General features: G+C 52.1%; 55 protein-coding genes and 2 pseudogenes (2 of these 57 only partly in view). 29 read left to right on the top strand and 28 right to left on the bottom strand.

The genetic code is table 11. The features are described 5' to 3' along the window. Positions 1-119, bottom strand: the start of a protein-coding gene (gene rhaB, locus J4728_RS18670) for a rhamnulokinase (RefSeq protein WP_208212218.1). 1,351 nt of this gene lie to the left of the window's left edge; only the first 119 of its 1,470 coding nucleotides appear in the window; the start codon lies at positions 117-119; the stop codon falls past the left edge of the window. A 287-nt stretch (positions 120-406) separates the two neighbouring features. Between rhaB and rhaS the strand changes: the two genes are divergently transcribed. Together rhaS and rhaR are read left to right on the top strand one after the other, a co-directional pair. Further along, positions 407-1,243, top strand: a complete 837-nt coding sequence (rhaS, locus tag J4728_RS18675) for an HTH-type transcriptional activator RhaS (RefSeq protein WP_000217112.1) — start codon at positions 407-409, stop codon at positions 1,241-1,243. Positions 1,244-1,395: 152 nt separating this feature from the next. Beyond that, a complete protein-coding gene (gene rhaR / locus J4728_RS18680) occupies positions 1,396-2,244 on the top strand; it encodes an HTH-type transcriptional activator RhaR (protein WP_000013291.1) in 849 nt (282 codons plus the stop codon). Here the strand turns inward: rhaR and rhaT are convergent. Continuing rightward, on the bottom strand, positions 2,241-3,275 hold the full coding sequence (gene rhaT, locus J4728_RS18685) for an L-rhamnose/proton symporter RhaT (protein ID WP_000063541.1): 1,035 nt from the start codon (positions 3,273-3,275) through the stop codon (positions 2,241-2,243). The genes rhaR and rhaT overlap by 4 nt on opposite strands. A 618-nt stretch (positions 3,276-3,893) precedes the next feature. On the opposite strand from rhaT, the gene J4728_RS18690 reads away from it, so the two are divergent. Further along, a complete protein-coding gene (locus J4728_RS18690; protein ID WP_000378721.1) occupies positions 3,894-4,577 on the top strand; it encodes an oligogalacturonate-specific porin KdgM family protein in 684 nt (227 codons plus the stop codon). Between the two features lie 157 nt (positions 4,578-4,734). Here the strand turns inward: J4728_RS18690 and J4728_RS18695 are convergent, their stop codons facing one another. From J4728_RS18695 to J4728_RS18705, 3 genes are read right to left on the bottom strand one after another with little or no spacing between them, the layout of a single operon-like run. Next, positions 4,735-6,042, bottom strand: coding sequence for a TRAP transporter large permease (locus J4728_RS18695; protein WP_000566800.1), 1,308 nt, complete (start codon positions 6,040-6,042; stop codon positions 4,735-4,737). Further along, positions 6,035-6,550 carry a TRAP transporter small permease gene (locus J4728_RS18700; protein ID WP_001091413.1) on the bottom strand — a complete coding sequence of 172 codons (516 nt, stop codon included), beginning with the start codon at positions 6,548-6,550 and terminating at the stop codon, positions 6,035-6,037. Before J4728_RS18700 ends, J4728_RS18695 begins: the two co-directional genes overlap by 8 nt. 18 nt (positions 6,551-6,568) lie before the next feature. After that, entirely contained in the window at positions 6,569-7,552 is a 984-nt protein-coding gene (locus J4728_RS18705; protein ID WP_000812816.1) for a TRAP transporter substrate-binding protein, read from the bottom strand. Positions 7,553-7,880: 328 nt separating this feature from the next. On the opposite strand from J4728_RS18705, the gene sodA reads away from it, so the two are divergent. The 3 genes from sodA (at position 7,881) to J4728_RS18720 (ending at position 9,667) form a co-directional block, all read left to right on the top strand. Further along, the gene (gene sodA / locus J4728_RS18710; RefSeq protein ID WP_000122632.1) at positions 7,881-8,501 is read left to right on the top strand and encodes a superoxide dismutase [Mn]; all 621 of its coding nucleotides are present in this window, start codon (positions 7,881-7,883) and stop codon (positions 8,499-8,501) included. A 69-nt stretch (positions 8,502-8,570) separates the two neighbouring features. Next, on the top strand, positions 8,571-9,260 hold the full coding sequence (yiiM, locus tag J4728_RS18715; protein ID WP_000559229.1) for a 6-hydroxyaminopurine reductase: 690 nt from the start codon (positions 8,571-8,573) through the stop codon (positions 9,258-9,260). A gap of 11 nt (positions 9,261-9,271) precedes the next feature. Further along, positions 9,272-9,667 (top strand): nuclear transport factor 2 family protein, encoded by a 396-nt coding sequence (locus J4728_RS18720; protein ID WP_208212219.1) that lies wholly within the window; start codon positions 9,272-9,274, stop codon positions 9,665-9,667. Positions 9,668-9,717: 50 nt separating this feature from the next. Here J4728_RS18720 and cpxA read toward each other — a convergent pair whose 3' ends face one another. Both cpxA and cpxR read right to left on the bottom strand, forming a co-directional pair. Continuing rightward, the gene (gene cpxA, locus J4728_RS18725) at positions 9,718-11,091 is read right to left on the bottom strand and encodes an envelope stress sensor histidine kinase CpxA (RefSeq protein WP_000580402.1); all 1,374 of its coding nucleotides are present in this window, start codon (positions 11,089-11,091) and stop codon (positions 9,718-9,720) included. Then, complete coding sequence (gene cpxR, locus J4728_RS18730) at positions 11,088-11,786, bottom strand: envelope stress response regulator transcription factor CpxR (protein ID WP_001033731.1); 699 nt, start codon at positions 11,784-11,786, stop codon at positions 11,088-11,090. Before cpxR ends, cpxA begins: the two co-directional genes overlap by 4 nt. Before the next feature lie 150 nt (positions 11,787-11,936). On the opposite strand from cpxR, the gene cpxP reads away from it, so the two are divergent. The 11 genes and pseudogenes from cpxP to J4728_RS18785 form a co-directional block, all read left to right on the top strand. Beyond that, positions 11,937-12,437, top strand: coding sequence for a cell-envelope stress modulator CpxP (cpxP, locus tag J4728_RS18735; protein WP_001233463.1), 501 nt, complete (start codon positions 11,937-11,939; stop codon positions 12,435-12,437). A gap of 146 nt (positions 12,438-12,583) precedes the next feature. Further along, positions 12,584-13,486: a CDF family cation-efflux transporter FieF gene (gene fieF, locus J4728_RS18740; protein ID WP_001077320.1), complete on the top strand. Its 903-nt coding sequence runs from the start codon at positions 12,584-12,586 to the stop codon at positions 13,484-13,486. Between the two features lie 184 nt (positions 13,487-13,670). Further along, complete coding sequence (pfkA, locus tag J4728_RS18745) at positions 13,671-14,633, top strand: 6-phosphofructokinase (RefSeq protein WP_000591793.1); 963 nt, start codon at positions 13,671-13,673, stop codon at positions 14,631-14,633. Between the two features lie 203 nt (positions 14,634-14,836). Continuing rightward, complete coding sequence (locus tag J4728_RS18750; protein WP_000758711.1) at positions 14,837-15,826, top strand: sulfate ABC transporter substrate-binding protein; 990 nt, start codon at positions 14,837-14,839, stop codon at positions 15,824-15,826. Positions 15,827-15,926: 100 nt separating this feature from the next. Beyond that, positions 15,927-16,682 carry a CDP-diacylglycerol diphosphatase gene (locus J4728_RS18755; RefSeq protein WP_000750762.1) on the top strand — a complete coding sequence of 252 codons (756 nt, stop codon included), beginning with the start codon at positions 15,927-15,929 and terminating at the stop codon, positions 16,680-16,682. A 262-nt stretch (positions 16,683-16,944) separates the two neighbouring features. Then, positions 16,945-18,279 carry an MFS transporter gene (locus tag J4728_RS18760; protein WP_000777314.1) on the top strand — a complete coding sequence of 445 codons (1,335 nt, stop codon included), beginning with the start codon at positions 16,945-16,947 and terminating at the stop codon, positions 18,277-18,279. A 10-nt stretch (positions 18,280-18,289) separates the two neighbouring features. Further along, entirely contained in the window at positions 18,290-19,249 is a 960-nt protein-coding gene (locus J4728_RS18765) for an aminoimidazole riboside kinase (protein ID WP_000646502.1), read from the top strand. A gap of 9 nt (positions 19,250-19,258) precedes the next feature. After that, complete coding sequence (locus J4728_RS18770; protein WP_000557882.1) at positions 19,259-20,299, top strand: ADP-ribosylglycohydrolase family protein; 1,041 nt, start codon at positions 19,259-19,261, stop codon at positions 20,297-20,299. A gap of 62 nt (positions 20,300-20,361) precedes the next feature. Beyond that, positions 20,362-21,084 carry a GntR family transcriptional regulator gene (locus tag J4728_RS18775; RefSeq protein ID WP_001519915.1) on the top strand — a complete coding sequence of 241 codons (723 nt, stop codon included), beginning with the start codon at positions 20,362-20,364 and terminating at the stop codon, positions 21,082-21,084. A 97-nt stretch (positions 21,085-21,181) separates the two neighbouring features. Continuing rightward, positions 21,182-21,325: pseudogene (locus J4728_RS18780) on the top strand (citrate transporter); the annotation flags it as partial. A 27-nt stretch (positions 21,326-21,352) separates the two neighbouring features. Then, a pseudogene (locus J4728_RS18785) lies at positions 21,353-21,493 on the top strand (CDP-diacylglycerol diphosphatase); the annotation flags it as partial. A gap of 89 nt (positions 21,494-21,582) precedes the next feature. Here the strand turns inward: J4728_RS18785 and J4728_RS18790 are convergent. The 3 genes from J4728_RS18790 to lsrR all read right to left on the bottom strand — a co-directional run bounded on the left by J4728_RS18790 (position 21,583) and on the right by lsrR (position 24,585). Continuing rightward, positions 21,583-21,933, bottom strand: a complete 351-nt coding sequence (locus tag J4728_RS18790; protein WP_001173080.1) for a cupin domain-containing protein — start codon at positions 21,931-21,933, stop codon at positions 21,583-21,585. 13 nt (positions 21,934-21,946) lie between these two features. Then, complete coding sequence (lsrK, locus tag J4728_RS18795) at positions 21,947-23,539, bottom strand: autoinducer-2 kinase (RefSeq protein ID WP_000113084.1); 1,593 nt, start codon at positions 23,537-23,539, stop codon at positions 21,947-21,949. Between the two features lie 86 nt (positions 23,540-23,625). Next, complete coding sequence (gene lsrR / locus J4728_RS18800) at positions 23,626-24,585, bottom strand: transcriptional regulator LsrR (protein WP_001283049.1); 960 nt, start codon at positions 24,583-24,585, stop codon at positions 23,626-23,628. A gap of 255 nt (positions 24,586-24,840) precedes the next feature. On the opposite strand from lsrR, the gene lsrA reads away from it, so the two are divergent. From lsrA to J4728_RS18835, 7 genes are all read left to right on the top strand, one after another. Continuing rightward, positions 24,841-26,376 (top strand): autoinducer 2 ABC transporter ATP-binding protein LsrA, encoded by a 1,536-nt coding sequence (gene lsrA, locus J4728_RS18805; RefSeq protein ID WP_001167248.1) that lies wholly within the window; start codon positions 24,841-24,843, stop codon positions 26,374-26,376. Beyond that, positions 26,370-27,413: an autoinducer 2 ABC transporter permease LsrC gene (gene lsrC, locus J4728_RS18810; RefSeq protein ID WP_000911133.1), complete on the top strand. Its 1,044-nt coding sequence runs from the start codon at positions 26,370-26,372 to the stop codon at positions 27,411-27,413. The genes lsrA and lsrC overlap by 7 nt, the downstream gene beginning before the upstream one ends. After that, the gene (gene lsrD / locus J4728_RS18815; RefSeq protein ID WP_208212221.1) at positions 27,410-28,411 is read left to right on the top strand and encodes an autoinducer 2 ABC transporter permease LsrD; all 1,002 of its coding nucleotides are present in this window, start codon (positions 27,410-27,412) and stop codon (positions 28,409-28,411) included. Before lsrC ends, lsrD begins: the two co-directional genes overlap by 4 nt. Before the next feature lie 28 nt (positions 28,412-28,439). Beyond that, complete coding sequence (gene lsrB / locus J4728_RS18820) at positions 28,440-29,462, top strand: autoinducer 2 ABC transporter substrate-binding protein LsrB (RefSeq protein WP_208212223.1); 1,023 nt, start codon at positions 28,440-28,442, stop codon at positions 29,460-29,462. Positions 29,463-29,490: 28 nt separating this feature from the next. Next, positions 29,491-30,366 carry a 3-hydroxy-5-phosphonooxypentane-2,4-dione thiolase gene (lsrF, locus tag J4728_RS18825; RefSeq protein WP_208212226.1) on the top strand — a complete coding sequence of 292 codons (876 nt, stop codon included), beginning with the start codon at positions 29,491-29,493 and terminating at the stop codon, positions 30,364-30,366. Positions 30,367-30,448: 82 nt separating this feature from the next. Then, a complete protein-coding gene (gene lsrG, locus J4728_RS18830; RefSeq protein WP_001543603.1) occupies positions 30,449-30,739 on the top strand; it encodes a (4S)-4-hydroxy-5-phosphonooxypentane-2,3-dione isomerase in 291 nt (96 codons plus the stop codon). 9 nt (positions 30,740-30,748) lie between these two features. Further along, positions 30,749-31,513, top strand: a complete 765-nt coding sequence (locus J4728_RS18835) for an epimerase (protein WP_023200741.1) — start codon at positions 30,749-30,751, stop codon at positions 31,511-31,513. Positions 31,514-31,604: 91 nt separating this feature from the next. Here the strand turns inward: J4728_RS18835 and tpiA are convergent, their stop codons facing one another. Further along, on the bottom strand, positions 31,605-32,372 hold the full coding sequence (tpiA, locus tag J4728_RS18840; RefSeq protein WP_208212228.1) for a triose-phosphate isomerase: 768 nt from the start codon (positions 32,370-32,372) through the stop codon (positions 31,605-31,607). Positions 32,373-32,484: 112 nt separating this feature from the next. Continuing rightward, complete coding sequence (locus J4728_RS18845) at positions 32,485-33,081, bottom strand: YiiQ family protein (RefSeq protein ID WP_000802242.1); 597 nt, start codon at positions 33,079-33,081, stop codon at positions 32,485-32,487. 100 nt (positions 33,082-33,181) lie between these two features. Here J4728_RS18845 and J4728_RS18850 point away from each other — a divergent pair, with 100 nt between their 5' ends. Then, entirely contained in the window at positions 33,182-33,610 is a 429-nt protein-coding gene (locus J4728_RS18850; protein ID WP_000155239.1) for a DUF805 domain-containing protein, read from the top strand. Positions 33,611-33,716: 106 nt separating this feature from the next. On the opposite strand, the gene fpr is transcribed toward J4728_RS18850, so the two are convergent. The 4 genes from fpr to J4728_RS18870 all read right to left on the bottom strand — a co-directional run bounded on the left by fpr (position 33,717) and on the right by J4728_RS18870 (position 38,056). Further along, positions 33,717-34,463 (bottom strand): ferredoxin--NADP(+) reductase, encoded by a 747-nt coding sequence (fpr, locus tag J4728_RS18855; RefSeq protein ID WP_000796303.1) that lies wholly within the window; start codon positions 34,461-34,463, stop codon positions 33,717-33,719. A gap of 96 nt (positions 34,464-34,559) precedes the next feature. Next, a complete protein-coding gene (gene glpX, locus J4728_RS18860; protein ID WP_197395695.1) occupies positions 34,560-35,570 on the bottom strand; it encodes a class II fructose-bisphosphatase in 1,011 nt (336 codons plus the stop codon). 111 nt (positions 35,571-35,681) lie between these two features. Next, positions 35,682-37,190: a glycerol kinase GlpK gene (glpK, locus tag J4728_RS18865; protein WP_000136809.1), complete on the bottom strand. Its 1,509-nt coding sequence runs from the start codon at positions 37,188-37,190 to the stop codon at positions 35,682-35,684. A gap of 20 nt (positions 37,191-37,210) precedes the next feature. Next, positions 37,211-38,056 (bottom strand): MIP/aquaporin family protein, encoded by an 846-nt coding sequence (locus J4728_RS18870; RefSeq protein WP_000084285.1) that lies wholly within the window; start codon positions 38,054-38,056, stop codon positions 37,211-37,213. Between the two features lie 398 nt (positions 38,057-38,454). Between J4728_RS18870 and zapB the strand changes: the two genes are divergently transcribed. Continuing rightward, complete coding sequence (gene zapB / locus J4728_RS18875) at positions 38,455-38,694, top strand: septal ring assembly protein ZapB (protein ID WP_000051370.1); 240 nt, start codon at positions 38,455-38,457, stop codon at positions 38,692-38,694. Between the two features lie 221 nt (positions 38,695-38,915). On the opposite strand, the gene rraA is transcribed toward zapB, so the two are convergent. The 7 genes from rraA to priA all read right to left on the bottom strand — a co-directional run bounded on the left by rraA (position 38,916) and on the right by priA (position 46,935). Next, positions 38,916-39,401: a ribonuclease E activity regulator RraA gene (gene rraA / locus J4728_RS18880; protein WP_000872918.1), complete on the bottom strand. Its 486-nt coding sequence runs from the start codon at positions 39,399-39,401 to the stop codon at positions 38,916-38,918. 92 nt (positions 39,402-39,493) lie between these two features. Next, entirely contained in the window at positions 39,494-40,423 is a 930-nt protein-coding gene (gene menA / locus J4728_RS18885) for a 1,4-dihydroxy-2-naphthoate polyprenyltransferase (protein ID WP_000139639.1), read from the bottom strand. Between the two features lie 66 nt (positions 40,424-40,489). Then, entirely contained in the window at positions 40,490-41,821 is a 1,332-nt protein-coding gene (hslU, locus tag J4728_RS18890; RefSeq protein WP_001293360.1) for an HslU--HslV peptidase ATPase subunit, read from the bottom strand. A gap of 9 nt (positions 41,822-41,830) precedes the next feature. Further along, positions 41,831-42,361, bottom strand: coding sequence for an ATP-dependent protease subunit HslV (gene hslV, locus J4728_RS18895; RefSeq protein WP_000208240.1), 531 nt, complete (start codon positions 42,359-42,361; stop codon positions 41,831-41,833). A gap of 91 nt (positions 42,362-42,452) precedes the next feature. Continuing rightward, entirely contained in the window at positions 42,453-43,463 is a 1,011-nt protein-coding gene (gene ftsN, locus J4728_RS18900; protein ID WP_047623208.1) for a cell division protein FtsN, read from the bottom strand. A 93-nt stretch (positions 43,464-43,556) separates the two neighbouring features. Continuing rightward, positions 43,557-44,582 carry a DNA-binding transcriptional regulator CytR gene (gene cytR / locus J4728_RS18905; RefSeq protein WP_000841337.1) on the bottom strand — a complete coding sequence of 342 codons (1,026 nt, stop codon included), beginning with the start codon at positions 44,580-44,582 and terminating at the stop codon, positions 43,557-43,559. A gap of 154 nt (positions 44,583-44,736) precedes the next feature. Then, positions 44,737-46,935 (bottom strand): primosomal protein N', encoded by a 2,199-nt coding sequence (gene priA, locus J4728_RS18910; protein ID WP_020437544.1) that lies wholly within the window; start codon positions 46,933-46,935, stop codon positions 44,737-44,739. A gap of 203 nt (positions 46,936-47,138) precedes the next feature. Between priA and rpmE the strand changes: the two genes are divergently transcribed. Continuing rightward, entirely contained in the window at positions 47,139-47,351 is a 213-nt protein-coding gene (gene rpmE / locus J4728_RS18915) for a 50S ribosomal protein L31 (RefSeq protein WP_000715284.1), read from the top strand. A gap of 45 nt (positions 47,352-47,396) precedes the next feature. On the opposite strand, the gene J4728_RS18920 is transcribed toward rpmE, so the two are convergent. The 3 genes from J4728_RS18920 to metJ form a co-directional block, all read right to left on the bottom strand. Next, the gene (locus J4728_RS18920; protein ID WP_000792788.1) at positions 47,397-48,059 is read right to left on the bottom strand and encodes a TIGR02117 family protein; all 663 of its coding nucleotides are present in this window, start codon (positions 48,057-48,059) and stop codon (positions 47,397-47,399) included. A 200-nt stretch (positions 48,060-48,259) separates the two neighbouring features. Further along, positions 48,260-50,050, bottom strand: a complete 1,791-nt coding sequence (locus J4728_RS18925; RefSeq protein WP_208212230.1) for an aryl-sulfate sulfotransferase — start codon at positions 50,048-50,050, stop codon at positions 48,260-48,262. Between the two features lie 455 nt (positions 50,051-50,505). After that, the gene (metJ, locus tag J4728_RS18930) at positions 50,506-50,823 is read right to left on the bottom strand and encodes a met regulon transcriptional regulator MetJ (protein ID WP_000852811.1); all 318 of its coding nucleotides are present in this window, start codon (positions 50,821-50,823) and stop codon (positions 50,506-50,508) included. A gap of 264 nt (positions 50,824-51,087) precedes the next feature. On the opposite strand from metJ, the gene metB reads away from it, so the two are divergent. Further along, complete coding sequence (gene metB, locus J4728_RS18935) at positions 51,088-52,248, top strand: cystathionine gamma-synthase (RefSeq protein ID WP_000197213.1); 1,161 nt, start codon at positions 51,088-51,090, stop codon at positions 52,246-52,248. Positions 52,249-52,250: 2 nt separating this feature from the next. Then, positions 52,251-54,683 carry a bifunctional aspartate kinase/homoserine dehydrogenase II gene (gene metL / locus J4728_RS18940; RefSeq protein WP_000110807.1) on the top strand — a complete coding sequence of 811 codons (2,433 nt, stop codon included), beginning with the start codon at positions 52,251-52,253 and terminating at the stop codon, positions 54,681-54,683. A 115-nt stretch (positions 54,684-54,798) separates the two neighbouring features. Here the strand turns inward: metL and mscS are convergent, their stop codons facing one another. Both mscS and J4728_RS18950 read right to left on the bottom strand, forming a co-directional pair. After that, on the bottom strand, positions 54,799-55,656 hold the full coding sequence (mscS, locus tag J4728_RS18945; RefSeq protein WP_000398244.1) for a small-conductance mechanosensitive channel MscS: 858 nt from the start codon (positions 55,654-55,656) through the stop codon (positions 54,799-54,801). Between the two features lie 2 nt (positions 55,657-55,658). Beyond that, on the bottom strand, positions 55,659-56,578 hold the 3' portion of the coding sequence (locus tag J4728_RS18950) for a hypothetical protein (RefSeq protein ID WP_052932703.1). It continues 79 nt past the right edge of the window; 920 of the gene's 999 nt are visible here — the last part of the coding sequence; the start codon falls outside the window, past its right edge; it ends in the stop codon at positions 55,659-55,661.

The raw sequence follows: 56,578 nt of genomic DNA on the forward strand, positions 1-56,578 counted from the left end.
TTCACAAAACGGTGAATTTCACGTAGCGTCAGGGTACGGTGTTTGCTGTCGTAACGCGCCAGCATCACGCGCCCGCTGGATGCGCCGAGATCAACCGCGACACAATGGCGAAAAGTCATAATCAGGTCCTTCTTAGAGTCATTGCGCACAGTCTAAAAAAGCCCTCAAAGACCTACCTTCTCGTTACTGACAGGAAAATGAGCCGCTGGCAACAAGGCAAAGATGAACGTGATAGCGTTCACAGTTTCTACTAATAGGCCGGTGTGATGTCGTCCGCATTTCCCGCTTTTTCCCGCCTTTTCTTGAAAAAAAGACCATGTTTGCGCGCTTTAGCGTCAAAAATTTAAGGTGAGGCCGATAACCCTTAATTACTATTCGGACATGTTGAATTCAGGAGGAAGCAACCATGACCGTACTGCATAGCGTGGATTTTTTTCCATCAGGTAAAGCGCCCGTGGCGATTGAACCTCGTCTGCCGCAAGCCGCTTTTCCTGAACATCATCATGATTTTCATGAAATCGTGATTGTGGAACACGGTACGGGCATTCATGTATTCAACGGGCAGCCGTATACCATCAGCGGCGGTACCGTGTGTTTTGTTCGCGATCACGACCGGCATTTATATGAACATACCGACAACCTATGCCTGACGAATGTACTGTGGCGTTCACCGGACGCCTTCCAGTTCCTGGCGGGGTTGGATCAATTGCTGCCGCAGGAGCAGGATGGTTACTATCCTTCTCACTGGCGGGTGAATCAGAGTGTGTTGCAGCAGGTGCGCCAGTTGGTCGGTCTGATGGAGCGCGCCGGAGACGGCATGGATGCGCCTGCCGTGGCGAATCGCGAAATTTTGTTTATGCAACTACTGGTGTTGTTACGCCGCAGTAGCCTGATGGAAGGCGCGACCAATAACGACGCCAAACTCAACCAACTGATGGCATGGCTGGAAGACCATTTTGCGGAGGAGGTCTGCTGGGAGGCGGTAGCTGAACAGTTTTCGCTGTCGCTACGCACGCTGCATCGTCAGCTTAAACAGCATACCGGGCTGACGCCGCAACGTTACCTTAATCGCCTGCGTTTGATCAAAGCCCGGCATTTATTGCGCCATAGCGATCATAGCGTGACAGAAATCGCGTACCGCTGCGGTTTTGGCGACAGTAACCACTTTTCGACTCTGTTTCGCCGAGAATTTAACTGGTCGCCGCGGGATATCCGTCAGGGACGCGATGCGATAATCCAGTAACGCGAACGCTATCAACGTTTTCGTCGCCAATATGCTGATAATTATACCCTTTAATACCGGATGGCGGCTGCGCCTTACCTGGCCTACGGCGGCGAGCGGTAGACAGAATAAGCGTAGCGCCATCCGGCAAGCATTCAACATGAGGTGCTGCGGTGGCAAATCAGTTAATCCTTTTGAAAAAAGATTTTTTTACTGATGAGCAGCAGGCCGTTACGGTTGCCGATCGCTATCCACAGGATGTTTTTGCGGAACATACGCATGAGTTTTGTGAACTGGTGATGGTCTGGCGGGGCAATGGCCTACATGTTCTTAATGAGCGCCCATACAGAATTACCCGCGGCGATCTGTTTTACATTCGTGCTGAAGACAAACACTCCTATACCTCCGTTAACGATCTGGTGCTGCAAAATATCATTTACTGCCCGGAGCGTTTGAAACTCAATGTAAACTGGCAGGCGATGATTCCCGGCTTTCAGGGAGCGCAGTGGCATCCTCACTGGCGGCTGGGCAGTATGGGAATGAATCAGGCGCGGCAGGTCATTAACCAGCTTGAACATGAGAGTAATGGACGCGATCCGCTGGCGAATGAGATGGCGGAATTGCTGTTTGGTCAACTGGTAATGACGTTAAAACGGCATCGCTACGCGACCGACGATCTTCCGGCAACCTCCCGAGAAACCCTGTTGGATAAATTAATTACCGCTTTGGCTAATAGCCTTGAGTGTCCCTTTGCGCTGGATGCGTTTTGCCAGCAGGAACAATGCAGCGAGCGGGTGCTGCGGCAGCAGTTTCGCGCCCAAACCGGGATGACGATTAATCAATATTTACGCCAGGTCCGTATTTGCCACGCGCAGTATCTGCTTCAGCATAGCCCGCTGATGGTTAGCGAGATTTCGATGCAGTGCGGTTTTGAAGATAGTAATTATTTTTCAGTGGTGTTCACGCGGGAAACCGGGATGACGCCGAGCCAATGGCGTCATCTCAGTAATCAAAGCGATTAACTGGCCATGCCTAAACCGACAATATTTGCCGCGATAATAATTACCACGCAGCCGAGGCTTAATACGGCAACGGGACGGCGGCCAGCATTTTTCCACTCTTTTAGCACCAGACCGACAAGCCCCCCGCACAGCACATAGAAGCTCATGTGCAGCATCCAGCTCATGTAGTCATATTGCGCTGGAATGCGCGCGTGACCCCAGGCATAGAAAAAGAACTGCAAATACCACATCAGACCGCCAAGCGCGGACAGCAGAATATTGCTGATAATCAACGGTCTTGCCAGCGAGAAGTCGGCTTTTATCGACAGATTTTGTACTTTTGCCAGGCGGATAAAACAGAAACCGAGGTTCACCAGCGCGCCGCCGCCCATAATCACCACGTAACTCGGCAGCGCGACATAGAGCGGGTCAACGCCAAGCGCGGCAGCAGCTTCATGCATCGGTTTCGCGGCGTTCATGGCAAAAGACATTCCCGCCGAGAAAATACCGCACATCACTGCCAGCAGAAGCCCTTTCTTCAGATTGAACTCCTCCGCTTTAATGCCCATTTTGCGTTCTTTTAACTGTCCGGCGCGCGTCACAATCCCGACGCCGATCAGCGCGACAAAAACGCCAAGTAGCGTCATGCGTCCCCCTTCGGTATGAATTAACACATCGAAGTTACCGTTGATGATAGGCGTCATCAGCGTGCCGACGATAAGCGTAATGCCGATAGCGATGCCGATACCCATCGACATGCCGAGATAACGCATGGTCAGGCCGTAGTTAATATTGCCGATGCCCCACATGGCGCCGAACAGAAAAACCGGTAAAAGGGTGGAGAGGTTAAACTGCCCATAATAGGCCCAGAAATCAGGCAGTAACAGAGCGCTAATTGTCCACGGCAGAATAAGCCATGAGACGATGCCGCCCACTGACCACATGGTTTCCCATGACCACTGTTTCACTTGCTTGAACGGGGCATAGAAGCAGGCTGCACTGGCCGCCCCTATCAAATGCCAGAAAATACCCATCGTAATCGCGTTACTCATGACATGTTCCTCATTATTTTTTATGGACGGGATACCCCTTCCGTTTGCATGAGTTTAAAAATTACGCAGCCTGGTAACCTTATAACGATTGCCGCCGTTGGGTGTATTCTGGCAATCAGCACGTTAATGAAGTGATTAACTTCACGTTTTAAAAAAGTCGGAGCGCATCGTGACCGTCTGGATGTTATTTAAATCAGTGGGTAATATTTGTTTTCTAAAATACCTTCATCATAACGACACGAAACGACTTAGCTGGCAACAATGCAAAGAAAACGCTGCGTGAGGTCACATAATGGGAATAGTCTGACTTACCGTTTGATAAAAGGGTAGTTATACAGTAATTATTTGGTTGTTTTATTTGTATTTACAATTTAAATATATTGAAATTAACGTTAGGAATCAATTAAATATAAATATAAGGAAATCCCTATATTGGCGTTGTTGATGGTGTTTTGATTTTTATTTTATATGACGAATATGAATTTCATTTATTTTATTTTGCTTTTTGAACATTATCCCAATTTTAAATTAAAGATCTTTGTCTATATTGTCGCCATTCACATTGCGTATTATGGTTGTAACGGTCTGACATGAAACAACGTTTTAATTTTAAATTAAATGGATTCTGTTATGAGAAAATCTCTTTTCTTACTATTACCTCTTGTTGTAACAAATGCGCATGCAGTATATGTCGATGTTCGTCATGAATATCTTGATGACAGTAAAGCTAACTATGACCGTGCGTATATTTCTCATCGGTTTGCGAATGGTGTTGGTTTTGCGATAGAAGCTATCTCAAAATCAGGCGGGGATGACACCAATAAAGCGTTTAATGACCTGGAAACACAGGGTAACGAATATACGATAAGTTACCAATTTAAAACCGGTGATGTCGCCTGGCAACCGGGTTTCGTGCTGGAAACAGGCAACGGTTACTCTACCTATAAGCCTTACTTCCGCGCGACGTGGACATTAAATGAAAGCTGGTGGGTTGGTGCGCGCTATCGTTTTGAATATGTACGCCGTTCTTCTGATATCCGTGATGATGATACCATCAATCGTATGGATGTCTGGGCGGGTTATAAATGGAACAACTTTGACTGGACAATCGAAGGAATTTATAAGAAAGCTGATAAATATGATCTTTACGATGGCGGCAAAGATAACTATGAATATAACTTCAGAACTGCCTATATTATTGACCAATGGTCGCCATTCGTTGAGGTAGGTAATGTTTCCGTCAATAGCAACAGCGATGAAAGACAAACCCGTTTCCGCGTGGGTATAGGCTACACATTCTAATCATTATCCCTGTTTATTATTTATTCCCTTTTCCGGCTACTTTATAGGTAGCCGGTTTTTTTTACCTGGTGATGACCTGCGGATAATTATTATCGTGCGTTGGCCGGATAAGACGCGAATCGCCATCCGGCAACGAGATGCGCAGGAAACTATGCGCTTACATGATGCCCAGTAGACGGGGTAAAAACAGTGTGATTTCCGGAATGTAGGTAATTAATAACAGAACGCCGATAATCGCGCCGTAAAAAGGCAGCAACGGTTTAATCACTTCCTCAACTTTGACCTTACCGACGCTCGCCCCGACATATAAACCACTGCCAACTGGCGGCGTAATGGTGCCAATCGCCAGGTTATAGATCATGATAATGCCAAAATGCACCGGATCGACGCCCAGTTTAGCCATGATCGGCAGCAGAATCGGGGTAAAAATCAGAATGGCCGGACCGATATCCATAAATGCGCCGATAATCAACAAAAAGACGGTAATGACTAACAGGATAACCAGTTTATTGGCGGAAATACCGAGGATCATATCGCTCAGCGCCGCAGGAATATTGGTGATCGACATCGAGAAGGACATCGCCGAAGAGGTTGCCAGCAGGAACATGATGACCCCGGTCATTACCACTGTCTGGAGCAAAATCGAAGGCAAATCCTTAATTTTCAGCGTGCGGTAAAACACCATCGTCAACAATAATGTATACACCACGGCAATCGCGGAGGCTTCAATGGCGGTGAAAATCCCCTGCACAATGCCGCCGACGATAATCACGATCAGCAGCAGGCTGGGAATGGCCTCAACGGCAACTTTTAGCGCCATGCCTTTTTGGACGGTGAAGAAAACCCGATAATTTCGACGCTTAGCGACCACCAGCGTGACCAGCATACAGCCAACGCCCCACAGCACTCCCGCGACCAGACCGCCGGCGAACAGAGCGGCAATCGATGTTCCCCCGCTTGCCAGCGCATAAAGGATAAAAGCCGTGGTGGGCGGAATTAACATTCCCGTCGGCGCGGAGGCGATATTCACCGCGGCCGCAAAGCCGCGATCGTAACCTTCGCGCGCGCTCATCGGCACCATCACGCCGCCGATGGAGGTTGAGGCGGCAATCGCCGATCCGGAAATTGCACCGAACATCATATTGCCGACGATGTTGGTATAAGAGAGCGAGCCGGGCAGTTTGCCAGTAAACAGTTTGGCAAAATTGACCAGCCGGGCGGCAATTCCCCCGCTATTCATGATCACCCCGGACAAAACGAAGAACGGCACGGCCAGCAAGGCAAAACTGTCCAGGCTGGAGAACATTTTTTGCGCGGTGGCGAACATCGAAATATCGAAAGGTAGTACCAGCATCATGGTGCTGAAAGAGGCGATAACGATGCAGATCCCAATAGGCGCGCCCATGGCCAGTAAAACAACAAAGACGGCAATTAGCGTACAGGACGCAAAAATAGGGTCAATCATGTGATTTCTCCAGAGTGTGCTCAGTGGTATCCGTGGCGGAATGGATAGCTTTCAGGGCGTCAACGATATTCAGCAGCCCATAGAGGATGATCAGTACGCCTGCGCAGGGGAGCGCGTAATAAATTTTCCCCATCGGAATGCCCAGCGCAGGGGAGATTTGCAGCATAGAAATCGCAGAAATCTTTAAGCCGCCGATAATCAATACCCAAATGGAAAACGCGATAAAAATGACCTGCAGAATAATATCCCACCAGCCACGAATCGTCGGCGACACCTTATCCAGTAAGAGAGTCAGGCTGATATGCTGTTTCTGACCGGCGACAAAAGCCATGCCCAGCATTGATACCCACACCAGGAGAAATCGCAGCATCTCTTCGGTAAGGGTGCTGGGAACGCCCAGAATGTAGCGGCTCACCACCTGCCAGCAGGCGATGCCAACCATTATCGCCAGCACCAGGCAACAGATAGCGCCCAGCAATAAATCAAGTCCTTTTCTGAATGTGTTCATCTTAATTTCCTGATTAGATTAATTTTTTGCTGTCTGGATACGTTGATACAGCCCGTAAAGCCGCGGTTTGTTTTTCAGGCCGTCGTAAATAGGCTGTACTGCCTTCTGGAAGGGTTTTTTGTCGATCTCGTAGAATTCAACGTTGAAATCTTTTACCGCCGCCAGCCTGGTTTTCTCTATTTCCTTGTCCCATGCGGCTTTCTCAAATTCGATCGACGCCTTGATGGCGGCTTCGACGATGCGCTGCTGTTCCGGCGTCAGCTTTTCCAGCGTGAGGGTACTCATTAGCAGGATATCGGGAATGCGGGTGTGCATATCGTAGGTGTAATAACGGGCGACTTCGCCGTGGCGGGCGATGGTGAGAGCGAACTCATTGTTTTCCGCGCCGTCGAGAATGCCTTGTTGTAACGAGGTATAGACCTCCGCCTGGCTCATGGCGATGGGCGAAGCGCCCAGCAGTTTGAGAGTTTGGATCGCCGTCTCACTCTGCATGACGCGGATCTTCTTCCCGCGTAAATCCTCAATGCGTTTAACCGGCGCTTTGCTCATATAAAAATTACGCGCGCCGGAATCATACCAGCCTACGCCGACAAACCCCTGCGCGGCGGTGGACTGATAAACAGGCTCCATCACCTGTGGGTTATCCATTACGCGGTAGTATTCATCGACGGTGGCAAACAGGTAGGGAAGTGAGAACACGCCGTACTCAGGCGAAAAACTCTCCATCAGCCCGGACGACACTTTAGTGATGTCGACGACGCCGACCTGCGTCAACTCCACCAGTTCGCGCTCGCCGCCAAGCTGTCCGTCCGGGAAGTACTGTACTTTGATATCGCCGCCCGTTTTCTCTTCAACTTGCTGCCCCAGGAAGTGCAACGCATCTTTTACCGGCTGGCTATTTTCAGCGTAGGCCAGGCGCAAAATGGTTTCGCCGTGGGAGAAGAAAGAGAGTGTGGAGAGTAAGGCCAACGTAGCCAGACGTATAAAACCAGGTTGCTTCATAATTCCCTCGCAATTGTAATAATTTACCGTGAATGTAATTGCATGGTGAAATTATAACCTTCTTGATTTTGCCACCGCTGACAAAAATTGGCACCAAAAGAAAGATTTTGAAACCCTGTTTCACATTTCATGATTTCCAGGAATTCATCAACAGGCGGTTTCGGTTGGAGGCGTAAAAAACGATTTTTTTCAGCGGATGCCGTAACGTTTATAACCCTGGAAAAAGTACGGCATTGATAATCATTTTCAATATCATTTAATTAACTATAATGAACCAACTGCTTACGCGGCGTTAACACTGTGCCGCTCGACAATAATGGAGATGATTATGAGTTATACACTGCCATCCCTGCCGTACGCTTATGATGCACTGGAACCGCACTTCGATAAGCAGACGATGGAGATTCACCACACCAAACACCATCAAACCTATGTCAACAACGCTAACGCGGCGCTGGAAAACCTGCCTGAGTTTGCTGACCTGCCGGTTGAAGAACTGATTACTAAACTGGATCAGGTGCCAGCGGACAAAAAAACCGTGCTGCGTAACAACGCGGGCGGCCACGCTAACCACAGCCTGTTCTGGAAAGGGCTGAAAAAAGGCACCACTCTGCAGGGCGATCTGAAAGCGGCTATCGAGCGTGACTTCGGTTCCGTTGACAACTTCAAAGCTGAATTCGAAAAAGCAGCAGCAACCCGTTTCGGCTCCGGCTGGGCGTGGCTGGTGCTGAAAGGCGACAAACTGGCTGTGGTTTCTACCGCAAACCAGGATTCCCCGCTGATGGGTGAAGCCATTTCCGGCGCTTCCGGCTTCCCGATCCTGGGCCTGGACGTGTGGGAACACGCTTACTACCTGAAATTCCAGAACCGCCGCCCGGACTACATCAAAGAGTTCTGGAACGTGGTGAACTGGGACGAAGCAGCAGCGCGTTTCGCCGCTAAAAAATAATTTGCATTGCACGTCTGTAGAAGCGAGTCTGATGACTCGCTTTTTTTGTATCCGCGTAAGGAGCAGCAGATGCATTATCCGGTTGACGTGTTTATTGGCAAAATTCGTGACTATGACGGCAGCCGCCCGAGCGCTATCGCCAAGGTGCAAATCGACGGCGAACTCATGCTGACCGAGCTCGGTCTGGCAGGCGATCAGCAGGCCGAAAAGAAAATCCACGGCGGCCCCGACCGCGCGCTATGCCATTACCCCCGCGAACACTATGCTGATTGGATTCGCCAGTTCCCCGAGCAGGCGACGCTGTTTTGCGCCCCGGCGTTTGGCGAGAATCTGTCGACGAACGGAATGACCGAACACAACGTGTTTATTGGCGACATCTACCGCTGGGGCGAGGCGTTGATCCAGGTCACTCAGCCGCGCTCTCCATGCTTTAAACTTAATTTCCACTTTGCCATCAGCGACATGGCCCTCCTTATGCAGAACAGCGGAAAAACCGGCTGGCTGTATCGGGTCATTGCGCCAGGTAAGGTCTCCAGCGATGCGCCGCTGGAACTGGCGTCGCGTCTGAGCGATGTCTCGGTTCATGAAGCGGGTGTTATCGCCTGGTCTATGCCGTTTGATGACGAACAATATCACCGGCTGTTGAGCGCCGCCGGGCTGTCGGCGAGCTGGAGCCGCACCATGCAAAAGCGTCGTTTGAGCGGCAAAATTGAAGATAGCGCCAGACGACTGTGGGGGGATAAAACTCCGCCAAAATGAAAGGAAGGATTATGACTAAAGCTGAAAATGCGGTGGCGATCGTAAAAGAATTTTTGGTGGCCTCGATGATTCCCGATGCTGAACGTGCCGCAACGTATATGCACCCGGAGGTGAAAATTACCTTCACCGGAGGCCGGGCGATGGCGGGCGCGGCAGATATCGCGCAGTTTAACGGCGCTCGTTACAAGTGGGTGAAGAAGGCGCTGGGCGAGTTTGATGCGGTGCAGCATGATGATAACGTTGTGATTTATTCCAACGGTACGTTGTATGGCGAATGGCCCGACGGTCGCCCGTTTGCCGATAACCGCTTTATCGACCGCTTCGAAGTGCGCGATGGCAAAATTACCCGGATGGACGTGTGGAATGACAGCGCCGAGTGGATTCTGGCGCCAGACATTTCCCGGTAAATCTCGACGGCGAGATAAAAAATCGGCCTGCATTCGCAGGCCGATGGTTTTTAGGTTCGCTTGTACAGCGGTAGCCACAGCGTGAGCCGCAACCCACCCAGCGGGCTATCGTCAGCCTTAACCCAGCCGCGGTGCTGCTGCATGGCGCTTTCGACAATCGCCAGCCCCAGCCCGGTGCCGCCAGACTCGCGGTCGCGCGCCTCATCAGTGCGATAGAACGGACGGAAGATCTGCTCGCGGTCTTCAGGGCTGACGCCCGGCCCGTCGTCATCGACCGTGATCGTAATACCGTCTTTATCCACCGAGAAGCCGACTTCAATCTTCGTATGTGAATAGCGCAGCGCATTACGAACTATATTTTCCAGCGCGCTTTCCAGCGCGTTTGGGTTGCCATAGAGCGGCCACGGCCCCGGCGGATAATTTACCGTTAACGACTTGCCCATCTGTTCGGCTTCAAAGGCGGCGTTATCCAGCACTTCGCCCCATAGCTGATTGGCTTTCATCGTTTCGCTGACCAGCGCATTTTTCTGTTGGTTACGCGACATCACCAGCAGGTCATTGATCATGCTGTCCAGACGCTGCGCTTCGGTTTCAATACGCTCCAGCTCTTTGCTTTCGCCGCCACGACGACGCAGCAGCGCGGTACCCAGTTGCAGGCGCGTAAGGGGCGTTCGCAGCTCATGGGAGATGTCTGACAGCAAACGCTGCTGCGAGGTCATCATCCGTTCCAGCGCCGTCACCATCTGGTTAAAACTGGCGCCAGCGGCGAGGAACTCCTGCGGACCCGCCTCCAGCTCCGGATGCTGACGCAGGTTGCCTTGCGCCACTTCATCAGCCGCGTTTTTCAACTTACGCGCCGGTTTCGCCAGACTCCATGCCAGCCATAGCAAGAGCGGCGAACTGACCAGCATCGTGACAATGAGCAACAGGAGCGGGCGGTCAAACAGCAGATTAATAAAATCGGATTGCGAACTGCTGGCCGGTCGAATCAGGTAAAGCTGGTAATTATCCTCTCCGTCACGAACGGAGAACGGCCCCACCATCTCTACGCGGCCATATTTTTTCTTCTGCGGATGATCGGCGTTATCCGCCTGACCAATGAAGTTACGAATGATCTGCATTTCGCTGCGTTCAGCGCCGATCACGCGTCCTTCAGAGGTCACCAGTAATAACCGCTGTCCAGGCGGCGCCCACTTATCGATCGCGCGGAACAGGCGACGCCACCACATCAGATCGTTGGGCGGATCGTTCGCAAGTTCAGCTTCTACATGTTGCTCTATCATCAATCCCTGGCGCTGCTCGCTGTCCAGCAGCTCGGTCATCTGGCGTGAATCGAGCTTGGGCAACATCAGTACCAGCATTAGCACCAGCGCCAGCGTCAACCAGAAGATGGCGAAGATGCGCGCGGTTAAACTTCCTATCATGAAGCGGAAACCATCAGATAGCCGCGACCACGCAAGGTTTTAAACCACGGGTGACCGTCTTTGCGTTCCGGCAGTTTGCGGCGCAGGTTAGAAATATGCATATCAATGGCGCGATCGAACGGCGTCAGGCGCTTACCCAGCACTTCCTGACTTAAATGTTCACGGGAAACCACCTGGCCGAGGTGTTGCGCCAGCAAATAGAGCAGGGTGAACTCCGTACCGGTCAGCTCCAGCGTTTGGCCATCGAAACTGGCTTCCTGGCGGCCCGGATTAAGGCTTAGCGCATCGACTTCCAGCGTCGGCGAGCCGTTGTCGCTGCTCTGCTGCTGTTCGCTCCAGTGGGAACGGCGCAAAATAGCCCTGATACGCGCTACCAGTTCGCGGTCGTTAAACGGTTTGGGTAAATAGTCGTCCGCGCCCAGCTCAAGGCCGAGAACGCGATCCAGCTCGCTGCCGCGCGCGGTCAGCATAATGACAGGCGTCTGGTGTGTCTGGCGAAGCGCTTTCAACGTATCGATACCGTTTTTCTTCGGCATCATGACGTCAAGCAAAAGTAAATCGATGCTGTCATCCAAAAGCTCAAGCGCCTGCTCGCCATCGTGGGCCACCAGGACATTAAAACCTTCCATTTCGAGGAGCTCTTTTAACAGGGAAGTCAGCTCTCGGTCATCATCAACTAACAGGATTTTATTCATTGTTTACGTACCTCCGAGGCAGAAATTACGTCATCAGGCGTCGCTAATCCATGACTTTACGTTGTTTTACACCCCCTGACGCATGTTTGCAGCCCGAATCGTAAACTGTCTCTCGTTGAATCGCGACAGAAAAGATTTTGGGAGCAAGCGATGCGCAAAGTTACCGCTGCTGTTATGGCCTCAACGCTGGCATTCAGTTTTTTAAGCCACGCAGCTGAAGTTGTTACAAGCGATAACTGGCACCCCGGTGACGGGGCCACGCAGCGTAGCGCGCAAAATCATATGTTTGACGGCATAAGTTTAACCGAACATCAGCGTCAGCAGATGCGAGATCTTATGCAACAGGCAAGGCACGAACAGCCTCCTGTTAATGTTAGCGAAATGGAGACAATGCATCGGCTTGTCACCGCAGAAAAATTTGATGAAAGCGCTGTGCGCGCTCAGGCAGAAAAAATGGCGCAAGAGCAGGTTGCCCGCCAGGTCGAAATGGCCCGCGTGCGTAACCAGATGTATCGCCTGTTAACGCCGGAGCAGCAAGCGGTTTTGAATGAAAAGCATCAGCAACGAATGGAGCAACTGCGCGACGTGGCGCAATGGCAAAAAAGTTCATCGTTGAAATTATTGAGTAGTAGCAACTCACGTTCCCAGTAACAACCCTGTTTTCCTTGCCATAGACACCATCCCTGTCTTCCCCCACATGATGTGGGGGTTTTTTTATCTCCAGTTTGTCATTCTGTTATTAGCTTACTGTTTTAAACCATCCGTTATACTACCGGCAGAAGATAGCGGGAGTATTTATGAATCAAACCTATGGACGGCTGGTTAGCCGGGCGGCTATCGCGGCAACGGCGATGGCATCAGCGTTACTTTTGATCAAAATTTTTGCGTGGTGGTATACGGGATCGGTGAGTATTCTGGCGGCGTTGGTGGACTCGCTGGTGGATATTGCCGCGTCATTGACGAATTTGTTGGTCGTGCGTTATTCGCTGCAACCCGCAGATGATGAACACACGTTTGGGCACGGTAAAGCGGAGTCGCTGGCGGCGCTGGCGCAAAGTATGTTTATTTCCGGTTCGGCGTTGTTTCTGTTTTTGACCAGTATTCAGAATCTGATTAAGCCGACGCCAATGAACGACCCCGGCGTGGGGATTGGCGTTACCGTCATCGCTCTGATATGCACTATTATACTGGTCACGTTTCAGCGCTGGGTGGTACGCAAGACCCAAAGTCAGGCGGTACGGGCGGATATGCTTCATTATCAGTCTGATGTTATGATGAACGGAGCGATTCTTATCGCGCTGGGGTTATCCTGGTACGGTTGGCATCGTGCGGATGCCCTGTTTGCGTTAGGTATCGGCATCTATATTTTGTATAGCGCGTTACGTATGGGGTATGAGGCGGTGCAGTCATTATTGGATCGCGCGCTGCCCGATGCGGAACGACAGGAAATTATTGATATCGTGACGTCATGGCCGGGAGTCAGCGGCGCGCACGATCTCCGCACGCGGCAGTCAGGGCCGACTCGCTTTATTCAGATTCATTTGGAAATGGAAGATAATCTGCCGCTCGTTCAGGCGCATTTTGTGGCTGACCAGGTAGAGCAGGCGATTTTACAGCGTTTTCCGGGTTCAGATGTCATTATTCATCAGGATCCCTGTTCAGTCGTTCCCAGGGAAGGCAGGAAGTTCGAGCTTGTATAATTGATTGTTAAAAAGTGAGCCAGGCCAGCATTTTGTGTATAAATTACCGCCATTTGGCCTGACCTGAATCAATTCAGCAGGAAGGGATTGTTATACTATCTGTATATTCGTTGGATCGTTTCGAAGTGCGAAATCGGCTTCCGGCAATAGATTTCATTTTGCATTCCAAAGTTCAGAGGTAGTCATGATTAAGAAAATCGGTGTGTTGACAAGCGGCGGTGATGCGCCGGGCATGAACGCGGCAATCCGCGGTGTTGTGCGCGCAGCGTTGACGGAAGGGCTGGAAGTCATGGGCATTTATGACGGCTATCTGGGCCTGTATGAAGATCGTATGGTTCAGCTTGACCGTTACAGCGTATCTGACATGATCAACCGTGGCGGTACTTTCCTCGGTTCTGCCCGTTTCCCGGAATTCCGTGACGAAAATATTCGCGCTGTCGCGATCGAAAACCTGAAAAAACGCGGTATCGATGCGCTGGTAGTTATTGGCGGCGACGGTTCTTATATGGGTGCAAAACGTCTGACTGAAATGGGCTTCCCGTGCATCGGTCTGCCAGGCACTATCGATAACGACATCAAAGGCACCGACTACACTATCGGCTATTTCACTGCTCTCGGCACTGTAGTGGAAGCGATTGACCGTCTGCGTGACACCTCCTCTTCTCACCAGCGTATCTCTATCGTTGAGGTGATGGGCCGTTATTGCGGCGACCTGACGTTGGCGGCGGCTATTGCTGGCGGCTGTGAGTTTATCGTGGTGCCGGAAGTTGAATTTAATCGCGAAGATCTGGTGGCCGAAATCAAAGCCGGGATCGCGAAAGGGAAAAAACACGCTATCGTCGCTATTACTGAGCATATGTGCGATGTTGACGAACTGGCGCACTTTATTGAAAAAGAAACGGGCCGTGAGACGCGTGCGACGGTGCTCGGCCACATTCAGCGCGGTGGTTCCCCGGTACCTTACGATCGCATTCTGGCTTCCCGTATGGGCGCGTATGCTATTGACCTGCTGCTGGAAGGCCATGGCGGTCGTTGTGTCGGTATCCAGAACGAGCAGCTTGTTCATCATGACATCATCGATGCGATTGAAAACATGAAGCGTCCGTTCAAAAGCGACTGGATGGAGTGCGCGAAAAAACTGTACTGATTGTTTTTGCGCGCCTGATGGCGCTACGCTTATCAGGCCTACAGGTTGCAGAAACGTGTAGGCCGGATTAGGCGCTAGCCGCCATCCGGCAATCCCTCAGATTTATTCCTCGAAGTTATAGCCAATCTTTTTTTATTCTTTAATGTTTGGATCTCTTTCTGGCACGCTTTGCTCATCACAACACAACATAAGCGAGTCGGGCGATGAAAAAGTGGGGCGTGGGGTTCACATTATTGCTGGCGTCAACCAGCATTCTGGCAAAGGATATTCAGTTACTTAACGTATCATACGATCCAACGCGTGAGCTGTACGAGCAGTACAACAAAGCGTTTAGCGCGCACTGGAAGCAGGAAACCGGCGACAACGTCGTGATCCGCCAATCGCACGGCGGTTCGGGTAAACAGGCGACTTCCGTTATTAACGGCATTGAAGCCGATGTCGTGACGCTGGCGCTGGCTTACGATGTGGACGCTATTGCGGAACGTGGTCGTATCGATAAAAACTGGATTAAGCGTCTGCCGGATAACTCAGCACCTTACACCTCCACCATCGTTTTCCTGGTCCGTAAAGGCAATCCAAAACAAATTCATGACTGGAACGATCTGATTAAACCCGGTGTGTCGGTGATTACGCCAAACCCGAAAAGCTCTGGCGGCGCACGCTGGAACTATCTGGCGGCATGGGGCTACGCCCTGCACCACAACAATAACGATCAGGCCAAAGCGCAGGACTTTGTCAAAGCCCTGTTTAAAAACGTTGAAGTGCTGGACTCCGGCGCGCGCGGCTCAACCAATACTTTCGTTGAACGCGGTATCGGTGATGTGCTGATTGCCTGGGAAAACGAAGCGCTACTGGCGACGAATGAACTGGGTAAAGATAAATTCGAGATAGTGACCCCGAGTGAATCTATTCTCGCAGAGCCGACCGTTTCCGTGGTCGACAAAGTGGTGGAAAAGAAAGACACCAAAGCGGTAGCGGAAGCCTACCTGAAGTATCTCTACTCGCCGGAAGGGCAGGAGATAGCAGCGAAAAACTTCTACCGTCCGCGCGATGCTGACGTGGCGAAAAAATACGACGATGCGTTTCCGAAGCTGAAGCTGTTCACCATTGACGAGGTGTTTGGCGGCTGGGCGAAGGCGCAAAAAGATCACTTCGCTAATGGCGGTACGTTCGACCAAATCAGCAAACGCTAAACCGTTTATAAACCCGGTAACGTATTATGTTACCGGGTTTTTTCTTTGCCACAATTTTGCGTTACTCTTCCCCGTCTATGGGTCACAGGGAACGCATATCATGAAAAAAACAGGCTACTTTTTACTGGCGGTGATAGTGATTGTCGCCGCGGCGGGCGTCGGTTACTGGAAATTTTCCGGCAACCCTGATGCATTACGGGAAATCGTGCTTGAACAATGCCTGCCCGATCAGTTACAGCATCAAAACCCAGCGCCGTGCGCGGAAGTCAAACCTCGCGCTGGCTATGTCGTCTTTAAAGATCGTCACGGTCCGTTGCAATATTTATTGATGCCCACCTACCGTATCAACGGTACAGAAAGCCCGCTATTGCTGGAACCCGCTACGCCCAACTTTTTCTGGCTGGCCTGGCAGGCTCGCGGCTATATGAGTAAAAAATACGGGCATGATATTCCGGATAGCGCGGTCTCGCTGGCGATTAATTCGCGGCTTGGTCGTTCACAGGACCATTTGCATATCCATATTTCTTGCATCCGTCCTGACGTTCGGGAACAACTGGATAACGATCTCACGCGCATCAGCACTCGCTGGCTTCCGCTGCCGGGTGGCCTGATGGGGCATGAATACCTGGCGCGCCGGGTAACCGAGAGCGAACTGGCGCAGCGTAGTCCGTTTATGATGCTGGCGGAAGAGGTGCCGGAAGCGCGCGATCATATGGGACGCTATGCGCTGGCGGTGGTACGCCAAAGCGACGACTCTTTTGTTCTGCTGGCGACCGAGCGTAACCTGCTGACGCTTAATCGCGCATCGGCGGAAGAGATTCAGGACCATAGTTGCGCCATTTTGTCTTCCCGCTGATTTTCGTTACACCCCCTGCTCATTATCTTATTGATTCTTATCCCGGTTTAAAACTGGGGTAAGATCGTGTCTATAAAAATATGTGAAACCGATCAAAAGATATAAAGGTATACCTTTATATCTTTTGGTGGTTAGTTACACTCTCTTCATAGCCTCCATAGATTGTCTGGTGGATGGCTTATATAAAAACGTTTTTATTTCATGTAGTGACATCATTAATTGTTCACCAGATTTGCGCTGTTAAGCGTAAAGGAATATCAACATGAAACTTTCTATCGTGGAAAAAATCGGCTTCGGCGCGGGAGATATGGCGATAAACGTTGTGATTATCGCCATGCAGCTGCTCCTCGCCTATTTCTATACCGATATCTACGGCCTGAGCGCCGCTGATGTTGGCGTACTGTTTGTAGTTGTGCGGATGATTGATGCCATTATCGATCCGGCCATGGGGGTTCTTACCGATAAACTGAATACGCGCTGGGGGCGTTATCGCCCGTGGCTGCTGTGGTTTGCTATTCCTTTTGGTTTCGCCGTGTATTTGATGTTTATTACGCCTGATATGGCTTATATGGCCAAGCTGGCGTGGGCCTATGGCACCTATATTCTTATGACCCTGGTCTATACCGCGATCACCATTCCCTATATTTCGATGATTGGCGTGATTACCAGCGACCCCGTCGAACGGTTAAGCGCCAACGGTTATCGCTTTGTGATGACCAAGATTGCCGCTTTTCTGGTGACTATCGTCGTACCGATGCTTGCCGTCTGGCTGGGGCAGGGCAACAAGGCGCTGGGTTACCAGTTTTCGATGGGGCTGATGGGGGCGATGGGCGCCTTGCTGTTTATCTTCTGTTTTCTTACCACGCGTGAACGCAGCGAGCCGGAAATTACGTCGTTATCGGTGGGGAAACAGTTTAAATATCTGTTACGCAACGATCAGTGGATTATTCTCGGCGTTGTTATTCTGCTGCTGATGTGCGGTTATGTTATTCGCGGTTCCGTTGCCGCTTATTACGCCAAGTATTATCTGAACGGCGGAGATAGTCTGATTTCACCCTTCCTGACTACCGGCGTCGTTGCCTCTATTTTAGCGATGATCGCTACCACCTGGATAACCAAGTTCTGGGACAAAATTAAGATGTTCCGCTACACCCAGATTATTACCTTTATCCTGAGCGCGCTGATGTATTTCTCCGTCGGGCGTGAAAATCTTATCCTGGCGTTTGCGTTCTATTTTCTTATTAATTTCTTCTGCGATATGCAAATGCCGGTGTTCTGGTCCTCTATCGCCGAAGCGGTGGATTACGGCGAAAAGAAAACCGGTCTGCGCGTTTCCGGGTTGGCGTTTGGCGGCATCCTCTTCTTCCAGAAGTTTGGGATGGGGATCGCGGGCGGGATACTCGGATTCCTGCTGAGCCACTTTGGCTATCAGGCCGATGTTGAACAGAGCGCGCGTTCGCTCACCGGTATTGCGCTGATGATGACGCTCATTCCGGCTCTGTTTCACCTTGCGGTTGGGCTGCTTATGAAAAAGTATCTGATTAACAACGAATATTATCGTGATATTCAGCTTGCCCTGGCGCAGAAACAGGCATAAGGAGGCGCAAATGAAGGCCATGAATAAGGTTTGGGTTATCGGCGATGCCTCCGTTGACCTGGTGCCGGAAAAACAGAACAGCTATCTGAAATGCCCCGGCGGAGCGTCGGCGAACGTGGGGGTATGCGTTGCCAGGCTGGGCGGAGAGTGCGGTTTTATTGGCTGTCTTGGTGACGATGACGCCGGCCGCTTCCTGCGCCAGGTTTTTCAGGATAACGGCGTGGATGTCACGTTTCTAAGGCTGGATGCGGACCTGACCAGCGCGGTGCTGATCGTCAACCTGACGGCTGACGGGGAACGCAGCTTTACCTATCTGGTGCATCCGGGGGCTGATACCTACGTTTCGCCGCAGGATTTGCCGCCGTTCAGGCAGTACGAATGGTTTTACTTCAGCTCAATTGGCCTCACCGACAGTCCCGCTCGCGAAGCATGTCTGGAAGGGGCGAGACGCATGCGAGAAGCCGGTGGCTACGTGTTATTCGACGTCAACTTACGCAGCAAAATGTGGGGGAATACCGATGAAATCCCTGAACTGATCGCCCGGTCCGCCGCGCTGGCTTCTATCTGCAAAGTCTCGGCAGATGAGCTGTGCCAGCTCAGCGGGGCCAGCCACTGGCAGGATGCGCGTTATTACCTGCGCGATCTGGGCTGCGACACCACCATCATTTCGCTGGGGGCCGATGGCGCGCTGTTGATTACCGCCGAGGGGGAATTCCATTTCCCCGCACTGCGCGTCGATGTTGTCGATACCACGGGAGCCGGCGATGCTTTTGTCGGCGGGCTGTTGTTCACCCTTTCCCGCGCAAATTGCTGGAATCATACCCTACTGGCGGAGGCCATCAGCAATGCTAATGCCTGCGGCGCTATGGCGGTGACGGCAAAAGGCGCAATGACCGCTCTGCCGTTTCCCGACCAGCTAAACACTTTTCTGTCCAGCCATTCGCTGGCACAAGCCATGACCGTGAAATAAGGAGTCATCATGCACGTTGATCAAAACAAAATACTGGGATGCCTGGTGGGCGCCGCCGCCGCGGACGCGATGGGAGCCGCGACGGAAGTACGCACCCAGCAGCAAATAAAAGACTATTTTGGCGGCTGGGTGACGACCTTTCAAAAACCGCCAGCGGACACGTTTGGCCGCTGCAACGAAGCGGGGATGTGCACGGATGATTTTATTCAGGCGAAGTACATCATGGATGCGCTGCTGCGCCATCAACGCCAGGTCAGCGACGAGGCGATGCGCGAGGCTTTCCAGCAGTGGCTGGATTACCCGTACTACGCCAACTTTACCGGCCCGACGACGCGTGCGGCAATGAAGGCAATATTCAATGATAACCGCGCCTCTTTACAGGGTGAGCTGGAAGGCGAAAAACAGTCGGTACAGATTATTAATAAGGGTAACGCGGAGGCAACGAACGGCGCCGCCATGAAGATTTGGCCAGCGGCGGTGCTGCATCCGGGTGATATTGACGCGGCGATTGACTGCGCGCTACAGATTTGCCGTTTTACGCATAATAACGTGCTGGCGATGTCCGGCGCAGCGGCGATGGCGGCGGCAACCAGCGAGGCGTTAAGAGCGCAGACCAACGCAGACAGCATTATTGCCGCCGGTATTTACGGTGCGCAAAGGGGCTATCTGCTGGCGCAGGAGCAAGGGGCGATGATGGTCGCCGGGCCTTCCGTTGCCCGACGCATTGAGCTGGCCGTAGATATCGGTAAACGTCATCGCCATTGGGAAACGGCGGTGGTGGAACTTGCTGATATTATTGGCTCCGGGCTGCACGTGAGTGAAGCGGTGCCGGCGGCCTTTGGCCTGTTCGCGTGTTGTCCGAATTCTGCCGTAGATGCTATTATCTCCGGCGTTAATATCGGCAATGATACTGATACTGTCGCCACCATGGTCGGGGCGATTTCCGGCGCATTCCATGGCGTGGAGGCTTTTCCCGCCGATTATTTAACGACTTTGGATCGTATGAATCATTTCGATTTGGCAGAACTGGCCAGGCAAATCGCAGGGTAGCGACTTCACCCTGCCGGGGACGGTAAAACGTCCCCTGCTGGCGAAGACGTGAGGTGCGCAGCTTGCAGGTTGATAAAACGAGCTTTACTCCGCTTTATAAGCAACTATTTTTTATCATCTGTCAGCAGATCCAGAACGGGTCTTTGCCTTTGGGTAGCCAACTACCGACGCAAAAAGAGATTGCCAGATCCTACAACGTCTCGCTGATTGTGGTTAAACAGGCCTGGAGCGAATTAATCAATGCGGGCATTATTTCCTCCCAGCGCGGAAGTGGTTCGGTGGTGTGCTCGGTGCCGGAAGGCGTGAGCTACGGGCACACGTTTCGCGGTATTACCCGCGATCTCCAGGACGCCAGCGTGGCGATTGAGAACCGTATTCTGGAAATCGCGCCGCGCCGCGCGCGCGACGCTCAGGCAGACGGCTTGAGCCTGCCCGCACAGCATCACTATCTCTATATTTCGCGTATTCGTTGCCTGAATAACCGCCCATTTAACCATGAGAAAATATATCTCGATCTCAGCTTCTTTCCCGGCCTGGAACTCACACCGCAGGCGCTGGAGCATACGTCGCTTTATTCGTTATTAAACGTCACAAGCGACTCGGCGATAGAAAAAGTTGAGGCGATTTTACCTTCCGCTGACCTGTGCGAAAAATTGCAAATCGCCGCCAATAAACCGCTGTTATCCGTCGCCAGACAGACGTTTCAGGCCGGGAAGGACAGCCCTTTTGAGTATTGCCGCTATTACGTGCTGTCTGAATACTTTGGTGAAATTCATTATCACTGATCTGTCCGCTTAATCCTGCGATAACCCCACTATATCTGGCGTTTACCTGCCTGACTGTCCGTCGTATTCTTGCTGAAAAAATCGTCAGGAGACAGGTATGTCGCTCTGGTTGCCCCATCCTCTGTTCCTTCCTTTCATCATCGTTGGCGTTACTATCCTTCTGTGGGCGACTTCGCCACTGCCGGAGTTTATGACCGCACTGCTATTTTTTGCTGTGGCGATGGGACCAGGGAAAGCTCCTGCGCGGGCGGGGATGCTGTGATGTATCGCGCTGGCGGTGATACGCCAAAGCGATGGCTCTTTTGTCCTGCTGGCGACCGAGCGTAATTTACTGATCTTCAATCGCGCTTCTGCCGAGGAAATTCAGGATCATCAGTGTGATATCTTGAACCAACAGGTCATCAAATGACAGCTTGATATTGCATTAACGAATGCCGTTTGGAGGCCGGACAAGGCTCTCGTGGCGCTATCCGGCAAAATCTGGCGATGGCGCGGGCGTTACCAGGCCGGTGGATCTGCGGGGTGGCTGTCATTTTCCAGATGCGGCGATTTAATAAACACGCCTTTCCAGGGTTTATCACCGTTATTAATGAGATAATGCGCCTCCCCAGGTTCGCACTGTAAAACATCTCCAGTTTGCAGGATATGAGGTGTTCCTTCCAGATACAGGCACACTTCACCGCTTAGGGTATAAAAAATCTCACAAGCGGTATTATGGCGATGGTTAGGGAATGACTGCCCTGGTTGTAGTATGACGACGCCCATATCGCAGCCCGGCCCACGGATTAAGTATTTAGGGCCATTATCGCCAAAGCGGTATTCATGATTCTTCTCATTCGTTTTTTGCATGCTTATTCTCCTGTTACAGGCCTGGCGCTTTCCAGAGGGATGTCGTTAAGCCACCATCGACCAGCGCGCGTTGATCCTGATAAACGGCCTGCCATTTTTCTCTGGCCTGCTGATAGACAGCGAAATTTTCAGGATTAGGTTTATGCTCCCGATCCCAGCGCACTAGTTTTTCTCCCGTTTCCGCCAGCGATGGCCAGATACCCACGCCAACGCCTGCGGCAATAGCGCACCCTAGCGCGGTAGCTTCTTTGACGACAGGTACGTGAACGGTGAGTCCCGTAACGTCGGCAAGGATTTGGCTCCATAATTTGCCTTTAGATCCTCCGCCGGCAAAAACCAGCGAGTCGGCCTGTACGCCGGAAAACGCGGCAATTTGCTGTAAATTGCAGGCGGAAACAATGGCGGCATTCTCTTCCAGCGCGCGAAATAGGGTCGCTTTATTACACTTTTCAGGATCGATAGACAGATTGATAAACGACGGCGCGGCATGGTACCAGCGTTTAAAACGCATAACGTCAGAGAAGATGGGCATCACACCGTACGCGCCGGGAGGAACCCGGCTGGCCATATCTTCCAGCAGGGAATACGCATCAATACCTAACCTTTCAGCGATTAGTTTTTCCTCGGCGCAAAAGGCGTCGCGGAACCAACGCATCGTTAACCCAGTAAAAAAGCTAATAGACTCGGTTTGTACCATTCCGGGGATCACATGAGGATTGATGCGAACGTTCATGTTTGGGTCGGTGACCGGCGCGGGAAGATTGACGACCTGTTGCCAGAAGGTTCCGCCCAGCACGGCCGTTTGCGCCGGGCGTACGACGCCCAGCCCCAGACAGCCTAACTGCACATCGCCGCCGCCAACGATGACCGGCGTACCCGCTTGCAGGTCGCACTGTTCAGCCGCTTTCTGTGAAATGTGACCGAGCAGCGTCCCGGTTTCTTTTACCGGCGAGAGAATGTCAGAACGCAGGCCCGCCATCTGTAACAGACTACGTTTCCAGTTGCGGGTCACCAGATCCAATAACCCCGTCGTGCCTGCGTTGGAGGGATCGACCGCCAGTTCGCCGCTGAGCATAAAGGCCATCCAGTCGCTGATCATAGTGACGGTTGACGCGCGATGATAAATATCCGGACGATGGTGGGCAAGCCAGAGCAGACGCGGAATAGCGCTGAGCGCCAGCGTTTGCCCGGAGCAACGATAAACTTCCTCCTCAAAGGTGTTATCGTGCAGCTCTTTTAATTCACTGACTTCGTGCGCCGCGCGGGCGTCAACATTAGCGCAGGCCCAAATGGGTTCGCCGTTACTGTCATAAATAACAATGCCTTCACGCATCGAACAGGCCGATACGGCAGCGATAGCCGTTGCAGGGATGGCGGCTTTCTGTAGTGCCTGACGGATACACTGGCAAGCCAGTTGCCAGTTTTTGGCAAGATCAAACTCCATCGAACCAGGCACATCCGGCACGGCCAGATGCTGCCATTCCGCTTGACCGACAGCTATTTGCTTTCCTTGTAGATCAAAAATTACTGCTCTGACGCTACCGGTACCGGCGTCAAGAGCCATCAGGTAATGTCCTGATTCAGTATGGGTACAGAGTCGAGCCATTTTTTTATCCTCGGCTATTTTTACATCGTTACATAAAATCCTGTCAGTTATTGTTTATTGAATTGAGGTAAGTGTTATTTTATTTTTTATTTTTCAATAAGTTGAATTATTTTCCCTGCGGTTTTCTGATCGGTAACCAGCGCATTGATATAGTTACCGCGCATAGCGGCAATAATAGCTTCTGCTTTTTGTTCGCCGCCGGCGACGCCAATCACGGTTGGGATCGTGGAAAGAGAATTTAACTTCAGGCCAATTAATTCGTTATGGATTTTGATGTCTGGAATAATTTCGCCATGAGCATCAAAAAAATAGCCCAGAATATCGCCTACTGCGCCTTTGCGGCCAATCATGAGTTGTTCACCCTGAGTGATATAACCGGATTTTAAGATACTGGCTTGATCTTTCTGGTTAATTGCCCCAATCCCCACGATGGCGGCATCGGCAGCTTGCGCTGTGAGCATCACATCCCGCACGCTATTTTCATTGCGCAGCGTGCAGGCAATTTCCTGCGATGATGCGCGCAGCGGCGCGGGCATAATACTTACGCTACAAGCGGCATCAAGCTGGCCTATTCCGGTCATATACGGCCCCACGCCGCCGGATAACGTGACCAGTCGGATTTGTTGCGCCGAGATAAATCCGCTGAGGCGTTTTAATGTGGTCATCGTGGCTTCGCCAAAGCCGACGGCCAGCAGTTGCTGTGGCCGCAGTGACTCCATCAACATATGGGCGGCGCCGATTCCTAAGCGCAGACCAATATCGGCATCGGGTAATGCCGGCAGCACGCGGATATTCTGCAATGCGAAGTGGTTGCGCAAGGCATTTTCATACTCAAGACACCCTTCGAAGCGGGAGTTGATTTGTACGCGAATAATACCGGACTGATGCCCTTTCTCCAGCAGACGAGAAACCTTTAGCCGGGTTAGCCCCAGACGCTCGCTGATTTCACTCTGCGTCAATCCATCGTGATAGTAGAACCAGGCAATACGCGCCACCTGCTCTTCTTCGCACATTCCATAATCAGATACCAACGTATTATCGCTCATTGTCATAACCTGGCTTTACTTTGAACATTTCTAAATCATTAACACAATTGTTCAGTTATCACTCCGAAATAACCGTGATTAACGCCACAAAAACGCGTCAAATCTGAACATTCATCATCTAAAAATTCATTTATTCAGAAAACGTGATCTGGATGAGAGTTTTTTGACCAAATAACTACTACCGTTTTGAACAATTTCTTTTTCAAAAAACATTTGTTCAGTCCCGTCAGTCAACATTGAGGGAGCGGAGGCAACATGCAAATCAGTCACAATACTGCATCCCCTCTGATTTGTGTGCAGAACATTTATAAAAGTTATTCCGGCGTCGAAGTACTAAAGGGAATTGACTTTACTCTGCATGCGGGAGAGGTGCACGCATTGCTTGGCGGCAATGGTGCGGGTAAATCAACATTAATGAAGATTATTGCCGGTATAGTCCCGCCAGATGGAGGGACTATCGATATTGCTGGTGTGCGTTGCAGTCATTTAACGCCTCTGAAGGCGCACCAGTATGGCATTTACCTGGTTCCCCAGGAGCCTCTGTTATTTCCGAGTTTATCTGTGCGGGAAAATATCTTGTTTGGCTTGCAGGGACGTCAGGCCTCCACGGAAAAAATGCAGCAGCTATTAAAGGCGATGGGATGCCAACTCGATCCGGCGAGCGCTGCGGGTACGCTTGATGTTGCAGACCGCCAGATCGTTGAAATTATGCGCGGCTTGATGCGCGACTCGCGAATCTTAATTCTTGATGAGCCCACGGCGTCGTTAACGCCAGCCGAAACTGATCGGTTATTTACGCGTCTGCAAGAGTTGCTGAAAAAGGGGGTCGGAATTGTATTTATTTCTCATAAGCTACCAGAAATTAGACAGTTAGCTCACTGCGTTAGCGTGATGCGTGACGGTAAAATCGCATTATTCGGAAAAACGCATGACCTTTCTACCGACGAGATTATTCAAGCTATCACCCCGGCAACGCAGGGCGTCAGTCTTTCCGCGAATCAAAAGTTGTGGCTGGAATTGCCTGGCAGCCGCCCGCAGAACGAACGCGGCGCGACGGTATTAGCGCTGGAGTCACTGACGGGCGAAGGTTTTATGAATATCAACCTTGAGGTGCGGGCAGGCGAAATCCTTGGTCTGGCCGGGTTGGTCGGCGCGGGACGCACAGAATTGGCTGAAACGCTGTACGGTATTAGACCGGTCAATGCGGGGCGGATGCTGTTCAATGGTGAAGAAATTAACGCCCTGACAACCCAACAGCGGTTGCAGCTCGGCCTGGTCTATTTGCCGGAAGATCGGCAGTCATCCGGGCTGTATCTTGACGCTTCCCTGGCATGGAATGTCTGTTCGCTGACCCACAACCAAAAAGGATTCTGGATAAAGCCCCAGCGGGATAACGCCACCCTTGAACGTTACCACCGCGCGTTAAATATCAAACTCAATAATGCCGAACAGGCGGCGCGTACTTTATCCGGCGGTAACCAGCAAAAAGTATTGATTGCCAAATGCCTGGAGGCCTCTCCGCAATTACTGATTGTCGATGAACCGACCCGCGGTGTCGATGTCTCCGCCCGCAGCGATATTTATCAGCTGTTGCGCAGTATCGCGCAACAAAATGTCGCAGTGCTGTTTATTTCCTCCGATCTGGAAGAGATAGAGCAGATGGCCGATCGCGTATATGTCATGCACCAGGGGGAACTGGGGGGGCCTGCGTTATGCGGCGAGGAAATTAACGTTGATACCATCATGCACGTTGCGTTTGGCGAACATGGTGCGTCGGAGGCAACATGTTGAAATTCATCCAAAATAACCGGGAAGCGACGGCACTGCTGGCAATAGTCTGTTTATTCGTGTTTCCTGGCGCGCTGGATAGCCAGTATTTGAGCGTGCAAACGCTGACAATGGTTTTCAGTAGCGCGCAAATTTTGATGCTGTTGGCGATTGGCGCGACGATGGTAATGCTCACCCGCAATATTGATGTATCGGTGGGCTCGACGACAGGCATGTGCGCGGTATTGCTGGGAGTGATGTTAAACGCAGGCTATAGCCTGCCGGTCGCCTGCCTGGCCACATTAATATTAGGAATTGTCGCCGGATTTTTTAATGGCGTACTGGTTGCCTGGTTGAAGATACCCGCCATTGTCGCCACGCTGGGAACGCTGGGCTTGTATCGTGGGATCATGCTGCTATGGACAGGGGGAAAATGGATTGAAGGATTACCCGCAGGCTTAAAGCAACTCTCTGCTCCGGTGTTTCTGGGAATTTCCGCAATCGGCTGGTTTACCCTGGTGTTAGCGCTGCTTATGGCCTGGCTCCTGGCGAAAACCGCCTTTGGCCGCAATTTTTACGCCACCGGCGATAACCTGCAGGGCGCCCGGCAATTGGGTGTCCGTACCGAGATGGTACGCATCATGGCATTTTCACTTAATGGCGGTATGGCGGCATTGGCTGGAATCGTGTTTGCCTCGCAGATTGGCTTCATTCCCAATCAAACCGGCACGGGGCTGGAAATGAAAGCCATCGCGGCCTGCGTATTGGGGGGAATTAGCCTGTTAGGCGGGTCAGGCACGGTCATCGGCGCTATTCTCGGCGCTTATTTTCTTACGCAAATCGATAGTGTGTTAGTGCTGCTGCGTATCCCCGCCTGGTGGAACGATTTTATTGCCGGCCTGGTATTGTTGGGCGTACTGGTATTCGATGGGCGGCTGCGTTGCGCATTACAACGCAATCTGCGCCGCCAGAAATATGCCCGTTTTATATCACCACCCACTCCACTACAGGCGGAAGCAAAAACGCACGCACAACAGAATAAAAACAAAGAGGTGGCATGATGAATCCATGGCGACGCTATAGCTGGGAAATTGCGCTGGCAGCCTTATTGATCTTTGAAATTCTGGCTTTCGGTCTGATTAACCCACGTTTATTAGATATTAATGTCTTACTTTTTAGCACTAGCGATTTTATTTGTATCGGTATTGTCGCTTTGCCGCTAACAATGGTTATTGTCAGCGGTGGTATGGATATTTCATTTGGTTCTACAATCGGGCTATGCGCGATTACCCTGGGTGTGCTGTTTCAGCTCGGTATGCCGCTACCTTTAGCGATTATTATTACCCTACTACTCGGCGCAATATGTGGGCTGATAAATGCCGGACTTATTATTTATACCGGCGTAAACCCGTTGGTGATTACCCTGGGAACCATGTATTTATTTGGTGGTAGCGCATTATTGTTATCTGGTATGGCTGGCGCCACGGGTTATGAAGGTATTGGTGGATTTCCCACAGCGTTCACTGACTTTGCCAATATTTCATTTCTTGGTATTCCCATGCCGCTTATTTTTTTTCTTGTGTGCTGTCTGTTTTTCTGGCTGCTCATGCATCGTACGCATATGGGACGCAACGTTTTTCTGATTGGCCAGAGCGCCCGTGTCGCGCAGTACAGCGCGATCCCGGTGAATCGCACGTTGTATACCGTGTATGCCATGACCGGATGCGCCTCCGCGATCGCCGCCGTATTACTGGTTTCTTACTTTGGCTCCGCACGTTCGGATCTGGGCGCCTCTTTCCTGATACCGGCCATTACGGCGGTTGTGCTGGGAGGCGCCAATATTTATGGCGGCTCCGGGTCGATTATGGGGTCCGCGTTGGCGGCGCTGCTGGTGGGATTTTTACAGCAGGGGCTACAGATGGCCGGAGTGCCGAATCAAATTTCCAGCGCATTGTCCGGTGCGCTTCTCATTGTTGTTGTCGTTGGTCGTTCCGTCAGTTTGCATCGTCACCAAATCCTTGAATGGTACTCACGCCGTCGCAATGCGCATCAGGCATGATTTCCTTTTGAAATTTATGGAGAAAAAAATGGCAAGACACAGCATTAAAATGATCGCCTTACTCACTGCGTTTGGTCTGACATCTGCGGTAATGACCGTACAGGCGGCAGAGCGGATTGCTTTTATTCCCAAGCTGGTTGGCGTGGGCTTTTTTACCAGCGGCGGCAATGGCGCGCAGGAAGCGGGAAAAGCGCTGGGCATTGACGTAACTTACGATGGCCCTACAGAGCCCAGCGTCTCAGGCCAGGTTCAACTGGTGAATAACTTTGTCAATCAGGGGTATGACGCCATTATCGTTTCTGCCGTTTCGCCTGATGGCCTGTGCCCGGCGTTGAAGCGGGCAATGCAAAGAGGCGTGAAAATATTAACCTGGGATTCCGATACCAAGCCGGAGTGCCGTTCTTACTATATCAATCAAGGGACGCCAAAACAGCTCGGCAGCATGCTGGTAGAGATGGCCGCTCATCAGGTGGACAAAGAGAAAGCGAAAGTCGCTTTCTTCTATTCCAGCCCAACGGTGACCGACCAGAACCAGTGGGTAAAAGAAGCTAAAGCCAAAATTAGCCAGGAACATCCGGGGTGGGAGATAGTCACTACCCAGTTTGGCTATAACGATGCCACGAAATCGCTCCAGACGGCGGAAGGTATCATCAAAGCGTATCCCGATCTGGATGCCATCATCGCGCCTGACGCTAACGCTTTACCTGCTGCGGCACAGGCGGCGGAGAACCTTAAACGCAATAATCTCGCGATTGTTGGTTTTAGTACGCCGAATGTAATGCGCCCTTATGTTCAGCGCGGCACTGTTAAAGAGTTTGGCCTGTGGGATGTCGTCCAACAGGGAAAAATTTCCGTATATGTCGCCAACGCGTTGCTGAAAAATATGCCAATGAATGTCGGTGATTCACTGGATATTCCTGGCATCGGCAAAGTCACCGTTTCACCTAATAGTGAGCAGGGATATCACTATGAGGCAAAAGGTAACGGCATTGTGTTATTGCCGGGGCGTGTCATTTTCAACAAAGACAATATCGACAAATATGATTTCTGATAACTGTTATGTATCGACGGAGTAAAGAATGGCTGATTTAGATGATATTAGAGATGGCAAAGATTTTCACACCGATAAACCACAAACTAACACTTTGTTCGCATTAAAAGGCTGTGGCGCGCTGGATTGGGGAATGCAGTCCAGACTGGCGAGGATTTTTAATCCCAGGACCAGAAAAACGGTCATGCTGGCCTTTGACCATGGATATTTCCAGGGGCCGACAACCGGACTTGAGCGTATTGATATCAATATTGCGCCGCTCTTTGAATATGCTGATGTCTTAATGTGTACTCGCGGCATATTACGCAGTGTGGTACCTCCGGCAATCAATAAACCAGTCGTTTTACGTGCGTCCGGGGCGAATTCTATTCTCACTGAATTAAGCAATGAGGCGGTTGCGGTGGCGATGGATGACGCTGTGCGGTTGAATAGCTGTGCTGCTGCCGCACAGGTTTATATTGGTAGTGAGCATGAACATCAGTCGATTAAAAATATTATTCAACTGATTGATGCCGGGTTACGCGTCGGGATGCCAATAATGGCAGTGACCGGGGTGGGTAAAGATATGGCTCGCGACCAGCGTTATTTTTCACTGGCAACGCGTATCGCTGCGGAAATGGGGGCGCAAATTATCAAAACGTATTATGTCGATAAAGGTTTTGAGCGTATTGCGGCAGGTTGTCCGGTGCCGATTGTCATCGCCGGCGGTAAAAAACTGCCTGAACGTGAAGCATTGGAAATGTGCTATCAGGCGATTGACCAGGGGGCTTCTGGCGTAGATATGGGGCGTAATATATTCCAGTCAGAAGATCCGGTAGCCATGATTAAAGCGGTACATGCTGTCGTTCATCATAACGAAACAGCAGAGCGTGCTTATGAGCTGTTTTTGAGTGAGAAAGGTTAAATGAGATCGCTTCCCCATCTTTTACCGATGCGAGGAGATGGGGATGACTGTTATTTTATTTGGAATAATCAGGGGGTTAATGATGCACGTTACGCTGGTTGAAATTAACGTTCATGATGACAAGGTTGAACAATTTATCGATGTTTTTCGGCAGAATCATCTGGGCTCAATTAAAGAGCCGGGTAACTTGCGTTTTGATGTTCTGCAGGATCCGCAGGTGCCTACGCGATTTTATATTTATGAAGCCTACGTTGATGAACAGGCCGTCGCTTTTCACAAGACAACGCCACACTATAAAACTTGCGTGGAGCAGCTTGAACCGTTGATGACCGGTCCGCGGACAAAAAAAGTTTTTATGGGTTTGATGCCTTAAGGAGTGCTCATGAACAGCCAGTTTGCCGGATTAACGCGCGAAGCATGTGTGGCATTGTTAGCGTCATATCCGCTTAGTGTGGGTATTCTGGCAGGGCAGTGGATTGCGTTGCATCGCTATCTGCAACAGTTGGAAGCGTTAAACCAGCCGCTGTTGCATTTGGATTTGATGGATGGTCAATTTTGCCCGCAGTTTACCGTTGGGCCATGGGCAGTTGGGCAACTGCCGCAAACCTTTATCAAAGATGTTCATTTGATGGTAGCGGATCAATGGAAGGCGGCGCAAGCCTGCGTGAAGGCGGGCGCACACTGCATCACGCTTCAGGCTGAAGGCGATATTCATCTGCATCATACGCTAAGCTGGCTTGGTCAGCAGACCGTGCCCGTTATCGGCGGTGAAATGCCGGTGATTCGGGGGATTAGTTTATGCCCGGCAACGCCTCTGGATGTCATTATCCCTATTCTGAGCGACGTTGAGGTTATTCAACTACTGGCAGTGAACCCTGGATACGGCAGTAAAATGCGCTCCAGTGATTTGCATGAGCGCGTGGCACAGCTTCTCTGTCTACTTGGTGATAAACGCGAAGGTAAAATTATCGTTATTGATGGGTCGTTAACGCAGGATCAATTGCCTTCGTTGATTGCACAGGGCATCGATCGTGTTGTTTCTGGTAGTGCGTTATTTCGTGATGATCGGCTGGCTGAGAATACGCGGAGCTGGAGGGCGATGTTTAAGGTTGCCGGGGATACTACTTTCTTACCCTCCACAGCATAAATGCCGGATGGCGGCTTTACCTTATCAGGCCTACATAAGCACTCGGCTGATAGGCCTGATAAGCGCAGCGCCATCAGACATTGATTGGCAATTAAGCTTGCTTAGCCGCTTCTGCTGCTTTCACGATCACGGCGAAGGTGTCAGCTTTCAGAGAAGCGCCGCCTACCAGCGCGCCGTCGATGTCCGGCTGCGCGAACAGTTCGGCTGCGTTGGAGGCATTAACAGAACCGCCGTACTGGATAATGACCTGTTCAGCGATTTTCGCGTCAGCTTTAGCAATGTGGTCACGGATGAATTTGTGAACTGCCTGCGCCTGCGCAGGAGTTGCAGATTTACCGGTACCGATCGCCCATACGGGTTCGTAAGCGATAACCGCGCCTTCAAAGGCTGCCGCGCCCTGCGTTTTCAGTACCGCGTCGATCTGGCGTGCGCACACTTCTTCTGTTTTGCCCGCTTCGTTTTCCGCTTCGGTTTCACCGATGCACAGTACCGGCGTCAGACCTTGTTCTTTCAGTACGGCGAATTTTTTGGCGATCAGCTCGTCAGATTCTTTGTGATAAGTACGACGCTCGGAGTGGCCGATAATAATGTACTGCGCGCCGATATCCTTCAGCATTTCAGCCGAAGTTTCACCGGTGAATGCGCCAGACAGATTCAGATCAACGTTCTGCGCGCCCAGCATAATGTGGCTACCGGCAGCAGCGCGTTTCGCCAGATCGATATACATTTCCGGCGGAGCGATTGCCACGTCGCAGCCTGCTACGCCCGTCAGTTCTTTACGCAGGTTAGCCACCAGTTCGTTTACCATGTGGCGGCTGCCGTTCAGTTTCCAGTTACCCATCACTAAAGGATGTCGCATTTCATTTCTCCACGCTTAGTCAGCGAATTAAGGAAGATGGCCGCTCGTCAGAGCAGCATGGTCTGTGAAACAGTATAGAGATTCATCCCCGGAAAGGCTTTGCTTTTTGTCATCAATTCGCCCCTTCCAGATTTTCAGATAACGTCAGCTTAATCGGTTCAACCGCGAAGGTCAGCCCCTTTTCGCCGTTATCTGCGACAACATAACGTACCGCGCCTTCGGTCTCGGCGTAATAGTGTTTACCTTTACCGGCGATAAGCATCTTTTGCAGTTTTTTCTGGCTTTGCTCTTTTGTCAGTAACGGGGCGACAGTGCGAATAATGGCGGCCATATATTCCAGCGCTTTCGCTTTCGCCGCTTTCTGTTCCGGCCCCTGAATGGGCAGCCAGGTAATCTGCATACTTTTCACTTTGAGCGTACCGCGCTCCAGCGCCGTGGAGGCATACAGATTTTCGTTAATCTTACTGGCGGCGCGGGTCAGATTCGCCTTATCGCGGCTATTCTCAATGGCGCGAAATTCATTGAGCGGCAGATCGGGATTCTGGCGGTTAAAGTTCTCACGAAACTGGCTAATAGAAAGATCAAAGGTTGGCGAGCCCGCCAGCAGATAGGGCGCTGTCGTGGTCGATGAAGAGAGCTGCGCGTGCGCCGTTATGCTGGCGGTGAGAGCAGAAAACAACAGTAAAAACAGAGTACATCCTGGCTTCATCAATCTTACCTTTCGTTAGGACTGCTCACGATTAAAACGATAACTGTCGGGCTTGTCAAAAGGGTAAACTGTAGCGGAAGGCAAAATATAAGGAACTTACATGACCATACAGCAATGGTTATTCTCATTTAAAGGGCGTATCGGACGCCGTGATTTCTGGATTTGGATCGGCCTCTGGTTTGCCGGGATGCTGGCGCTATTTTCGCTGGCGGGGAAAAATCTGCTTGATATCCAAACGGCGGCATTTTGCCTGGTGTGCCTGCTGTGGCCGACCGCCGCCGTCATGGTCAAACGTCTGCATGACCGGGGACGCTCCGGCGCGTGGGCGTTGCTGATGATTCTGGCGTGGATGCTGCTGGCCGGAAACTGGGTGATGCTGCCGGGGATGTGGCAGTGGGTCGTCGGGCGATTTATTCCGACGCTGATCCTGGTGATGATGCTTATCGATCTGGGCGCGTTTGTCGGTGTTCAGGGGGAAAATAAGTTTGGGAAAGCGACACAGGGCGTGAAGTTTAAAGCAGAACCGTAAACGGGCGGTAAACCGTAATTTGCCCGGTGGCGCTGACGCTTACCGGGCCTACAGATTGGTGATGATTTGCAGGCCGGATAAGCCCCAGCCGCCATTCGGTAAAACATCACCAGTAATGTTCAGCCGTCATATGCCCCGGTCGGCGGCGCAGATGTTTAGTCATCTGTCGGGTCTCTTTCAGCAGTTGCTGCGTATCGCGCACCATCTGCGGGTTCCCGCACAGCATGACGTGGCTGGTCTCTTTATCCATCGGTAATCCAACGGCTTTTTCCAGCTCGCCGTTTTCAATGAGCGCTGGCACGCGTCCGGTGAGCGAGCCTGGCACGCTCTCCCGGCTGACCACCGTTTGGATGCGCAGCTTGCCTTCATAACGCTGTTGCAGTTCCAGCATTAGCGGCAGATAGCTTAAATCGGCGGCGAAGCGTGCGGCGTGGACTAAGACCAGATTTTTAAAGCGTGCGACATCCTGGCCATATTGCAGAATAGACAAATACGGGCCAATAGCGGTTCCGGTCGCCAGCATCCATAGCGTCTCGCAGTCAGGCACTTCATCCAGTACAAAGAAACCCGACGCGTCGCTGACCACTTGCACCTCATCGCCAGGTTTTAGCGCCGCCAGCCGCGGGCTGAGCTTTCCTTGCGGCACCGTCACCAGATAAAACTCTAAATTCGGATTGTCAGGCGCATTGACATAGGAATACGCGCGCTGAACGCGCTCGCCATCGATCTCCAGTCCGAGTTTGGTAAATTGGCCTGCAGTAAAAGGATTAATGGGGGCGTGAACGGTCAGGCTGAACAGTGCGTCAGTCCAGTTTTGCACCTTAGTGACTTTACCTGTTACCCAATCGGCCATGGTTTTCTCCTGTTCTGAATCGCTAACCTTATCTTCGTTCGTCAGGAGAAAGATTTCCAGCCCCGCGAGGCTGGAAGGCTCTAACTAACAAATGCGCTAGAGGATATGCGCCTGCACATCCGGATCTTTACGATCAAGATAGTGGATCGACTGAATGCGGCGGATGGTGCGTGATTTGCCGCGGATCAGCAGCGTTTCCGTCGTGGCAATATGGCCTTTCCGGCTAATTCCTTCCAGCAGATCGCCTTTCGTGATGCCGGTCGCGGAGAAAATAACGTTATCGCTACGCGCCATATCGCCCAGGCATAACGCCTTGCCCGCTTCAATGCCCATTGCTTTGCAGCGCGCCAGTTCCTGTTCGCCAATGCGGCGGTTTTCTTCGCTGTCGCCTTTCACATCATGGCGCGCCAGCAGACGACCCTGCATATCGCCGTCCAGCGCGCGGATCACCGCTGCGGATACCACGCCTTCTGGCGCGCCGCCAATCCCGTACAGCACGTCGACTTCGCTATCCGGCATACAGGTCAGAATTGAGGCCGCGACGTCGCCGTCAGGAATGGCAAACACGCGTACGCCCAGTTTGGCTATCTCTGCGATGACCTCGTCATGACGCGGTTTTGCCAGAATGGTCACGGTCAGATCGCCAAGCGGTTTACCCAGCGCATCCGCGATGTTGCGCAGGTTATCCGCCAGCGGCAGATTGAGATCAATTGCCCCTTTGGCGCCCGGACCGACAATCAGTTTTTCCATATACATATCGGGCGCATTCAGGAAACAGCCTTTATCGCCGACCGCCAGCACCGCCAGCGCGTTCGCCTGACCCATCGCCGTCATGCGCGTGCCCTCAATCGGATCGACGGCGATATCTACCGCATCGCCGTGGCCGGTACCGACTTTCTCGCCGATATAGAGCATCGGAGCCTCGTCGATTTCGCCTTCGCCAATCACGATGGTGCCGTCAATGTTGACCTGGTTGAGCATGATACGCATGGCGTTGACCGCCGCGCCGTCCGCGGTATTTTTATCGCCGCGTCCCAGCCATTTGTAGCCAGCCAGCGCCGCCGCTTCGGTCACACGGGAAAATTCGATGGCAAGTTCTCGTCTCATAACAAACTCGTAGCAAAAAGGAGTGGCGCGCAGTGTAGCACAGGGGAAGGAGGGAATAATTGATGTGTGTGCGGAGTTGCCTCCGCACAAAGATTTTGCCGGATGGCGACCTTACTTGTCGTGCTCTTCCCACGCCATTGCGCGTTTAACCGCTTTCTTCCAGCCGCTGTAACGGTAGTTACGCTCGGTGGTTTCAATGCCGGGGCGGAATTCTCGCTCAATGACGGCTTTTTCCTGCAGCTCGTCCAGGTTCTGCCAGTAACCGACGGCCAGACCAGCCAGATAGGCGGCGCCCAGCGCGGTCACTTCGCGCACTTCCGGGCGTTCCACCCGCGTGCCGAGAATATCTGACTGGAACTGCATCAGGAAGTTGTTGGCTACTGCGCCGCCGTCCACACGCAGAGCGTGCAGGCGGATACCGGAGTCGGCCTGCATTGCTTCCAGTACGTCGCGGGTCTGGTAAGCGATGGATTCGAGCGTCGCGCGGATAATGTGATTAGAGTTCACGCCGCGGGTCAGGCCAAAAATGGCGCCGCGGGCATACGGGTCCCAGTACGGCGCGCCCAGACCGGTGAAGGCCGGAACCACGTAGACGCCGTTGGTATCTTTCACTTTCGTGGCGAAATATTCGGAGTCGAACGCGTCGCTGATGAGCTTCATTTCATCACGCAGCCATTGAATGGACGCTCCCGCCATAAACACCGCGCCTTCCAGCGCATAGTTGACTTCGCCGCTTGGGCCGCAGGCGATGGTGGTCAGCAGGCCGTTTTCCGATTTTACCGCTTTCTCGCCGGTGTTCATCAGCATAAAGCAGCCGGTGCCGTAGGTATTCTTTGCCATTCCTTCCTTTACGCACAGTTGGCCGAATAGCGCAGCCTGCTGATCCCCGGCAATCCCGGCGATAGGAATACGTGTACCGCCTTTACCGCCAATATTGGTCTGGCCGTAGACTTCGGAGGATTTACGTACCTGGGGCAGCATCGCGCGTGGGATATCCAGCACGTCCAGCATTTTATCGTCCCAGTCCAAATCATGGATGTTGAACAGCATGGTTCGTGAGGCGTTGGTGTAATCCGTAACGTGGACGCGGCCCTGCGTCATCTTCCAGATAAGCCAGGTATCCACCGTACCGAACAGCAGCTCGCCACGCTTCGCGCGTTCGCGCGAACCTTCCACATGGTCAAGGATCCATTTCACTTTAGTGCCAGAGAAGTACGGGTCGACGACCAGACCGGTATTGTCGCGGATGTAATCTTCCAGGCCGTCGCGTTTAAGCTGTTCGCAAATATCGGCGGTACGACGGCACTGCCAGACAATAGCGTTGTATATCGGTTTGCCGGTTTCACGTTCCCAGACGATCGCGGTTTCACGTTGGTTGGTGATACCGATAGCGGCAATCTGATCGGAACTGATATCGGCCTTAGCCAGCACTTCTACCAGCGTTGAGCTTTGGGACGCCCAAATTTCCATCGGGTCGTGTTCTACCCAGCCTGGCTTAGGATAAATTTGCTCAAATTCACGCTGTGATACGCTGACGATATTCGCGTCATGATCCATAACGACCGCGCGGGAGCTGGTGGTACCCTGGTCGAGCGCAACGATATATTTTTTTTCAGTCATAATTTTGTCCCGTAATCAGATTACAGCGAAGCATTTTGTTGTGTGGTCGCGGTGGAGTCCTTCTCTTCCACGACGCAGGTATCGCACGGCAAATGACGGCCAATAAATTTGCGATAAGCAAACGCGCCCAGAATGGCGCCGACGATGGGGCCAAACAGCGGCACCAGGAAGTAAGGAATGTCTCTACCGCCGGTAAACGCAATTTCACCCCAGCCGGCAAGCCCGGCGAACATTTTGGGGCCAAAGTCACGCGCCGGATTCATCGCAAACCCGGTCAACGGCCCCATAGAGGCACCGATAACGGCGATCAGTAAACCAATGAGCAGTGGCGCAAGCGGACCGCGAGGTACGCCGTTACCGTCGTCGGTCAGCGCCAGAATCAGCCCCATCAGAATAGCGGTAATCACCATTTCAACCGCGAAGGCCTGCACAAAATTGATATGAGGATTCGGGTAAGTTGAGAAAATGCCTGCGAGATCGAGACTTTCAACGCTGCCACGGACGATATGGTGGGTTTGTTCGAAGTCCACAAAAAGATTGTAATAAAGCCCGTAAACTAACGCCGCTGCGCAAAAGGCGCCGGCAACTTGAGAAATAATAAAAGGAACAACTTTACGTTTGTCGAAACAGGCAAATAGCCAGAGTGCGATGGTCACTGCCGGGTTCAGGTGTGCGCCAGAAACACCTGCCGTCAGGTAGATAGCCATCGCTACCCCCAGACCCCAGATGACGCTGATTTCCCACTGTCCAAAAGTAGCTCCGGCAACTTTAAGCGCAGCGACACAACCCACACCGAAAAAAATCAACAACCCGGTACCGAGGAATTCAGCAATGCACTGGCCTTTTAAGGTTGATGTTTGACTCATAATCGGATCCTGAAGAGTATGTAATGATTATTGGTATGCGAGGAGGTCATGGACATCCACGATGCCCTGTAGGCACACTGTTAATTTATCGTTAACGAGCAAAAACGAGAAATATCGAAATCAAAATGTGTGTACTGCGTCAATAAAATGAGCGTTATCGCGCCATGAAGCGCATTTTGAGACAGCAGAAGAGAGTGAATTGAATCATTTCATTAACCAATATGTTAACACTTTTAAGTTATTGAATGAATGTTACCAGGAGATGGATGAAAATTGCTGCAAACCGCGATCTACGCGGTATGTCGCTGGACAGCGAGAGCGGGGCTTCATACAATCGACACTATATATTGTGCGCGTTTACGTAAAGCGTCGCCTTGCAATTCAGGAGAGGTAAGATCATGTCTTTAGAAGTGTTTGAGAAACTGGAAGCAAAAGTACAGCAGGCGATTGACACCATCACCCTGTTACAGATGGAAATTGAAGAGCTGAAAGAAAAAAACAACAGCCTGACGCAGGAAGTGCAGTCTGCACAGCATCAGCGTGAAGAACTCGAGCGTGAAAATAATTCTCTGAAGGAACAGCAGAGCGGCTGGCAGGAACGTTTGCAGGCGCTGCTTGGTCGTATGGAAGAAGTCTAATCCTCGTCATATTTCACGTTATGGCGGCGTTGGCTGCGTGCGTTCACCCCAGTCACATAGTGGCCTATGCTCCTGGGGATTCACTTACTTGCCGCCTTGCCCTGACGCGAAATCTATAGAGGATTTAGAATGCGGATACCGGTGGGCCGGATAAGGCGTAAGCCGACATCCGGCAATCAGCGACAACGCATAAAAAAGGCGCCTTACGGCGCCTTTTTTGATCACTCGATATCAAGCGGGTCTTCGGAAAGGATAATCCCGGTGTTGTCGGCATAGAGATGATCGCCGGAGAAGAACGTCACGCCGCCGAAATTGACGCGCACATCGCTTTCCCCAATGCCTTCACCTGCGGCGCCAACCGGAATGGCGGCGATCGCCTGAATGCCGATATCCAGCTCTTCCAGATCGTCCACCTGACGCACCGCGCCATAGATAACCAGCCCTTCCCATTCATTTTGCGTGGCCAGACGCGCCAGCTCCGCATCGACTAATGCACGACGGACAGAACCGCCGCCATCGACCAGCAGAACCCGACCACGGCCATTTTGTTCGAGCAGATCGTACAGCAACCCGTTGTCCTCGAAACATTTTACCGTGATGATTTGTCCGCCAAACGACGACCGCCCTCCAAAATTAGAGAACAGCGGTTCCACGACGTTGACATCTTCCTGATAGATGTCACAAAGCTCGGAAGTATCGTATTTCATAGGCTTAACGTTCAGTTGCTGCGAGAATTTTTAGTATATCGCGCTAAGTATACTGTTGGCAAAATCATCAATTGTTAATTGATATTTGTCAGTTAAACGGCCCACTGACTTAAGAGTATCCCAATCACAAATAACAGGTTGGTTAACAACGCGCCTTTAACGGTACGTTCAAGCATCGGGCGCATTGCCGCAGGCTCCCTTTCGCGCATTACATAGCGCGCTTGTTTAATGAGCAATGGCGCGGCCAGAATAAACAACCATCCCCACGGACTGTGTAGCGAGAGCAGATTAAACAGCGCCAGACAGAGCAGCGCGCCTAGCAACAGGCAGGCGTGATAACGACGCGCGTTGACATCGCCCAGTCGTACTACAAGGGTGTTTTTGCCGTTCTCTCTGTCGCTATTAATATCGCGCAGGTTATTAATATTCAGCACCGCCGTCGCCAGTAAACCGCAGGCGGTGGCCGGGAGAATCAGCGCCGGAATCAGCGTATGCGCCTGGAGATACCAGCTCCCCATGACACTTAGCCAGCCAAAGAATACCAGGACAGAGATATCACCCAGCCCGATATAGCCGTAGGGCCGATTACCCACGGTGTAGGTGATGGCGGCGATAATCGACAGCCCGCCCAAAATCAGGAAGCCGACAAAATCGGTTAACGTATGGCACGCGACCGCCACCAGCGCCAGTCCGGAGATACAGATCAGCACGACGGTAATGATTAACGCCCGCTTCATCTCCTGTCGGGTGATGACGCCTTTTTGCATCCCCCGCAGCGGCCCGATGCGATCCGGTTTATCGCTGCCTTTGACAGCGTCGCCATAATCGTTGGCGAGGTTGGATAAAATTTGCAACAGCCCGGCGGTGATAAGGGCCAGCAGTGCGACCAGAGGATCGAAATAGCCTTGCCACCATGCTAGGGCCGTACCGACGATAATCGCCGCGAAGGCGAGGGGTAAGGTTTTGGGTCGTAAGCTTTCCAGCCAGGCCTGGGTGCGGCTAATTTGTTGTTGTTCAGTCATATTTAGCGCCAATAAAAATGGGGCTTTTCAGCCCCATCAACAGTGATGAAAATGCATTGGACGCGATTATAAGATAAAACGGCTTAGATCTTCATCTGCGACCAGCGCATCCAGATGTTTGCTCACATATTCCGCATCAATTGTGATGTTTTGGCCGTGCAGATCGCTGGCGTTATAGGAAATCTCTTCCATCAGACGCTCCAGTACGGTATGCAGACGGCGCGCGCCGATGTTTTCGGTGGTTTCGTTAACCTGCCAGGCGGCTTCGGCAATACGTTTAATACCGGAATCGGTGAACTCGATATTGACGCCTTCAGTTGCCATCAGCGCTTTATACTGCACGGTGACGGACGCGTTTGGCTCGGTCAAAATGCGTTCGAAATCGCTGGTGGTCAGCGCCTGAAGCTCAACGCGAATCGGCAGGCGGCCCTGCAGTTCCGGGATCAGATCAGACGGCTTCGCCACCTGGAACGCGCCAGAGGCGATAAACAGAATATGATCCGTTTTGACCATCCCGTGTTTGGTCGAAACCGTGCAGCCTTCTACCAGCGGCAGTAAGTCGCGCTGTACGCCTTCGCGTGAAACATCCGGGCCGGAGGTTTCGCCACGCTTACAAATTTTGTCAATTTCATCGATAAACACGATGCCGTGCTGTTCAACCGCGTCGATAGCGTCCTGTTTCAGCTCTTCCGGGTTGACCAGCTTAGCCGCTTCTTCTTCAACCAACAGTTTCATCGCGTCTTTAATTTTCAGCTTACGCGGTTTCTGTTTCTGACCGCCCAGGTTCTGGAACATAGACTGCAACTGGCTGGTCATCTCTTCCATGCCCGGAGGCGCCATAATCTCTACGCCCATCGGCGCGGCGGCGAGGTTAATCTCGATCTCTTTATCGTCGAGCTGGCCTTCGCGCAGTTTTTTGCGGAACGTTTGACGGGCGGCAGAAGGCTCCTGCTGCTGTTCGGCCTGGCCCCAGTTATTTTTTGCGGGTGGGATCAGCACGTCGAGAATACGTTCTTCCGCCAACTCTTCCGCACGATAGCGGTTTTTCTCGATAGCCTGTACGCGAACCATTTTCACAGCGGCATCGGTCAGATCGCGGATGATAGAGTCCACTTCTTTCCCGACGTAGCCCACTTCGGTGAATTTGGTGGCTTCGACTTTAATGAACGGTGCGTTGGCGAGTTTTGCCAGACGACGGGCGATTTCGGTTTTACCGACGCCGGTCGGGCCAATCATCAGAATATTTTTCGGCGTTACTTCGTGGCGCAGCTCTTCATCAAGCTGCATACGACGCCAGCGGTTACGCAATGCAATCGCCACGGAACGCTTTGCGTTATCCTGGCCGATAATGTGTTTGTTCAGTTCGCTGACAATTTCGCGTGGGGTCATTTCAGACATGAGGGGTCCTTACGCTTTGGCGGTCAATTCTTCAATGGTGTGGAAATGGTTGGTGTAAATGCAGATATCGCCTGCAATATCCAACGCCTTTTCAGCAATTTCGCGCGCGCCGAGCTCGGTATTTTCCAACAGAGCGCGAGCGGCAGCCTGGGCATAAGGACCGCCGGAGCCGATAGCAATTAAATCGTTTTCAGGTTGCACGACATCGCCGTTACCCGTGATGATGAGCGAAGCGGTTTCATCCGCGACGGCCAGCAACGCTTCCAGTTTGCGTAGCATACGGTCGGTACGCCAGTCTTTCGCCAGTTCAACGGCGGCTTTGACCAGGTGCCCCTGATGCATTTCCAGTTTACGTTCAAACAGCTCGAACAGCGTGAATGCATCAGCAGTACCGCCCGCAAAGCCCGCAATGACCTTGTCGTTGTAGAGGCGGCGGACTTTCTTCACGTTGCCTTTCATTACTGTGTTACCCAGTGTGGCCTGACCATCACCGGCGATTACCACGTGGCCGTTACGGCGTACGCTTACTATTGTTGTCACGAGCAGACCCCTTGGTTACTAATGCTGAATTGCGGCCCCGTACGGCGTACGGGGCATAATGCAAGTATAGATGGGGGAGATTTTGAGGGTTTCAACCCCCGGTGGCGAGTCGAATGCAGTTTGTATGGCCCGCCATCTTCAGACGGTTAATGGTGCTGTCGGCATTTTCTTTACCCTTAACCGGCCCGATAACCACGCGATTCCAGCCGTTATTGGTGGTAATTTTGGAGTCAAAGCCTTCAAACGCCAGCTGAGCGCGGACGCTTTCTGCCTGCTCGGCGCCTTTGAATGAACCGCATTGCACCATCCAGCGACGTTCATCTTTTTTCTCTGCTGTCGCCTTCGGCGCTTCAGGCGCGCGCGTAATTGGCGCGGCTTTCGGCGCTGCCGCGCTGGTATGCGCCGGCGTTTGCAGCAAATCCTGATAAGGTTGCTGCGAGGCCGTCTGCTTCGGCGGCTGACTTTGGCGCGCAGGTTGCGCTGGGGCGGATTGTACCGTGCGCGTTTGCGGCTGTTCGTTTACCCGCGGCTGCGTGCGTGGTTGCTGAACAGGCTGCGTTTGAGTCCACTGCTGCTGCTGCTGCTGCTGCTGCTGCTGCTGCTGCTGCTGCTGCTGCGCCTGACGCTGGCGCTGTAGCGTTTGCTGGCGTTGTTCTGGCGTCTGCTCGTTCCACGGCACTTCGTTAAGTTGCGTCGGCTGCTGACGCATATCCGCCTGCATCTGTTCCAGGAGTTGACGCTGCTCGCTGGTGAGCTGATTCGGATTCATGACTTCGCCGCCGGCGGACGGTTCCGTTGGCGTACGCACGCCCGGCTGGCGACTTTCCAGCTCTTTGATGTAACGCCAGCGCTCTTCCGGTTTTGGCGGAAGCCCATTGCCGGTGACTTTCTGGTTTTGTAGCGTTTCGGACTCTTCTTTCTTATGGTGAGTAATGAAGTACAGACCGCCGATAAAGGTCACAAGGACGGCTGCCGCAATCGCGACCATTGCCGGCGAGACGGCAGGCATGTTGCTTTGCTTCTTCCGTGAGTTCCGTGAGGTGCTCTTTTTGCGCCGCGAAGGAGCCGGTTGGCCGCGACGTACATAATCTCGTTGTGCCACTATCGTTTCGCTGTATTTATTCGTTCGTCAGCCCGTCATGTTACTGAAGCGGCGGGCCTTTGACCAGACAGGTGAGTCTTAAAGCTATTTACTTTAGGGTAAAGCGCGCGTAGAACCGCGAATAATCAGCTCGCAATCCATTAAACGCGAGCCGCTGCTCACATTTTGCCCCTGCATCTGATCGAGCAACAGCAGCATCGCCTCGCGACCAATGTCAAAACGCGGCTGCGCCACGGTTGTCAACGGAGGGTCGCAAAACTCGGCCAGCGCGATATTGTCAAAGCCGATAATCGACAGATCGTCAGGCACTTTCAGACCCTGGCGCTTGGCCCAGGAGAGGGCGCCCAGCGCCATTACGTCGCTATGACAAAAGACGGCGGTAGGCGGCAACGGTTGCTCAAGCAACTGCTTTAATGCGTTTGCCCCGGCTTCAAAGGTAAAGTCGCCACGGGCGATGTAATGCGGATCGACCACAATGCCACTGCGTCTTAATGCCTGTACGTAACCTTGTAAGCGATAGTGACAGAGCGGCATATCTTCCGGCCCCGCAATACAACCAATCCGCTTGTGGCCCAAATCCAACAGGTAGTTCATGGCGTTGAACGCGGCGGTCAGGTTATCGATATGTACCGTCGGCAGTTCAAGCTCCGGCGCAAACTCATTCGACATCACCATCGGAGGCAAATTGCGCTGCTCCTCAACGCTGGCGTCAAAGGGCAGCCGGGAACTGAGAAGTACCATGCCGTCGATCTGTTTGGTGATGATGAGATTAAGAAAGGTTTTTTCTTTCTGGTTTTGATGGGCGCAATCGCCAATCAGCACCAGATACCCCTGTTCTGCCGCGGTCACTTCGATACCGCGGATAATTTCACTGAAGAAGGGATCGCAAATATCCGGGACAATCACCAGAATCGTACGGGATTCATTGCGTTTTACATTTCGCCCCATCGACTGCGGGAAATAACCCACTTCAAGCGCGGCCTGTTCAACCCGGCTACGGGTCGACTGGGAGACTTTATCGGGGTTCATTAACGCGCGGGATACGGTTGCTGTAGAGACTTTCGCCTTCAACGCAACATCCTTCATCGTAGCGGCAGTAACCTGCTTGTTCGATTTCACTCTTTCTCCTCGCCTGGGAACTGCTGGCGCAGATCTATCCTTGGTAACACTCATCGAAAACATTTTTATCAGATAGTGCGTGGAAGCGGTTACAGAATTTTCATAAAAAGTGTGATGGATCTTTAATTTTACGATCCGCCTCGCATCGTGAGGACTATCCTTCAATCGGATCGACGTCCAGAACCCATTTAACTTTCCGCGCTTCAGGGAGCGTATTGATCAACGCCAGCGTGCCGCTGATGATGTGTTGCAGGCGAATCCGTGAAGGATGCTGAAGTAAAATTTGCCAGCGATAGCGGCCGCCGCGTTTTGGCGCGAGGGCCGGAACCGGACCTAAGATCCACAGCTTATCGTCTGATAGCGGGCTGGCCTGAATCAGATTACGCAACTGCTGGAGAAAGACGGGCGCCTGCTGATTGTTGTGATCCTCTGCGCGAATAATGACGTGGCTGGTCCATGGCGGAAGCTGGAGCGTTTGCCGTTCCGCCAGCGCCTGCTCCGCAAACGCATCATAGCCTTTATACAGTAACGTTTGCAGCAGGGGATGCTCAGGATGGTGCGTTTGGAGCACCACTTCGCCCTGTTTGCCCGCGCGCCCGGCGCGACCGGAAACCTGAGTGTAGAGCTGGGCGAAGCGTTCCGCCGAACGAAAATCTGCGGAAAAAAGCGCGCCATCGACGTCCAACAACGCCACCAGCGTGACGTCCGGGAAGTGATGGCCTTTCGCCAGCATTTGTGTGCCTATCAGAATGCGCGCTCCGCCGCGGTGAACTTCCGCCAGATGCTGCTCCAGCGCGCCTTTACGACTGGTGGTATCGCGGTCGATTCGTGAGATCGGCACGCCGGGGAAGAAGGGCGCCAGCACCTGCTCCAGCTGTTCCGTCCCTAACCCAACCGGTAGCATATGTGTGGAGCCACAGGAGGGGCACTGACGCGGTACCGGACGCTGGCTGTCGCAGTGATGACAGCGTAAATGATGCTGCGCCTGGTGCAGCGTGTAGTAGTGATCGCAACGCGGGCACTCTGCAATCCAGCCGCAGTCGTGGCAAAGCAGCGCGGGCGCGAATCCCCGGCGGTTAAGAAATAAAATTACCTGATTGTCGGCCTGGAGATGTTGGCGCATACGGGCGATAAGGGCGGGCGCCAGTCCCGCCTGAAGACGCTGGCCTTTTAAATCCAGCACATGCTGCAGAGCTGGGCGGGCGTTGCCTGCGCGCCGCGTCAGACGCAGCATCCGGTATTTTTTCTGCCGCACGTTACATAGCGTTTCCAGGGCTGGGGTGGCGGAGCCGAGAATAATCGGGATCTGCTCGCTATGGGCGCGATACACTGCCAAATCGCGGGCGTGGTAGCGCCACCCTTCCTGCTGTTTATAAGAGCTGTCGTGCTCTTCGTCGATGACAATCACGCCAAGATTTTTAAACGGCGTAAACAGCGAGGAACGCGTGCCGATGACAATCGCCGCTTCGCCGTTTTTCGCTTTCAGCCATGCCGAAAGACGCTCGCTGTCGTTTAGCCCGGAATGCAGCACTTCCACCGGCGCGTTAAAACGTTCGCGAAAACGGGCGATCGTTTGCGGCGTCAGGCCGATTTCCGGCACCATCACCAGCGCCTGTTTGCCCTGGGCGAGGACGTTTTCCAGCACGCTCAGATACACTTCGGTCTTGCCGGAACCGGTTACGCCTGCCAGCAACCAGGCGGAGAAACCGTCCGACGCGCTGTGAATCGCGCCGACTGCTGTCGCCTGTTCGGTATTCAGCCGCAGGCGCTCTCCTGCGACGGCATAACGCTCCCGCCAGTCGGTAAACGCGGGCGTTTCACTGGCAAGCTCACAAAGTCCCTTACGCCGCAGCGTTTGCAGCGTGGCGTCAGTAAAATCAAGCTCGGCTACCTGATAGCGCCAGATCTTTCCTTGCCGTAGCGCCGCCAGCGCCTGTTGTTGTTTGGCGGAGCGTTTCAGGCTGTTGATATCGACGGCTTGCCCCTCTTCGGTGGCGAACCAATACCATAGGGGCGCGTTGCTGGCTGGTTTTCCCTGACGCAATAAAACCGGCAGAGCGTGAAACAGAACGTCGCCGAGGGGATGGTGGTAGTAATCCGCCGCCCAGAGGAGTAAGCGCCAGATGGAGGGAGAAAAGATTGGCTCGTTATCCAGGATTTCAATGACCGATTTTAATTCATTGAGCGGCAATTCGCTGTGGTCGCTAACCGAGACGACAATGCCCACGCGCTCTTGCTGCTTGCCGAACGGCACGCGCACGCGGCACCCGGCTTTGGCGACCCCGCCTTCCGGCAGCAGGTAATCAAAGGTTCGGGGAAGCGGAACGGGCAAGGCAACGTGCGCGACGGACATAGCATCTTCCTGACTTGAAATTTCGTCGGGTAGTATACACATTACGATAAGGGAGCGCGGATCAGTTTGCATACGGTGGTCAAATTCTGTATGATTCGCCGCCTTTGGTGCGTGTTGTGAGCATCAAACCCTTTACTATTAACTTCGCGTGGTGTCTGGCGTTAGGGCTGGAAGAGCGACGCGGCCTTACACTGAGGTTCCCCATGAAAAAAGGTATTCACCCGAATTACGTAGAAATTACTGCAACCTGTTCTTGCGGTAATGTTATCAAAACCCACTCTACCGTGGGTCACGACCTGAACCTGGACGTGTGCGGCAAATGCCACCCGTTCTTCACTGGTAAGCAGCGTGTTGTTGATACCGGTGGTCGTGTTGAGCGCTTCAACAAGCGCTTCAGCATCCCTGGCAGCAAATAAGTTACCGCCAGAAAAAAAAGCGCCGCAGGGCGCTTTTTTTGTTTTCTAGGGATAACAGTATTTGTTCAGACACATTCTGTGATCCGTAATCGCTTTCATTACGCTTCCTGCCGTGAGTTTTAACGAAGGATTTATAGTCAGTCCCGCACTTTCCAGCCCCTTCGCTGTCCATTTATTGCAGGTATTGAGTATGCCGTAGCGGCCATTCGCGGCGTAAAACTGGCTATCGCCGTAAATTCCTTGTTTTAACGGAATCAGATTACCCCCTTCGTCACGCGCAAAGCTGCGGCCCAGATAGCGCATCAGACTGTTACGCTGGTTTGTGTGCAGGAGCAGTGATTTTATCTCGCTACCGACGAAATAGCGTTCTGGTTGACCGGAAAAGGCGACGATGTGCATAACCGCGCCGGATGACCAGAACATGGCCTGGAGCGTAAGCGCGGTGGTTATTTCTTGTGACTGATAAAAGCCCTTATCGCCCCAGCCGATTTCATACCACTGCGTCTCCTGAGCGAACCGTTTTTTAAGCTGTGGCAGAACGGTATTAACATCATGGGCCGGCGCAATAATTCCCGTGTGCCAGCCATGACTGACGATATAGATTTCCGTCGGGGAGGGCTGTCCGCCTGTCGTAGGTTTTACGGCTTGTGGAAAGGTTGTGCAGCCATATAGCAATAAACTTATCCAGGCGATAAAGAGATTTTTCATGACATATCACCAGCAAAGGCGCGGTATGTTGTGGCGTTTGTCTAATGACGCTGCGCTTATCGGGTCGGTGCCGGATTGGTAATTCATTGATATTTTTGCATTCCTCTTCGAGGGCAATAAGGCGAATGTCATAACTACAATACGTTTTAACCATTCAGGCGGAAGTTAGCTTCCGCCTGTTTTACTTTTACTATCTCGCTTTATTTTTTAAACATCTGCTCTGGATCGATAATCAGCGCCCGATAACCCAGCATACCGGCACGGTTACTGTGTACTTTTAGCTCCAGCATCACATCCTGAGTACCGTCTTTGACTTCATCCAGAACGGAAACGATCGGTTTTGTACCGCTCATTCCCGCTGTAGCCGAGTACATGAACATCGTTTTGGTTTCCGGGCGATATTCCGTGACGGAAGTAATGGCGCTGTACCAGTCAAAACCGCGCTCTTTACCATATTCCCACATTTGGGAAACCGTCATATTTTTTTCGTCAATTTGATATTCCACGCCGCGGGAATATTTCATTGACGGCATGGCCGGTTGTTCCATGCCGCGCGCATCGCCGTTATCAAAGGCGGTCACGACGGTTTTACCTCCGGTGCTTTTGGATGGCACTAACCAACCGGTATGTTGTGTCCATGTCCAGTCAAATCCACCGTCGCAGTGGTGCGCTTCGCAGGTTAGCGGTTTACCGTTGCTGTCTACGGGTTTCAGCACTTTTTTCGCCAGTTCGCCTTTCCAGCCGGATGGATCGGAAAGTATCCATTTCACTTTTTTATCGCGACCAATTTTGATGATGGCAGACTGGTGGCGCGAGCTAATGATAATGCTGTCGTCGCGAGGATCGTAGCTGACGGAGTTAACATGCGCCCAGTTGCGGCCCGGGCCGGAGCCCGCGATATCGCCGAAGGGTTGTTTTGCAAGCTGCTCTTTGGTCATGACCTGACCGGAATGTTCGGCATCGACGCTCAAACATACCGCTCCCTGATCCATCGCCAGAATAACGTCGTCACGATAGGGGTCGAGGATTTTTGGCAGATCCCAGTAATCGATGGTATCGCCGTTCTGGTCAACTTCAAGAATATGATCACGCACAGTATTGATGGTGTATTTACCATTTAATGGATAATTTTCTTTTGCGACACGCAGCAGGTAGGTGCCTTTCGGCGTTTCGGTAATGGCGTGCGAAAAATCAATAAATCCTTTTGGCAATCGTTTATCGGAAATAACGCGGCCTAAGAAATCATATTTAAAGTAACGTTGACCCTGGCCAAAAATAAGATTGCCATCGTTAACCTGATGGAAGCTCATCATGGAACCAAAACGCGTTATATCATCCTGGTTACGGAATTTATCAATATTCATATAGCCACGAACATCGCCATTCGTATCGCTAATCCAGTTGATACCGGTATAATCCCAGTTCGCCGCGCCGCCTGCGACATGCATAATGTGGCCGGCTCTTGGCATCCCCGTTATATGGTTAAAAAGATATAAGCGATTTTTAAGCGAGCTATCGACTTTAACCGGTTCTACCGTAGGAAGAACGGCAGTTTGCCCGGTAGTAGAGGGTAATGATACCGGTGCGGCGTAAATGGACCACGTATAAGTTTGTTTTTTACCTTCTTCAGTCCAGTCAACTTTAACCTTATTGACATAATCTGGATACAAGCCAAATACAGGTATGCCGTCATGGGTATTTATAGCCTGCGGGCCGACATCATAACTGATCGGGATACCTTTTTCCCCTTTCCCTAAAACGGTAACCTTCACGTCCTGTACATTATGATTGGCTTTATTAATGATTGCTGTTAATGGGAAAACGCCGCCGTAGGGAGCGACATCGACCATACCTAATGGCCCCTCATGGACTGGAATGACATCTGCTGATGCGACCATTGGCCTGTTTGGGTCTAAAACGCCTGAGGCCAAAACGCTGCCGCTCAAACACAGGCAGCATAATACAGGTAAGACTTTCCTTGTAAATAACATATTTATTTCCCCATTCGATATTATCGATAAAATGAATGTATATTAACCTTCTTATTTATCGAAGATGAAAAAACATTTAAAAAAGTAAAACAATCCGCGGAGGGGAATAATGATGTTGGTCACAAATATGAGGTGTTCATGGTCTTTTTAACAATAATCATCGTTATACTATTTATTCAGTAAATATATGGCGGTGTATTATTATTCATGTACGCTTTGCTACGTGAAACATTAAATAAATATTGGAAGTTTAAATATAATAAAATTATATCGATTATGGCATGCCGGGAATTTTTTCAGGAAAATAACGAAGAGAAACTTATCATGTCTGACAAATTTATCCACCGAGGGTTATTCGGGAAGATGAACATTTAGAACAATGTCGGAGATAGCCGTGTACAAGGGGAATCGTTAAAAAAGCGCGGCCAGAGGCGTTCTGACCGCATGCTTTGCTATCAGTATTCCCACGTTTCCGGATCAATCCCCATCTCACGCATGATCTCTTTTGCCGCTTCCGGGATTTCATCGCTGCGCTCTTTTCGCAGATCGGCATCATCCGGCAAGGGTTGCCCGGTAAAGGCGTGCAGAAATGCTTCACACAACAGCTCGCTGTTGGTGGCGTGGCGCAGGTTGTTCACCTGACGACGCGTACGTTCATCGGTGAGGATTTTTAACACCTTCAGAGGAATGGAAACCGTAATTTTTTTGACTTGCTCACTCTTCTTACCGTGCTCAGCGTATGGGCTGATATATTCGCCGCTCCATTCAGCCATGAGATACTTAATCCTCTTCGTCATTAATATTGAGGTCTGAACCTGAGCCCGGACCATAATCGCGCGTAGTTTACCGTAGTGGCGCGGCCCTGACACGAAGTTAGCGGTCGCAGATGTGCGCTAATGCATATAATTTTAACGGCTATTTGCGGTTTGCTCAATCTATACGCAAAGAAGTTTAGATGTCCAGATGTATTGACGTCTATTGTGGTAGTGGTTAATCTGTGGCCTGACTTTCACCGACTCAGCCAGGAATATCTTCATATGACGCGTAAACAGGCCACTATCGCAGTGCGTAGCGGATTAAACGATGACGAACAATACGGCTGCGTTGTGCCGCCAATTCATCTCTCCAGTACCTATAACTTTACCGGTTTCAATGAGCCGCGCGCGCATGATTATTCCCGCCGCGGTAATCCCACGCGTGATGTGGTTCAGCGCGCATTAGCGGAACTGGAAGGCGGCGCGGGCGCGGTATTGACGAATACCGGCATGTCGGCGATTCATCTGGTCACCACCGTTTTCCTCAAGCCGGGCGATCTGCTGGTCGCGCCGCATGATTGCTATGGCGGCAGTTATCGTCTGTTTGACAGTCTGGCGACACGCGGCTGTTATCGTGTGCGGTTTGTCGATCAGGGCGATGAACGCGCCTTACAGGCGGCGCTGGAAGAAAAACCGAAGCTGGTACTGGTAGAAAGTCCAAGTAATCCATTGTTACGCGTGGTGGATATTGCGAAAATCTGTCGGCTGGCGCGCGAGGCGGGCGCAGTGAGCGTCGTTGATAACACGTTTTTAAGCCCGGCGCTGCAAAATCCGCTGGCGTTGGGTGCCGATCTGGTGTTGCATTCATGCACGAAATATCTCAACGGTCATTCGGATGTCGTGGCCGGCGTGGTGATTGCTAAAGATCCGGAAATGGTCACTGAACTGGCGTGGTGGGCGAATAATATTGGCGTGACCGGCGGGGCGTTTGATAGCTATCTGCTGCTGCGCGGTTTGCGAACTCTGGTGCCGCGTATGGAGCTGGCGCAGCGCAACGCGCAGGCGATTGTGAAATATCTGCAAACCCAGCCGTTGGTGAAAAAACTGTATCACCCGTCGCTGCCGGAAAATCAGGGGCATGAAATTGCCGCGCGCCAGCAAAAAGGCTTTGGCGCAATGTTGAGTTTTGAACTGGATGGGGATGAGGAGACGCTGCGTCGTTTTCTGGGCGGGCTGTCGCTGTTTACGCTGGCGGAATCTTTAGGGGGAGTGGAAAGTTTGATCTCTCACGCCGCCACCATGACGCATGCCGGTATGTCGCCGCAGGCGCGTGCCGCCGCCGGGATCTCCGAAACGCTACTGCGTATCTCCACCGGTATTGAAGATGGCGAAGATTTAATTGCCGACCTGGAAAATGGCTTCCGGGCTGCAAACAAGGGGTAAACATGAGTGTGATTGCGCAGGCAGGGGCGAAAGGTCGTCAACTGCATAAATTTGGCGGCAGTAGTCTGGCGGATGTGAAGTGTTACCTGCGTGTCGCAGGCATTATGGCGGAGTATTCGCAGCCTGACGATATGATGGTAGTGTCCGCCGCAGGCAGTACCACCAACCAGTTGATTAGCTGGCTCAAGTTAAGCCAGACCGATCGCCTTTCTGCGCATCAGGTATTACAGACGTTACGCCGCTACCAGTGCGATCTGATTAGCGGGCTGCTTCCCGCCGACGCGGCAGATGACTTAACCAGCGCTTTTATCAGCGATCTGGAACGTCTTGCCGCCTTGCTCGACGGCGGCGTAACGGATGCCGTCTATGCTGAGATCGTCGGACACGGCGAAATTTGGTCGGCGAGATTGATGTCCGCCGTCCTGAATCAGCAGGGTCTGGATGCCGCCTGGCTGGACGCGCGCGCATTTTTACGCGCCGAACGCGCCGCACAGCCGCAGGTTGATGAAGGGCTATCTTATCCTTTATTGCAACAGCTACTGGCGCAGCATCCGGGCAAACGTCTGGTCGTGACCGGCTTTATCAGCCGCAATCACGACGGCGAAACGGTCCTGTTAGGCCGGAACGGTTCCGACTATTCCGCCACGCAAATCGGCGCGCTGGCGGGCGTTTCCCGCGTGACCATCTGGAGCGATGTCGCGGGCGTTTATAGCGCCGACCCGCGCAAAGTGAAAGATGCCTGCCTGCTGCCGTTGCTGCGTCTGGACGAAGCCAGCGAGCTGGCGCGTCTGGCGGCGCCTGTTCTGCACGCCCGCACGCTACAGCCAGTGTCCGGCAGCGATATCGATTTGCAGTTGCGCTGTAGCTACACGCCGGATCAAGGGTCAACCCGAATTGAACGAGTGCTGGCTTCCGGGACGGGCGCGCGTATCGTGACCAGTCACGATGATATCTGTCTGATTGAGTTTCAGGTGCCTGCCAGCCAGGATTTCAGGCTGGCGCATAAAGAGCTCGACCACATTTTAAAACGGGCGCAGGTGCGTCCGCTGGCGGTGGGCGTGCATCGCGATCGCCAGCTATTGCAGTTCTGCTATACCGCCGAGGTAGCGGATAGCGTACTGAAACTCCTCGACGATGTCGGGCTGCCGGGCGAATTGCGCCTGCGACAGGGGCTGGCGCTGGTGGCGATGGTCGGTGCGGGCGTCACTCGCAATCCGCTACACTGCCATCGCTTCTGGCAGCAGTTGAAAGGTCAGCCAGTGGAATTTACCTGGCAGTCGGAGGAGGGCATCAGTCTGGTGGCGGTGCTGCGTACCGGCCCAACTGAGAGCCTGATTCAGGGACTGCATCAGTCGGTTTTCCGCGCCGAAAAACGCATTGGCCTGATGCTGTTCGGTAAGGGGAACATCGGTTCCCGTTGGCTGGAACTGTTTGCCCGTGAACAAAGCACGCTTTCCGCGCGTACTGGTTTTGAATTTGTGCTGGCGGGCGTGGTGGATAGCCGCCGTAGCCTGTTGAATTATGAAGGGCTGGACGCCAGCCGCGCGCTGGCATTCTTTGATGATGAAGCCGTTGAGCAGGACGAAGAGTCGCTATTCCTGTGGATGCGTGCGCATCCGTATGATGATTTAGTGGTGCTGGATGTGACAGCAAGCGAGCAACTGGCCGATCAGTACCTTGATTTCGCCAGCCACGGTTTTCATGTGATTAGCGCCAATAAACTGGCGGGCGCAAGCGCCAGCGATAAGTATCGCCAGATTCATGACGCGTTTGAAAAAACCGGGCGTTACTGGCTGTATAACGCCACCGTGGGCGCGGGATTGCCGATCAACCACACGGTGCGGGATCTGATTGACAGCGGCGATACGATTCTCTCGATCAGCGGGATCTTCTCCGGGACGCTATCCTGGCTGTTCCTGCAATTTGACGGCACGGTGCCGTTTACCGATCTGGTGGATCAGGCCTGGCAGCAGGGGCTGACCGAACCCGATCCGCGCGTCGATCTTTCCGGAAAAGATGTCATGCGTAAGCTGGTGATTCTGGCGCGCGAGGCGGGATACGACATCGAGCCGGATCAGGTGCGTGTAGAATCGTTGGTGCCGGCGCACTGTGAAGAAGGGTCTATCGATCACTTTTTCGAAAACGGCGACGCGCTGAATGAACAGATGGTGCAGCGTCTGGAGGCAGCCCGCGAACTGGGGCTGGTGTTGCGTTACGTGGCGCGTTTCGACGCCAATGGCAAAGCGCGCGTCGGCGTTGAAGCGGTGCGTCCGGAACATCCGCTGGCGGCGCTGCTGCCGTGCGATAATGTCTTTGCTATTGAAAGCCGCTGGTATCGCGATAACCCGCTGGTGATCCGTGGGCCGGGCGCGGGTCGAGATGTGACCGCCGGGGCGATTCAGTCGGATATCAACCGCCTGGCGCAGTTGCTGTAATAAAGGCAAGTTCGTGAGCGAAGTGCCGGGTTGCGCTTCGCTCCCTCATCAATACGTTATGCAGTCATTCTGTAGATACTGATATACGAAGCGCCATCCGATTGCTGACGAAACATTATGGCGTGATGCTTTTTACATTCTCAACCCGGACATCCATCCGGGGGTAAGGAATATTGATGCCGTTTTCATCCATTGCTTCCTTGATATTTTCCAGAAGATCGTAGTAAGTACTCCAGTACTGAGCGTTGGGCACCCATACGCGAACATAGAAATTCAGGCTAGAGGGCGCAAGTTCGCCCAGGCGGACCGTAATATCGCGGGTTTTATCAATGCGATGATCTTGTTCAATAATACGATGTATCACGCTTTTTACGTCAGCAATACGGCTTTGGTAATCCACGCCAATAATCAGATCAATACGTCGATAGGGGTGTCGTGAATAGTTGATAATATTATCAGCAATAATTTTACCATTCGGGATGACAACTTCTTTGCTATCCGCAGTGAGCAGAGTGGTGGAGAAAATATGGACCTTTTCTACTGTGCCGATAACCAGGCCAATTTGTACAATTTCCCCGGCGCGGAAAGGACGCAGGGAGACAAGCAGTACGCCTGCGGCAAAGTTGGAAAGTGACCCTTGCAACGCCAGACCAATGGCTAAACCCGCCGCGCCGATAACGGCAATAATTGAGGAGGTTTCTATACCGATACGGCCAAGAGCGGCTACTGCCGTGAAAGCTATCGTGATGTAGCGAACCAGCGCGGAGAAAAAGTGGACAATAGTGGCATCCACTTGCCGCCTGAGAAGTAATTTTTCCAGCCCCCTCGATAGTAAGCGAGCTATTAACTTACCGATGAAAAGTAGAATGATGGCGGCAACAACATTCCAGCCAAAATGAATTACCGAGTCACTGTGCTCGGCCATCCATTTGATCGCGCCTTTAATTTTTGGAAATAACTCAAAACCTTCCATGTTTATCCTCTGTCAGCAGTATCCGCGGTATTAGCGGTAATAAAACGGTTCATTTTTGCTTGGATAATCGCCGCGCCGACGGGTGGTAGCAGTAACGCCCAGAATAGTGTCCAGCCGGTTCGTATTCCGCCATCTTCGTTTTTATTCGCCAGCAGATCGCGGATTTCGTCGCTAAGCGTCAGACACAATATGGCTGTGCCAAACGGCATAATGGCTGACAGCCATCCCGCGCCACATGCGGTCATGAGTCGGGGCGAAGGCGCCACAAATTGCATTTCCCGGTGAATTCTGAAGAACCAATAAATAATATAAAATGGAATGAAAAAGGCCAATAATGCGACGACAACGGGTTCTGCGCACTCAGGTCGCTGGGTTGATGAGAACCTTTTGGGCGGTGCAATATAGAAAAGTTCTTTTTTGAGCGGTAATAGTAGCAAAAGCGCGATAACCGCTAAAGTAATTACGATTATTCCTATATAAGGAATTGAGTATATAAATATAGACAGATAGCCAGCGATGATAAATTTGAACAGTAAGCAGAGGCTAAATAAAATAACAAATGTCTGAGCACTGCCGATAGCGCTGAAAAGCAGCATGGGGACTAACAGCGTTATGATCCCCACACCCAGATTAATTAAAAACTGCGCTATGATAAGCCTGACTACGTCAGACGGGCCATTTATGCAGAAGGAACAGACCACGCCAATGATTAACAGGAGCGCAACAAAGTAGAAGGGGTAACAATTTTTTATACGGCAGACAAACCAGCTGGCAACCATACCCAGGAGGTATCCCAGTTGGCCGCCAACGAGAATGGCGCCAATACGATCGGCTGGAATAGACAGAGATTTACTCCAAAAATAAACACCATACGACGATCCCAGCGAACCGATAAAAGAGAGCACCAAAAAGAAAAAAGTGA

Origin of the sequence: Salmonella sp. 32070601201500089SM (assembly GCF_017573605.1) — a bacterium.
Taxonomy (GTDB): domain Bacteria; phylum Pseudomonadota; class Gammaproteobacteria; order Enterobacterales; family Enterobacteriaceae; genus Salmonella; species Salmonella enterica.

What these genes read in the sequence shown, in the direction of transcription:
- rhaS (WP_000217112.1), top strand. Translation starts at nt 407, where the DNA reads ATGACCGTACTGCATAGCGTGGATTTTTTTCCATCAGGTAAAGCGCCC.
- rhaT (WP_000063541.1), bottom strand. Translation starts at nt 3,275, where the DNA reads ATGAGTAACGCGATTACGATGGGTATTTTCTGGCATTTGATAGGGGCG.
- J4728_RS18690 (WP_000378721.1), top strand. Translation starts at nt 3,894, where the DNA reads ATGGATTCTGTTATGAGAAAATCTCTTTTCTTACTATTACCTCTTGTT.
- J4728_RS18695 (WP_000566800.1), bottom strand. Translation starts at nt 6,042, where the DNA reads ATGATTGACCCTATTTTTGCGTCCTGTACGCTAATTGCCGTCTTTGTT.
- J4728_RS18700 (WP_001091413.1), bottom strand. Translation starts at nt 6,550, where the DNA reads ATGAACACATTCAGAAAAGGACTTGATTTATTGCTGGGCGCTATCTGT.
- J4728_RS18705 (WP_000812816.1), bottom strand. Translation starts at nt 7,552, where the DNA reads ATGAAGCAACCTGGTTTTATACGTCTGGCTACGTTGGCCTTACTCTCC.
- sodA (WP_000122632.1), top strand. Translation starts at nt 7,881, where the DNA reads ATGAGTTATACACTGCCATCCCTGCCGTACGCTTATGATGCACTGGAA.
- yiiM (WP_000559229.1), top strand. Translation starts at nt 8,571, where the DNA reads ATGCATTATCCGGTTGACGTGTTTATTGGCAAAATTCGTGACTATGAC.
- J4728_RS18720 (WP_208212219.1), top strand. Translation starts at nt 9,272, where the DNA reads ATGACTAAAGCTGAAAATGCGGTGGCGATCGTAAAAGAATTTTTGGTG.
- cpxA (WP_000580402.1), bottom strand. Translation starts at nt 11,091, where the DNA reads ATGATAGGAAGTTTAACCGCGCGCATCTTCGCCATCTTCTGGTTGACG.
- cpxR (WP_001033731.1), bottom strand. Translation starts at nt 11,786, where the DNA reads ATGAATAAAATCCTGTTAGTTGATGATGACCGAGAGCTGACTTCCCTG.
- cpxP (WP_001233463.1), top strand. Translation starts at nt 11,937, where the DNA reads ATGCGCAAAGTTACCGCTGCTGTTATGGCCTCAACGCTGGCATTCAGT.
- fieF (WP_001077320.1), top strand. Translation starts at nt 12,584, where the DNA reads ATGAATCAAACCTATGGACGGCTGGTTAGCCGGGCGGCTATCGCGGCA.
- pfkA (WP_000591793.1), top strand. Translation starts at nt 13,671, where the DNA reads ATGATTAAGAAAATCGGTGTGTTGACAAGCGGCGGTGATGCGCCGGGC.
- J4728_RS18750 (WP_000758711.1), top strand. Translation starts at nt 14,837, where the DNA reads ATGAAAAAGTGGGGCGTGGGGTTCACATTATTGCTGGCGTCAACCAGC.
- J4728_RS18755 (WP_000750762.1), top strand. Translation starts at nt 15,927, where the DNA reads ATGAAAAAAACAGGCTACTTTTTACTGGCGGTGATAGTGATTGTCGCC.
- J4728_RS18760 (WP_000777314.1), top strand. Translation starts at nt 16,945, where the DNA reads ATGAAACTTTCTATCGTGGAAAAAATCGGCTTCGGCGCGGGAGATATG.
- J4728_RS18765 (WP_000646502.1), top strand. Translation starts at nt 18,290, where the DNA reads ATGAAGGCCATGAATAAGGTTTGGGTTATCGGCGATGCCTCCGTTGAC.
- J4728_RS18770 (WP_000557882.1), top strand. Translation starts at nt 19,259, where the DNA reads ATGCACGTTGATCAAAACAAAATACTGGGATGCCTGGTGGGCGCCGCC.
- J4728_RS18790 (WP_001173080.1), bottom strand. Translation starts at nt 21,933, where the DNA reads ATGCAAAAAACGAATGAGAAGAATCATGAATACCGCTTTGGCGATAAT.
- lsrK (WP_000113084.1), bottom strand. Translation starts at nt 23,539, where the DNA reads ATGGCTCGACTCTGTACCCATACTGAATCAGGACATTACCTGATGGCT.
- lsrR (WP_001283049.1), bottom strand. Translation starts at nt 24,585, where the DNA reads ATGAGCGATAATACGTTGGTATCTGATTATGGAATGTGCGAAGAAGAG.
- lsrA (WP_001167248.1), top strand. Translation starts at nt 24,841, where the DNA reads ATGCAAATCAGTCACAATACTGCATCCCCTCTGATTTGTGTGCAGAAC.
- lsrC (WP_000911133.1), top strand. Translation starts at nt 26,370, where the DNA reads ATGTTGAAATTCATCCAAAATAACCGGGAAGCGACGGCACTGCTGGCA.
- lsrD (WP_208212221.1), top strand. Translation starts at nt 27,410, where the DNA reads ATGATGAATCCATGGCGACGCTATAGCTGGGAAATTGCGCTGGCAGCC.
- lsrB (WP_208212223.1), top strand. Translation starts at nt 28,440, where the DNA reads ATGGCAAGACACAGCATTAAAATGATCGCCTTACTCACTGCGTTTGGT.
- lsrF (WP_208212226.1), top strand. Translation starts at nt 29,491, where the DNA reads ATGGCTGATTTAGATGATATTAGAGATGGCAAAGATTTTCACACCGAT.
- lsrG (WP_001543603.1), top strand. Translation starts at nt 30,449, where the DNA reads ATGCACGTTACGCTGGTTGAAATTAACGTTCATGATGACAAGGTTGAA.
- J4728_RS18835 (WP_023200741.1), top strand. Translation starts at nt 30,749, where the DNA reads ATGAACAGCCAGTTTGCCGGATTAACGCGCGAAGCATGTGTGGCATTG.
- tpiA (WP_208212228.1), bottom strand. Translation starts at nt 32,372, where the DNA reads ATGCGACATCCTTTAGTGATGGGTAACTGGAAACTGAACGGCAGCCGC.
- J4728_RS18845 (WP_000802242.1), bottom strand. Translation starts at nt 33,081, where the DNA reads ATGAAGCCAGGATGTACTCTGTTTTTACTGTTGTTTTCTGCTCTCACC.
- J4728_RS18850 (WP_000155239.1), top strand. Translation starts at nt 33,182, where the DNA reads ATGACCATACAGCAATGGTTATTCTCATTTAAAGGGCGTATCGGACGC.
- fpr (WP_000796303.1), bottom strand. Translation starts at nt 34,463, where the DNA reads ATGGCCGATTGGGTAACAGGTAAAGTCACTAAGGTGCAAAACTGGACT.
- glpX (WP_197395695.1), bottom strand. Translation starts at nt 35,570, where the DNA reads ATGAGACGAGAACTTGCCATCGAATTTTCCCGTGTGACCGAAGCGGCG.
- glpK (WP_000136809.1), bottom strand. Translation starts at nt 37,190, where the DNA reads ATGACTGAAAAAAAATATATCGTTGCGCTCGACCAGGGTACCACCAGC.
- J4728_RS18870 (WP_000084285.1), bottom strand. Translation starts at nt 38,056, where the DNA reads ATGAGTCAAACATCAACCTTAAAAGGCCAGTGCATTGCTGAATTCCTC.
- zapB (WP_000051370.1), top strand. Translation starts at nt 38,455, where the DNA reads ATGTCTTTAGAAGTGTTTGAGAAACTGGAAGCAAAAGTACAGCAGGCG.
- rraA (WP_000872918.1), bottom strand. Translation starts at nt 39,401, where the DNA reads ATGAAATACGATACTTCCGAGCTTTGTGACATCTATCAGGAAGATGTC.
- menA (WP_000139639.1), bottom strand. Translation starts at nt 40,423, where the DNA reads ATGACTGAACAACAACAAATTAGCCGCACCCAGGCCTGGCTGGAAAGC.
- hslU (WP_001293360.1), bottom strand. Translation starts at nt 41,821, where the DNA reads ATGTCTGAAATGACCCCACGCGAAATTGTCAGCGAACTGAACAAACAC.
- priA (WP_020437544.1), bottom strand. Translation starts at nt 46,935, where the DNA reads ATGTCCGTCGCGCACGTTGCCTTGCCCGTTCCGCTTCCCCGAACCTTT.
- rpmE (WP_000715284.1), top strand. Translation starts at nt 47,139, where the DNA reads ATGAAAAAAGGTATTCACCCGAATTACGTAGAAATTACTGCAACCTGT.
- J4728_RS18920 (WP_000792788.1), bottom strand. Translation starts at nt 48,059, where the DNA reads ATGAAAAATCTCTTTATCGCCTGGATAAGTTTATTGCTATATGGCTGC.
- J4728_RS18925 (WP_208212230.1), bottom strand. Translation starts at nt 50,050, where the DNA reads ATGTTATTTACAAGGAAAGTCTTACCTGTATTATGCTGCCTGTGTTTG.
- metJ (WP_000852811.1), bottom strand. Translation starts at nt 50,823, where the DNA reads ATGGCTGAATGGAGCGGCGAATATATCAGCCCATACGCTGAGCACGGT.
- metB (WP_000197213.1), top strand. Translation starts at nt 51,088, where the DNA reads ATGACGCGTAAACAGGCCACTATCGCAGTGCGTAGCGGATTAAACGAT.
- metL (WP_000110807.1), top strand. Translation starts at nt 52,251, where the DNA reads ATGAGTGTGATTGCGCAGGCAGGGGCGAAAGGTCGTCAACTGCATAAA.
- mscS (WP_000398244.1), bottom strand. Translation starts at nt 55,656, where the DNA reads ATGGAAGGTTTTGAGTTATTTCCAAAAATTAAAGGCGCGATCAAATGG.